The organism is Burkholderia paludis (genome assembly GCF_000732615.1).
GTDB lineage: Bacteria > Pseudomonadota > Gammaproteobacteria > Burkholderiales > Burkholderiaceae > Burkholderia > Burkholderia paludis.
Genome location: NZ_JPGL01000033.1, coordinates 1 through 57671 on the forward strand (window position 1 = coordinate 1; position 57671 = coordinate 57671).

General features: G+C 71.1%; 34 protein-coding genes and 1 pseudogene (1 of these 35 running past the window's edge). 12 read left to right on the top strand and 23 right to left on the bottom strand.

Going from position 1 to position 57671, the window contains the following annotated elements; genetic code table 11:
* From GQ56_RS0121155 to GQ56_RS0121185, 7 genes are all read right to left on the bottom strand, one after another.
* A partial coding sequence (locus tag GQ56_RS0121155; RefSeq protein ID WP_031400526.1) for an alpha/beta fold hydrolase occupies window positions 1–428 on the bottom strand: 428 nt, incomplete at its 3' end.
* 14 nt (window positions 429–442) lie between these two features.
* Complete coding sequence (gene mhpT / locus GQ56_RS0121160; protein WP_031400527.1) at window positions 443–1696, bottom strand: 3-(3-hydroxy-phenyl)propionate transporter MhpT; 1254 nt, start codon at window positions 1694–1696, stop codon at window positions 443–445.
* Window positions 1697–1754: 58 nt separating this feature from the next.
* Window positions 1755–2777 (bottom strand): 4-hydroxy-2-oxovalerate aldolase, encoded by a 1023-nt coding sequence (gene dmpG, locus GQ56_RS0121165; protein ID WP_321029201.1) that lies wholly within the window; start codon window positions 2775–2777, stop codon window positions 1755–1757.
* Window positions 2778–2792: 15 nt separating this feature from the next.
* A complete protein-coding gene (locus GQ56_RS0121170; protein ID WP_031400529.1) occupies window positions 2793–3740 on the bottom strand; it encodes an acetaldehyde dehydrogenase (acetylating) in 948 nt (315 codons plus the stop codon).
* A 17-nt stretch (window positions 3741–3757) separates the two neighbouring features.
* Window positions 3758–4546 (bottom strand): 2-keto-4-pentenoate hydratase, encoded by a 789-nt coding sequence (gene mhpD, locus GQ56_RS0121175; protein WP_031400530.1) that lies wholly within the window; start codon window positions 4544–4546, stop codon window positions 3758–3760.
* Entirely contained in the window at window positions 4536–5504 is a 969-nt protein-coding gene (locus GQ56_RS0121180) for a 3-carboxyethylcatechol 2,3-dioxygenase (protein WP_031400531.1), read from the bottom strand. The genes mhpD and GQ56_RS0121180 overlap by 11 nt, the downstream gene beginning before the upstream one ends.
* A 1-nt stretch (window position 5505) precedes the next feature.
* Complete coding sequence (locus GQ56_RS0121185) at window positions 5506–7338, bottom strand: bifunctional 3-(3-hydroxy-phenyl)propionate/3-hydroxycinnamic acid hydroxylase (protein ID WP_031400532.1); 1833 nt, start codon at window positions 7336–7338, stop codon at window positions 5506–5508.
* Between the two features lie 164 nt (window positions 7339–7502).
* Between GQ56_RS0121185 and GQ56_RS0121190 the strand changes: the two genes are divergently transcribed.
* Window positions 7503–8315, top strand: a complete 813-nt coding sequence (locus GQ56_RS0121190; protein ID WP_031400533.1) for a DNA-binding transcriptional regulator — start codon at window positions 7503–7505, stop codon at window positions 8313–8315.
* Between the two features lie 13 nt (window positions 8316–8328).
* Here the strand turns inward: GQ56_RS0121190 and GQ56_RS44500 are convergent.
* Window positions 8329–8535: pseudogene (locus tag GQ56_RS44500) on the bottom strand (transposase); the annotation flags it as partial.
* 517 nt (window positions 8536–9052) lie between these two features.
* Between GQ56_RS44500 and mdh the strand changes: the two are divergent.
* Together mdh and GQ56_RS0121200 are read left to right on the top strand one after the other, a co-directional pair.
* A complete protein-coding gene (gene mdh / locus GQ56_RS0121195; RefSeq protein WP_031400534.1) occupies window positions 9053–10225 on the top strand; it encodes an iron-dependent methanol dehydrogenase in 1173 nt (390 codons plus the stop codon).
* A 105-nt stretch (window positions 10226–10330) separates the two neighbouring features.
* Window positions 10331–10600, top strand: a complete 270-nt coding sequence (locus GQ56_RS0121200) for a hypothetical protein (RefSeq protein WP_031400535.1) — start codon at window positions 10331–10333, stop codon at window positions 10598–10600.
* A 73-nt stretch (window positions 10601–10673) separates the two neighbouring features.
* On the opposite strand, the gene GQ56_RS0121205 is transcribed toward GQ56_RS0121200, so the two are convergent.
* The 8 genes from GQ56_RS0121205 to GQ56_RS0121240 all read right to left on the bottom strand — a co-directional run bounded on the left by GQ56_RS0121205 (window position 10674) and on the right by GQ56_RS0121240 (window position 32548).
* Window positions 10674–10889: an MbtH family protein gene (locus tag GQ56_RS0121205; RefSeq protein ID WP_031400536.1), complete on the bottom strand. Its 216-nt coding sequence runs from the start codon at window positions 10887–10889 to the stop codon at window positions 10674–10676.
* A gap of 55 nt (window positions 10890–10944) precedes the next feature.
* Window positions 10945–11526 carry an RNA polymerase factor sigma-70 gene (locus GQ56_RS0121210; protein ID WP_081894933.1) on the bottom strand — a complete coding sequence of 194 codons (582 nt, stop codon included), beginning with the start codon at window positions 11524–11526 and terminating at the stop codon, window positions 10945–10947.
* Window positions 11516–12457, bottom strand: coding sequence for a TauD/TfdA family dioxygenase (locus tag GQ56_RS0121215; protein WP_043301531.1), 942 nt, complete (start codon window positions 12455–12457; stop codon window positions 11516–11518). Before GQ56_RS0121215 ends, GQ56_RS0121210 begins: the two co-directional genes overlap by 11 nt.
* A 50-nt stretch (window positions 12458–12507) precedes the next feature.
* Window positions 12508–13248, bottom strand: coding sequence for a thioesterase II family protein (locus GQ56_RS0121220; protein WP_052007282.1), 741 nt, complete (start codon window positions 13246–13248; stop codon window positions 12508–12510).
* 198 nt (window positions 13249–13446) lie between these two features.
* Window positions 13447–14559 carry a GNAT family N-acetyltransferase gene (locus GQ56_RS0121225; protein WP_152601809.1) on the bottom strand — a complete coding sequence of 371 codons (1113 nt, stop codon included), beginning with the start codon at window positions 14557–14559 and terminating at the stop codon, window positions 13447–13449.
* Window positions 14560–14602: 43 nt separating this feature from the next.
* Window positions 14603–15961 (bottom strand): lysine N(6)-hydroxylase/L-ornithine N(5)-oxygenase family protein, encoded by a 1359-nt coding sequence (locus tag GQ56_RS0121230; protein WP_052001288.1) that lies wholly within the window; start codon window positions 15959–15961, stop codon window positions 14603–14605.
* A gap of 52 nt (window positions 15962–16013) precedes the next feature.
* The gene (locus tag GQ56_RS0121235; RefSeq protein WP_052007283.1) at window positions 16014–24551 is read right to left on the bottom strand and encodes a non-ribosomal peptide synthetase; all 8538 of its coding nucleotides are present in this window, start codon (window positions 24549–24551) and stop codon (window positions 16014–16016) included.
* Between the two features lie 59 nt (window positions 24552–24610).
* Window positions 24611–32548 (bottom strand): non-ribosomal peptide synthetase, encoded by a 7938-nt coding sequence (locus GQ56_RS0121240; RefSeq protein WP_052007284.1) that lies wholly within the window; start codon window positions 32546–32548, stop codon window positions 24611–24613.
* A 62-nt stretch (window positions 32549–32610) separates the two neighbouring features.
* Here GQ56_RS0121240 and GQ56_RS45605 point away from each other — a divergent pair, with 62 nt between their 5' ends.
* Window positions 32611–32766, top strand: a complete 156-nt coding sequence (locus GQ56_RS45605; RefSeq protein ID WP_161788569.1) for a hypothetical protein — start codon at window positions 32611–32613, stop codon at window positions 32764–32766.
* A 99-nt stretch (window positions 32767–32865) separates the two neighbouring features.
* Here GQ56_RS45605 and GQ56_RS0121245 read toward each other — a convergent pair whose 3' ends face one another.
* The 7 genes from GQ56_RS0121245 to GQ56_RS0121275 form a co-directional block, all read right to left on the bottom strand.
* On the bottom strand, window positions 32866–33810 hold the full coding sequence (locus GQ56_RS0121245; protein ID WP_034199238.1) for an ABC transporter substrate-binding protein: 945 nt from the start codon (window positions 33808–33810) through the stop codon (window positions 32866–32868).
* Window positions 33800–34771 (bottom strand): siderophore-iron reductase FhuF, encoded by a 972-nt coding sequence (gene fhuF, locus GQ56_RS0121250; RefSeq protein WP_081894935.1) that lies wholly within the window; start codon window positions 34769–34771, stop codon window positions 33800–33802. The genes GQ56_RS0121245 and fhuF overlap by 11 nt, the downstream gene beginning before the upstream one ends.
* Window positions 34768–36810, bottom strand: coding sequence for an iron ABC transporter permease (locus tag GQ56_RS0121255; protein WP_043301532.1), 2043 nt, complete (start codon window positions 36808–36810; stop codon window positions 34768–34770). Before GQ56_RS0121255 ends, fhuF begins: the two co-directional genes overlap by 4 nt.
* The gene (locus GQ56_RS0121260) at window positions 36807–37607 is read right to left on the bottom strand and encodes an ABC transporter ATP-binding protein (RefSeq protein WP_052001471.1); all 801 of its coding nucleotides are present in this window, start codon (window positions 37605–37607) and stop codon (window positions 36807–36809) included. Before GQ56_RS0121260 ends, GQ56_RS0121255 begins: the two co-directional genes overlap by 4 nt.
* 43 nt (window positions 37608–37650) lie before the next feature.
* On the bottom strand, window positions 37651–39834 hold the full coding sequence (locus GQ56_RS0121265) for a TonB-dependent siderophore receptor (RefSeq protein WP_043301534.1): 2184 nt from the start codon (window positions 39832–39834) through the stop codon (window positions 37651–37653).
* Window positions 39835–40014: 180 nt separating this feature from the next.
* Window positions 40015–47958, bottom strand: coding sequence for a non-ribosomal peptide synthetase (locus GQ56_RS0121270; protein ID WP_052007285.1), 7944 nt, complete (start codon window positions 47956–47958; stop codon window positions 40015–40017).
* The gene (locus tag GQ56_RS0121275; protein ID WP_031400550.1) at window positions 47942–49837 is read right to left on the bottom strand and encodes an amino acid adenylation domain-containing protein; all 1896 of its coding nucleotides are present in this window, start codon (window positions 49835–49837) and stop codon (window positions 47942–47944) included. Before GQ56_RS0121275 ends, GQ56_RS0121270 begins: the two co-directional genes overlap by 17 nt.
* Window positions 49838–50041: 204 nt before the next feature.
* Here GQ56_RS0121275 and GQ56_RS0121280 point away from each other — a divergent pair, with 204 nt between their 5' ends.
* From GQ56_RS0121280 to GQ56_RS0121315, 8 genes are all read left to right on the top strand, one after another.
* Window positions 50042–51721: a cyclic peptide export ABC transporter gene (locus tag GQ56_RS0121280; protein WP_075122982.1), complete on the top strand. Its 1680-nt coding sequence runs from the start codon at window positions 50042–50044 to the stop codon at window positions 51719–51721.
* A gap of 39 nt (window positions 51722–51760) precedes the next feature.
* The gene (locus GQ56_RS0121285) at window positions 51761–52441 is read left to right on the top strand and encodes a 4'-phosphopantetheinyl transferase family protein (protein ID WP_031400552.1); all 681 of its coding nucleotides are present in this window, start codon (window positions 51761–51763) and stop codon (window positions 52439–52441) included.
* A 285-nt stretch (window positions 52442–52726) separates the two neighbouring features.
* Window positions 52727–53332 carry a sigma-70 family RNA polymerase sigma factor gene (locus GQ56_RS0121290; RefSeq protein ID WP_031400553.1) on the top strand — a complete coding sequence of 202 codons (606 nt, stop codon included), beginning with the start codon at window positions 52727–52729 and terminating at the stop codon, window positions 53330–53332.
* A complete protein-coding gene (locus tag GQ56_RS0121295) occupies window positions 53329–54069 on the top strand; it encodes an anti-sigma factor (RefSeq protein WP_031400554.1) in 741 nt (246 codons plus the stop codon). Before GQ56_RS0121290 ends, GQ56_RS0121295 begins: the two co-directional genes overlap by 4 nt.
* Window positions 54070–54224: 155 nt before the next feature.
* Window positions 54225–55058: a DUF1295 domain-containing protein gene (locus GQ56_RS0121300; RefSeq protein WP_031400555.1), complete on the top strand. Its 834-nt coding sequence runs from the start codon at window positions 54225–54227 to the stop codon at window positions 55056–55058.
* Complete coding sequence (locus GQ56_RS0121305) at window positions 55055–56167, top strand: SAM-dependent methyltransferase (RefSeq protein ID WP_031400556.1); 1113 nt, start codon at window positions 55055–55057, stop codon at window positions 56165–56167. The genes GQ56_RS0121300 and GQ56_RS0121305 overlap by 4 nt, the downstream gene beginning before the upstream one ends.
* A 127-nt stretch (window positions 56168–56294) precedes the next feature.
* On the top strand, window positions 56295–57602 hold the full coding sequence (locus tag GQ56_RS0121310) for an NAD(P)/FAD-dependent oxidoreductase (RefSeq protein ID WP_031400557.1): 1308 nt from the start codon (window positions 56295–56297) through the stop codon (window positions 57600–57602).
* Window positions 57599–57671, top strand: the 5' portion of a protein-coding gene (locus GQ56_RS0121315) for a DUF1365 domain-containing protein (protein ID WP_031400558.1). The gene runs 770 nt beyond the window's last position; the window shows 73 of its 843 coding nt (coding positions 1–73); its start codon is at window positions 57599–57601; its stop codon lies beyond the right edge, outside the window. Before GQ56_RS0121310 ends, GQ56_RS0121315 begins: the two co-directional genes overlap by 4 nt.

Sequence of the window (57671 nt, forward strand, 5' to 3'; positions counted from 1 at the left end):
CCCGTGCCCCCCCCCATTAGCACCAGCTTGCCGACACGCTCCGGAAACGACAGCGCGAATGCCACTGCGCTATGTCCGCCCATCGAGTTGCCGACGAGATGCGCGCGTTCGATACCGAGCGTATCCAGCACGCCCTTCAGCACGCGCGCGTTGAGGTCGGAGCGCGAGCCGGTGCAGACGATCGAATCGCTCTTGCCCCAGCCGGGACAGTCGACAAGGATCACACGGTAGCCTGCGCGAGCGAACACGTCGACGTTGCGATAGAAATTGGCCCAGCCGCTCGCGCCCGGGCCGGAACCGTGCAGCAGCACCAGCGTTTCCGACCCTGCGCCGGTGTCGTTGTAGTGCACGCGCAGTTCCGTGCCGCCTTCCATCACGTTCACAAACTTGCTGGTCGCAGCCTCTGAATGAATCACGGTGTCAGTCATGTCGATGTCCTTCGTCAGATCGATTCGGTTCCAAGTGTGTGCGAGCCGTTGGCCGGCTCGCGCGGAGATTTCGCGACCACCGCGAGCGCGCCGAGCGCCGCGATCACGATGAGCGGAATGCTCGAGATCACGAGCATCGACGCGCTCTGGCCCAACGCCAGCAGTTGCCCGGCGATCAGCGGGCCGACCATCGAACCTACACGGCCGACGGCCACTGCAGCGCCGACGCCCGTGCCGCGCACGCGCGTCGGATACGTTGCACCTGCGAGCGCATACAGCACCGACTGCGCGCCGACGAGAAACAGTCCCGCCAGCAGGCCGCCCCAGGCCATCGACACGCTGCCCGTCGCGCCAGCGAGCGCCAATAACGCAATCGCGATGCCCGCATACATGCCTACCACGACCGGTCGCTTGCCCATGCGATCCATCAGCCCCGCGATCACAATCGCGCCGACGCCGCCGCCGATGTTGAACATCATCTGCACGACGCTTGCCTGTACCGGCGTGAGGCCGCGCGAGAGCACCATCGACGGCAACCAGTTCATCAGGAAATACAGCACAATCAGCGTTCCCAGGTAGCTGAGCCACAACGCGATGGTCGTCATCGCGCGCCGGTTACTGAAGAGCGCGCGCAGGATGCCTTCCGTCGACTCGCGGGTCGCACCTTGGCGTGCCGCAACGAAGTGCGTCGACTCCTTCAAGAAGAGCGCCAGCAGCGGCAAGGTCAGCAGCGGTCCGATTCCGCCAACATAGAAAATGTGCCGCCAGCCCTCGGCGCCCGGGCTGACGATGCCGATCACTGCCGCGAGCGCCGCGCCGAACGGCATCCCGCAGTACATCGCGCCGACCGCCGTGCTGCGTTGTCCGGGCGCCGCCGCTTCAGCGCACAGCGCGATCAGGTTCGGCATTGCGGCGCCGAGACCGAGGCCCGTGAGAAAGCGCGCGGCGAGCAGGCTTTGCAGATCCCACACCTGGGTCGTTGCAATCGAAAATATCCCGAACAACGCGACCGACATCATCAGCACGCGCTTGCGGCCGATGCGATCCGCGAGCCTGCCGCCCATCGCCGCGCCCGGCAACAGACCGAGCGCGCCAATGCCGAATGCCCAGCCGAGCTGCGCGACCGCGAGATGAAACTCGCGTGCCATGCGCGGCGCGGCGATACCGGTGGATTGCAAGTCGAGCCCTTCGAGGAGCGCGACCATGAGGCAGAGGCCGATGGTGATGGCGCCGCCGGCGCGCGGGGGAGAAGCCGTTGACGTTTTCATTGATGTCTCCAGGTTGGACGATGCAGCGCTCTTCATGGCGCGTGGCATGACGGATGGTTCAGGCGCGCGCTTCGCGCTTCTTCAGATCGAGCGCGACGTCAACGATCATGTCTTCCTGACCGCCCACCATGCGCCGCTTGCCCAGTTCCACGAGAATGTCGACGGCTTTCAGGCCATACTTCATCGCCGCGACTTCGGAATGCCGCAGGAAGCTCGAATACACGCCCGCATAGCCAAGCGCGAGCGTTTCGCGATCCACGCGCACCGGCCGGTCCTGCAACGGGCGCACGATATCGTCGGCCGCATCGAGCAGGCGATGGAGATCGGTGCCGTGATGCCAGCCAAGGCGCTCGGCCGCCGCGATGAACACTTCGAGCGGGGCATTGCCCGCGCCCGCCCCCATGCCCGCCAGGCTCGCATCGATGCGGTCGCAGCCCTCCTCGACCGCAACGATCGAGTTGGCAACGCCTAAGCTCAGGTTGTGATGGGCGTGCATGCCGGTTTGAGTCTCGGGGCGCAGCACCGCCTTGAGCGCCCTGAAGCGCGCACGGATGTCGCTCATGTTCATCGCGCCGCCGGAATCGACCACGTATACGCAGGTCGCGCCGTAGCTTTCCATCTTCTTCGCCTCGATCGCAAGGTTGTCGGGCGTGGTCATGTGGCTCATCATCAGAAAGCCGACGGTGTCCATGCCGAGGCTGCGCGCATACTCGATGTGCTGCTTCGAAATGTCCGCTTCCGTGCAATGGGTCGCGACACGTACGACGCGCGCGCCCGCGTCGTACGCGGCCTTCAGATCGTGAATCGTGCCGATGCCGGGCAACAGCAGCGTCGCGATTGTTGCGTGCTTCACCACGTCGGCGACCGCCTCGATCCATTCCAGGTCGCTGTGCGCGCCGAAGCCGTAGTTGAAGCTCGAACCCTGCAGGCCATCGCCATGCGCGACCTCGATGCTGTCGACCTTCGCCTCGTCCAGCGCACGGGCGATGTCCTGCACGTTCTGAATCGAATACTGATGACGGATCGCGTGCATGCCGTCGCGCAGCGTCACATCGGAGATATAGAGTTTCTTGTCCATGATCGGGTGCTCCTTGCGTCAGGCGTTCACGAGCGACGCGGCCATCCGCTCGGCCGTGGCCAGCGCGGCGGACGTCATGATGTCGAGATTGCCCGCGTAGGCCGGCAGATAATGGGCCGCGCCTTCCACTTCGATGAAGATCGAGGTCTTGAGTCCGCTGAATTGGCCGAGTCCGGGGATATGCAACGGCGCAGCGGCGGGGATGTCGTCGAACTGCACGGATTGCTTCAGGCGATAGCCGGGCACATAGGCCTGGACCGCAGCGGCCATCTGGCTGACCGATGCTTCGATCAGCGCCCGGTCTGCCGCTTCCGACAGCACATAGACCGTGTCGCGCATCATGAGCGGCGGCTCGGCCGGATTGAGCACGATGATCGCCTTGCCCTTGCCGGCGCCGCCGACTGCTTCGATCGCCTTCGACGTCGTCTCGGTGAACTCGTCGATGTTCGCGCGCGTGCCCGGTCCCGCCGACTTGCTGCTGATCGACGCGACGATCTCCGCGTAATGCACCTTTGCGACCCGCGACACGGCGGCGACCATCGGGATCGTCGCCTGTCCGCCACACGTGACCATGTTCACGTTCGGCGCATCGAGATGCGCGTCGAGGTTCACCACCGGCACGCAGTACGGGCCGATGGCAGCGGGCGTCAGGTCGATCACGCGAATTCCGGGCTTGAGCGTGCGCAGGAACGCGTCGTTCTTCACATGCGCGCCGGCGGACGTCGCATCGAACACGAAGTCGATCTCGTCGAACACGGGCAGGCGCGCGAGCCCTTCCACGCCTTCATGCGTCGTCGCCACGCCGAGCCTCGCGGCGCGCGCGAGGCCGTCCGAGGCCGGATCGATGCCGACCATCGCCGCGACGTCGAGATGCTTGCTGCGACGCATGATCTTGATCATCAGGTCGGTGCCGATGTTGCCGGATCCGATGATCGCGGCTTTGCACCTGGTGTTGTCTGTTGCCATGGAAATGTCTCCGTCCGTCATTCGCCGAAACTGGCGCGCACACTGCCGAGCCCTTCGATATGCGCCGTATAAGTGCCGGCCGCCTTCACCGCGACCATCGGGCCAAGCGCGCCCGTCAGCACGATGTCGCCCGCACGCAGCGGCGTGCCGAGTCGAACCATCCGATCCGCGAGCCACGCTGCCGCATTCAGCGGATTGCCGAGGCACGCGCCGCCATTGCCACGTGACAGGACTTCGGCGTCCTGCGTGAGCGTCATCGCGCACGCGGTCAACTCGATATCGCGCAGCAGGACCGGGCGGCTGCCGAGTACGAACAGCCCGCTCGACGCGTTGTCCGCGACGGTGTCGAAAAACCGGATGTCCCAGTCGCTGATCCGACTGTCGACGACCTCGATCGCGGCCACCGCATACGCGATCGCGGACATCAGATCCGCGAAGGTGTGTCTTTCGGCGGCCAGGTCGCGTTCGAGCACGAGCGCGATCTCCGCTTCGACCTTCGGCTGGATCAACGAGGCAAGCGGCATCGGCTGGCTGTCGCCATACGCCATCGACGCGAACAGCGCGCCGAAGTCCGGCTGATCGACGCCAAGTTGCTTCTGCACCGCGGGCGAAGTCAGGCCGACCTTCCTGCCGACGACACGCTCGCCGTTAGTCATGCGCAAGTCGTTGTTGATCTGCTGGATCGCGTAAGCGAGTGTCGCGTCGCCTTCGGGACACGTCTCGCGCAGCGGCGCGATCGCCCGGCGCGAGGCCTGCGCTTCACGCAGGCGTGCGGCCATCGAAAGCATGCTGTTGTCAGCCGACATGGTTTTCTCTCCTGAAATGGGTCTGTTCGCACGCATGCATCGCGCCGAAACCCGCGATCCACTCCGGAATCGCGCGGTAGTAATCGATCGATGCCGCGTAAGGGCCACTCGCCGCGAGCGCACCGAATGCGGCGACCCACGTGCGGATCTCGTGCGCGGACTTGCCTGCATCACGCGTGATCGCTTCGTTCGTGAGGCCATCGGCGGCGGTGAGTTCGCCGCGCTCGAGCAGTTCGAGAAACATGCGGTCCCATGCGGGATTGAGCGGATGCAGGCGGCTGTCACCCGCCGCGAATGCCTTTGCCGCCGCGACGGTACGCGACTGGCGCGCATCGCGCGACTCCGGTGACGGGTTGCGCCCCGCGATCAATCGCTCCGCGACGACATCATCCGCACCGGCGATTTCCGGTACCGGCGGCTCGTGGGAAATACCGCCCGAGCCGATCAGCAACACGCGCCGGTTCATATGCGCAACGGCGCGGCCAATCGCATCGCCGAGCAGCCGGGCGCGCCGGCACGACGCCATCGGCGGCGCAACCGAGTTGATGAAAACGGGGACTACCGGATAACGGTCGATGCCACCGGTGAGCACCTCGAGCGCCTGCGCGCAGCCGTGATCGACCTGCATGCGATACGACACGGCTACGTCGATCTCGCTCGCGAGCGTGGCATCGGCAAGCGCGAGCGCCACCTCGCGCGCGACGGGCAGCGGGCCGGCCGCGCTGCCGAAATCGCCGATCGCCGTCGCACTCACACCGATGCAGAACTGCGGCATCACGTCATAGAAAAATCCGTTGTAGTGATCCGGTGCGAACACGATTACCAACTCCGGATCGAACGCATCGACCCGCTCGCGCGCCGCGCGCTGCACCCGTTCGACTTCCGCGACGACCGCCGGCGCGGGATTGACATAACCGTACAAAGGCGTGTGGGACATGCATTCGAGATGGATCGGCATCTCAGGCTCCCACCAGGTCGGCGGCATGCGCGAACGTCGCGCCGGTTGTCGTGGGCAGCGACAGCCTTTCCGCGAGTTGCAACACGCAATCCGATACGCATTGAGGCGAACACATGCCGGCCACGAAGCGGTCGGGCCGCAACAGCACGACCGCTTCCGGCACGCGCGCGAACCAGTCGCGCAGGCGCGAGTCGACATCGCCCATGGCGATCACGTTTTCGGGTACGTCATCGTGGAAGGCGAGTTGCGGATCGGGCTTCGCGAGCACGAAGCATCCCCCCAGCACGCTCCAGAGACGGCGCGCCTCGGGCGTCAGACCGAAGGTCGGGTCGGTGCCCCAGCAAACGATCGCGAAGCGGTTGCCGATCGCATCGTCGAACCTGACGATGCCGCCATCCGCAAGACGCACGCGCGGCTGGATGAACATGCGGCCCACAGGGGTGCCTGCCTGTGCATCGCGGCCATGCACCATCCGCCCTATCAGCGATTCGGGTTTCTCGCTCATCAGGCCGATGAGCCGCCCGAACGCGCCGTGTCCGCGCTTCGCGATCAGGCGCGCGAGCAGGCCGTCGGAACGCTCGCGTCGCGCCAGCAGCACGGCGCCCTCTTCATAGCGCGGCATCGGCTTGAAGCGCATCTCGACGAAATAGCGCTTCATTGCAGGCAACACATCGAAGCAGCGTACGAACGCGTCGCGCAGTTTCGATCCGAAGATGCTCGTCGGCGCGAAGATATCGCCCGCGACTTCCGAGAGGTGGATCATCGAGCGCGCGTGGGCGCGCCGCTCCATCGTGTAGGTATCGAGCAGCGCATCGTCCGCCGTGCCTTTCACGACCATAGCGAGCTTCCAGCCGAGATTGCTCGCGTCGCGAATGCCGCTGTTGTAACCTTGCCCCTGCCACACCGGCATGATGTGCGCGGCGTCCCCCGCGAGCAGAATGCGCTTCACGCGGAACGTGCTTGCGAGCCGCGCGTTGTGGGTATAGACCCGCTGACGAATGTAGTCGACCTTGTCAGGATCGTCGACCACCCCGCGCACCAGCGCCGCCATGTTCTCCGGCTTCGACAGTTCCGCCTCCGTCTCGCCAGGCATCACCATGAATTCGAAGCGCCGGATACCGTGCGGCAATGCCGCCGACACGTAGGGACGCCGTGCGTCGCAATGCAGATAGACATGCGGCGATCCGATCGGATCGTTGCGCACGTCGATCACAATCCATTGATTCGGCTTCGTGCGGCCTTCGAATGGCACGTCGAGCGTGCGGCGGACAATGCTGTTGCCGCCGTCCGCGCCGATCAGGTATGCGGCGCGGATAGTTGTCGTCACGCCATGCGCGTCGGTCGCGGCGATGGTCACATCGCATTCGTCCTGCACGAAGCTGTCAACGCTGTGGCCAAGCAGCGTCGACACATGTTCGAAGCGCTCGAGACCGCGGTACAGAATCTGATCGGCGAGCGGCTGGATGAATGCATTACGGCGCGGCCATCCGAACTCGTCGGTGCGCGGCTCGATCGACGCGAAGCACTTCCCTTTCAGCGTGAAGCGCATCCAGTGATTCGGCGTGGTGTGAGGAAGCAACTCGTCGACCAGGCCGACCGACTGAAATACGCGCAGTGCCTCGTCGTCGAGGCCGATGGCGCGCGGATAGTCGATGATCTGCGCGAGCTTCTCGATCACGACGACGCGCACGCCCTGCAGGCCGAGAATGTTCGCGCTCATCAGGCCGACCGGGCCCGCGCCGACGATGGCGACATCGGCGTCGATCGAACGATGGGGCGTTTCGCGAGGATGAGCGCGGCCGTTGCCGGCCGCCGGTTCAAAGGCGGGGCGCATGCTTGTCTCCTGACTGGGCTTGTCCGATGTGCTGAACCGGCGAAGCGTCTGGCGCCCGGTCGTTCAGCTTATGAATGCAGTTTATGGACCGCCGAAAGCGCCCTCAACAAAATCTCCAGAATGTGCATAGAATGCACATAGTTGATTTCAATGGTATTTTTGACGTGACGACCTACACGAACGTGCGCGGACTGGCGCGCGGCCTTCAGGTGCTGCGCGCGCTGAATGCAATGGAAGACGGGCGCGCAACGAGTCAACAGATCGCCGATCTGACCGGCCTGCATCGCACCACGGTGCGCCGTCTGCTCGAAACGTTGATGGAGGAAGGGTTCGTACGCCGCAGCCCATCGGACGACAGCTTCCGCCTGACGCTCGCCGTGCGTGCGTTGAGCGAGGGCTTCACCGATACCGAGCGTATCGCGACCGTGGCGCCGCCGATCATGGGGCAGCTACTGCAGCGCGTTGCATGGCCATCCGATCTGACCACGCCCGATGGCGATGCGATGATCATCCGCGAGACGACGCATCGCTTCAGCCGGCTGTCGTTTCATCGGGCGATGGTCGGGCGGCGTTTGCCGATCTTGCTGACGGCAGCGGGCCGCGCCTACTTCGCGATGTGCCCCAACGAGGAGCGCGAGGAGATTCTCGACCTGTTGCGCTCCGGCGCGGGCGGCGAAGAGCAACAGGCGTTCGCGAGAAACGATGCGCTCGTGCGCAAGCTGATCCGGCGTGTGCGCGAGGATGGTTTCGGATCAAATCACGGAGACTGGACCGCACAGGCGAAAATCGGTGCAGTGGCGGTCGCGATCAGCGCGGACGAACGCGTGATCGCGAGTCTCAACATCGTCTTCCTGTCGCGCGCGGTCAGTCTCGCAGACGCCACTCGCCGCTATGTGCCCGAGTTGCAGAAAACGGCGACAGAAATCGCCGCAGCGTTGAAGCAGAAACCAGGGACTCAACCCCATCCATCGGCGTAAGCACATGGTGGATTCAACCGGTCGATGCAACAGCGTGATGGAATCGTTCAGCCGGTGTATCGAAGTTTAGTGTCTTGCGTGGACGTTCGTTGAGCCGTCGGGCAATGGCGTCAAGCCTGGCTTGCGAGTAGGCAGAGAGGTCCGTTCCTTTTGGGACGTACTGTCCAGGAAGCCCGTTCGTGTTTTCGTTCGTGCCGCGTTGCCGGGGATGCTGCGGATCGCTAAGCGCCATGTCCATGCCGTTCCGTGCAGCCCACTTCAGGATGGCCCGCGATACGAATTATGGGCCATTGCCCGAACGCAAGTAACGAGGCGCACCATGAAGGCTGACCAGTTGGGACAGGACTTCGATGACGCGTCCGGGGCGAATCGATTCCGCGCAATCGCGGCAGGCGCGCGGCGACAAGGCGAACCGCGCAGGCGACGGGTGCACGCAGATGCGACGGTCAGCGGATGCGCACCGCTCCGCTCCACCGGCGATCGACCGTGCTCCTCCGGATCGAGGCGATAGCCGCGCGCACATCCGGTACATCCGGCACATCCGGAGCCAGCGAAAACGTGCCCCCAGGGCACCCCCTCCCCCTGTGTCGAAAGTGAACAGGTGTGTCGAACAGGAACAGCCGAACCGGGCTGCGGGCGGCATGCCCACACCTGACTCCGGGACTTCAAGCCTCTGGTACGGTTCGTGCGAAGGCTCATGCGGGTGCCGAGACACCCCCACAATCCCTGGAGACGACATGAGCTACCTGAGCATCGCCGATCGCACCGACAGCTTCTTCATTCCCTGCGTCACCCTCATCGGTCCCGGCTGCGCACGCGAGACCGGCTCGCGCGCGAAGTCGCTGGGCGCCAGGAAGGCGCTCATCGTGACCGACGCGGGCCTGCACAAGATGGGGCTGTCCGGAACCATCGCGGGCTACCTCCGCGAAGCGGGCCTGCAGGCCGCGATCTTCGCCGGCGCGGAGCCCAACCCCACCGACGTCAACGTCCATGACGGGGTCAAGCTGTATCAGCAGGAAGGCTGCGATTTCATCGTGTCGCTGGGCGGCGGTTCATCGCATGACTGCGCCAAGGGGATCGGCCTCGTCACCGCAGGGGGCGGCCACATCCGCGACTACGAGGGCGTGGACAAGTCCACCGTGCCGATGACGCCGCTGATCTCGATCAACACCACGGCGGGCACGGCCGCGGAAATGACGCGCTTCTGCATCATCACGAACTCCAGCAATCACGTGAAGATGGCGATCGTCGACTGGCGCTGCACGCCGCTCATCGCGATCGACGATCCACGCCTGATGGTCGCGATGCCGCCGGCGCTGACCGCGGCCACCGGCATGGATGCGCTCACGCACGCGATCGAGGCCTACGTTTCGACCGCGGCGACGCCGATCACCGACGCCTGCGCGGAGAAGGCCATCGCACTGATCGGCGAGTGGCTGCCGAAGGCGGTGGCCAACGGCGAATCGATGGAGGCGCGCGCGGCGATGTGCTACGCGCAGTACCTCGCGGGCATGGCGTTCAACAACGCGTCGCTGGGCTACGTGCACGCGATGGCGCACCAGCTCGGCGGCTTCTACAACCTGCCCCACGGCGTGTGCAACGCGATCCTGCTGCCGCACGTGTCGGCGTTCAACCTGATCGCCGCGCCCGAGCGCTTCGCGCGCATTGCCGCGCTGCTGGGCGCGAACACGGCCGGACTGTCCATCACGGACGCGGCGGCGGCGGCGATCGCCGCCATCCGCGGCCTGTCGGGCGCCATCGGCATCCCGTCGGGCCTGGCCGGCCTGGGCGTGAAGGCGGAAGACCACGAGGTGATGGCGCACAACGCGCAGAAGGACGCGTGCATGCTCACCAATCCGCGCAAGGCCACGCTCAACCAGGTCGTCGAGATCTTCCAGGCAGCCATGTAAGGGCCGCCCTCCCCTCGACGACGTCGCGTCGGGGAGAGGGCATCGCCGCCGGCGATCCTGCCTTGCATTCCATCGTGTCACGCCCGTAACGAGGTCCTGACGAACATGCCCGACGCATCCTTCACGCCAGGCGCGCGGCAGCCTGCCGACGCCGACAGCCGCAAGACCGCCCGCCCCGGCGACAGCCCCGTCACGTCGGTGTACGCCGCGCGGCTTCGCGCCCCGCTGACGACCATCGCGACCAACGTCGCGCACCGCCCCGGCATCGCGTCGGCGGCGGTCCTGGGATACGACCAGGCCCGGACCCAGCGCGCACCGAACGCTGTCCCACCAGGAGGCGGCTTGCCGGATCGCCGCCTGCCCGAATCCGGCTGACGGGCAAGCCCCTCGGGGAGCGCGATCGAGCCGCCCGTCGCGCGAAGCGGGCCCCACCGCGCACCGCGCACCGTCAGGCGGCGGGCGCCTCGCCGAGCGCCTGGCGCAGGCTGAGCGGGCGCATGTCGGTCCAGACCTGCTCGATGTGGTCGAGGCAGACCTGCTTGGTCCCCTGCACGCCCACCTTGCGCCAGCCGGCGGGCACTTCCTTGAAATCCGGCCAGATCGAATACTGTTCTTCGTGATTGATGACCACCTGGAAGGTCGCGTTGTCGTTGTCGAAACTCATGATGAAAACTCCTGATTGAATGAAACGTCCGGCACCGGAATCGCGATGGCGCGCATCACATCCGGTCCGCGCGGTAATACGGCTCGAGCCGCGAACGGCAATGCGCCGTCGCGTCCCGCACCATGCAGTTGACGAGCGTCGACGACACGCCGAGCTGGTCGGAAATCTCCCGCTGCGTATAGCCATATACGTAGTACATGCAGAACGCGGTACGGGAGCGTTCGGGCAGTGCGTCGAGCGCGTCGGACAACTCGCACATCGCTTCCCGCACCATGTTGGTCTGCTCGGGCGACGGCGCTTCGGCCGGCACCTCGAGCCCGGCCTCCTCGGGCGCCCAGTGACACGCCTCGAGATTCATCCGCCGGCACCGGTCGATCGCGTGGTTGCGCACCATCCGCGCCACGTATCCGCCCGGCTGCCGCACGTCGCAGGCCTCGCATCCTTCCTCGAGCTTGACCCACACGTCGTGCACGACGTCCTCGCCGCGCCGCCGGCATCCGACGATGCGCGTGGCCGTATCGATCAACGCGCGGCGCGACGCCAGCAGCGCGTGCGTCAGCTCCTGCCCGCGGCCGCCGATCGGCTCCTGCACGGCCGGGCCCCGATCGATGTCGATGCAGCCCATGTCAAACCCCATGCGGTTCCGCCATGGCGACGACGATCCGGCGCGGGCCGGAGAAAGGCGCACGGCCGTGCGTGAGCAGCATGTTGTCGAGCATCATCACGTCGCCCTGGCGCCACGCAAAATCGAGCCGGTGCGCATCGTAGACGGCGCGCACCGCATCGAGCTCGTCGTCGGCGATCGGCGTGCCGTCGCCGTAGTACACGTTGCGCGGCAGGTCTTCCTCGTCGACGATGTCGAGCAGCGCCTCGCGCGTCGCCTCTTCGAGCGACGAGACGTGAAACAGGTGCGCCTGGTTGAACCACACGTCCTCGCCGGTGCGCGGATGCTTCGCGACCGCCTGGCAGATCTGGCGCGTGCGCAGGTTGCCGTCTTCCTTCCACTCCCACTCGATCTGCTGCGCGCGGCAATACGCCTCCACCGTCGCGACGTCGTCGGTGTTGAACACCTGCTGCCACGACAGGTCGAGCCCGCCGCCGTAATTGCGCACGTACATCAGCCGGCGGGTCGCGAAGCGCTCGCGCAGCGCGGCGTCGAGATCGCGATAGACCGCGCGGGCGTCCGCCACGGGCGTCTCGCCGCGATCGACCGGCTCGACGTCGCAGTAGAACCAGATCTTCATCGGCCACTGCGTCGTGTACGCCTGCTCGTTGTGTTGCGGAATCCACTGATGCGCGGGGTATTCGGTCGACGAATACACGCCCTTCTTCACTTCGCTGCGCGGCGTCGAGCCGAATTCGTACGACAGCAGCGGCGAGCCGAAGCTTTTCGCGAAATCGTGGAAGCGCTCGATGCTCATGCCGGCGAATCCGCGCAGCAGCACGCCGCCCTCGCGATTCAGGTGCCCGGCGATCGCATCGCGCAGCATCTCGTCGAGAATGTCGGCGCCAGGCGCCGACAGCACCGGCAGGCGAGTGTCGCCGTGCTGGAAAACCGTCGCATCCATTCGAGTCCCGGGCGGGGCTTCGCGAACATCGATCGACATGTTGACTCCTATCAAATTGGACTGCGTTGCGCGGTCGGTACGTGCGCATCGAGCGCGTCGCACACCGCCAGAAATGTGCGTGCAGGATCGTCTCGCAGGTACAGGTGACCGCCGTCGAGTTCGTCGCCCGAGAACGATCCGAGCGTTTCGGCCTGCCAGCCGTCGCGCATCGCGTCGAACGGGCAGCCGGCGTCGCGGCTGCCCGCGAGCGCGTGGATCGGTGTCGCGAGCGGCGTGCGCGGCACATAACGGTAGTTGGCGCAAAGCTGGAAATCGTTGCGCACGATCGGCAGCATCAGCGCGCGCAATTCGTCGTGCGCGAGCGCGTCGTCCGGTGCATCGATCGACGTGAGCTCGTCGAGCACGCGCTGCTCCGGGCAGTGCAGCCAGTCGACGCCCGACAGGCGGTGCGCGCTGCGCGGCGGCCGGCACGCGGACACGACGACGAGCGCCGGCGCGGGCAGCCCGCACGCGCGCAGGCGATGCGCGAGTTCGAATGCGAGCAGCGCGCCCATGCTGTGGCCGAACAGTGCATAACGGGAAAACACGTGAGGTGCGACCTGGTCGAGCAGGCGATCGACCAGCGGCGCCCACTGCGACAGCAGCGGTTCTCGCCACTGCGCGCCGCGCCCCGGCACCGCGAGCGGCGCGACGTGAACCCCTGCCGGCGCGAGCGCGCGCCACGGATTGAAAACGGCGCTACTCCCTCCCGCGAACGGCAGGCAAAACAAGGTGGCGCGTTTCGCCGTCATACCTTTCCCTCGCCGCGAGGGCCGGCGAGACACCGCATGGCGCGATCGGACCGGCTCCCGAGGTCATTACGAAATACGACTCTACATGAGAATGATTTGCATTTAACTATTATCTCGAAATCGCTGTCAAGTGACATTTCATTGACGGCCGGGCGGCCCGATCCGGGGATCGGTACGCTCCGGCATGCGCCGCGCCGGTCAGCGCGGGCCATAGGATTCGAAGTAGGTTTCGCGCGAGATGCTGACGAGCGCGGCCCGCTTGTGCGGAAAGTCGAACTCCTTCAGCTTCGAGCCGCCCTGCTCCTGCATGTAGGCGATCCAGCGCTCGTTGTCGATGCGCGGCTCGCCGAACAGCCGCTGCGTGCGCGGATCGTCGAGGAACATGTAGTGAAACAGCGAGCGCAGCCACGCCTCGAGCTTCGCCGGCCCCTGGTGGCGCCGGTTGCCGACCAGGATGTGCAGCCCGCGGTCGTAGTCGCCCGCGTCGCAAAACGGCGCGAGGCGATCCTCCTTGACCCAGTACACCTCGAAATACGCGAACGGCTCGTCGTCGAAGCAGCCGAACAGCGTCAGCGTATGCGGGTCGGCCGCCTGCGCGGCCAGATACTCGGTATGGGTCTTCACGTCGTCGGCCTGATCCCACACGCGCGCCACGCTCGGCAGGTTCATCCAGCGGTTGAACGTCTCGACGTCGCGACCGACGTCGAGCGTGCGCAGCGAGAACGTCAGGTCGAGATGCGGCATGCGCCGTTCGTAGACGAGCCCCTGCGGCTTCGGCGGCCGGACCGGATGGCGATGATGGTTCGTGATCGTGTAGCGCGGCGGATAGCCGGCACTGCTCGTCGCACGCAGCCACGGCGCGGGATGCTGCCAGAAGGTCGCGCGATGGCAGCGCAGCCGGCAGCCGGCGGCACCATCGACGATCTCGTCGAACACGCCGCGTCGCACCGCGTCGACCGCCCACGCATGGCCGACCGGCAGCGTGAATTCGACCGATGACACGTTCACGGGCCGGCTGAAATATTCGGCGAGGAGCGGCAGCAGGACCTCGGGCGGCTGCCGTTCGAGGCGTCCCGCGTCGCCGGGTGCGATCTCGATCGAGACATGGGTCGCGTCGATGCGCGCGAGCAGCAGTGCGCGCGGTTCGCCGTCGACGTGCAGTGCAACGCTGCCGCCCGTCCGCACCTGCACGCGGCTCGCGCGGCCGTCGGCCAGCACGAGCGAGAACGACGGGAAGCCGTCGGCGTCGGCGTCGATTGCGCCCGGGGCGGTGGCCGCGGCCGTCGGCAGCGGGATCAGGGTGGTGTCCATCGTCATGTTCCGTGTGGTTTGTCGGGGGAAAGGAAAAGGCCGGTCAGGCGACGGCCGGCGTGCGCTCGGTGCGGCGCACGCATGCGTCGTACACGGACGCGCCGATTTCGGCCGAGCGAACGGCCAGGATCGACAGCAGCGTATCGCTCAGCCCGTGCGTCGCCTCGCAGCCGCCCTGCAGCCAGATACCCGGCTGGAAATCGTCGCGCGCCTTCAGCCGGTAGTCGCGGCCCACCTCGAACTCGCCGAGATACGGCGCGACGCCGTCGAGCAGGTTCCGGTAATCGTCGCGGCGATAGCCCGTCGCCGCGACGACGATGTCGTATTCGCGCGTTTCGCTCACGCCGCGCGCGGTGTCGTCGAACGTCAGCGCGAGGCCGTGCGCGCCCGGCGTCGCCGCGATCAGGTGCCGCTGCGTGAGCAGCGTGTGGCGCGGCTGCGCGCTGACCTTCTGCATGTAGAACAGCTCATACAGCCGCTCGAGCAGGTCGATGTCGACGACCGAATAGTTGGTGCCGCGGTACTCGTCGAAGAAGCGCTGCCGCGCATCGGGGCTGCGGTGATAGATCTCGTCGGTGAAGTCGGCGTGAAAGATCTCGTTGACGAACGGGCTGTCGTCGGCCGGCTTGAGCGCGGAGCCGCGAATCGCGAGCGTCACGTCGAGATCGTCGTCGAGGCCGCCGCGCTGCACGAGATCCTGGAAGATCTCGGCGCCGCTCTGCCCGCCGCCGAGCACCGCGATGCGCACGCGGCGGCCCGCCGCGCGGGCCTCGGCGCGGCTCTCGCGCAGCGCCCCGTCGATCGACGGCAGATACGCGGACGAATGCACGAGCCGGCGTGCACTCGGGCCGTCGAGCGCGGCCAGCGGCGCGGGCAGCGACGGCCGGCCGCCGACCGCCAGCACGAGGTTCGACGCGGTGCGCGCGACCTCGCTGCCGTCGGCGCGGCGCGACACGACCTCGAGCGCGCGCACCTTGCCGCCCGCCGAACGCGGCCGCACCGAGAGCACCGATTCGCCATAGTGCGTGCGATCCGCGAACGCTTCCGCGGCCCAGCGCAGATAACCGTCGTACTCGATGCGCGTCGGCAGGAAACTGCGCAGGTTCACGAAATCCTCTAGCCGCCCCTGCTCATGCAGATACTTGAGGAACGAGAACGGGCTGCACGGATCGCGCAGCGTGACGAGATCCTTCAGGAACGAGATCTGCATCCGGCTGTCCTGCAGCAGCATCCCGCTGTGCCACGCGAACGACGGCTTGCGTTCGATGAAGCGGGCCTGCAGCGCCTGCCCGGATGCGCGGCCGGCTTCGTCGAGCGCGATCGCGAGCGCGAGGTTCGACGGGCCGAAGCCGATGCCGAGCAGATCGACGGCAGGCGTGGGTGCGTATTGATCGATTGGCATGCTCAAGCACTCCTGTTGAAATTCATGCGGCGGGTCTGGATGAAGGGCGCGCTCACGAGGGCGTCCCCGATTCGGCGGCGGTGCCCGCGCGCAGCCGCGCGGCGGCCTCGCGAAGCACCGCCGGGTGATGGACGATCGCGTCGTGCGTCGTGTCGAGCGCGGCCACCGCGTGCGCGACGCCGGCCGTCAGCGGCGCCCATGCGGCCGCGTCGGCGGGCGACGCGCCGGCGACGTGCCAGACGTCGATGTCGGCATGCAGGCGCGGCGCGCGGCGCGGCATCGCGAGCAGGCGGCGATGCGTGCGCACGACGGCGTCGAGCGTGTCGAGCGTCGCGCGCTCGTCGGCGTCGATCACGCCGGCCGCCTGCGCGGCGTCGAGCAGCGCGTGCGCGTCGCCCGTGCGCGCGGCAGCGGGCAGCGTGTCGAGCGCGGCCGCCCGCCGGGCGGAACGCGGCGCGAGATAGCCGCGCAACGTGTCGACGTCGAGCACGGCTTCGGCCGGATCGACGGCGGCCGGCGCGGGATGCGCGTCGAGCACGCCGAGCCACGCGACCGTTTCGCCCGCGCGTTCGAGCGCCGCGGCGATCTGCGCGGCGAGCAGCCCGCCGAGCGACCAGCCGAGCAGCCGGTACGGGCCGTGCGGCTGCGCGGCGCGGATCCGCTCGACGTAATCGGCGATCCACGCGTCGAAGTCGGCCGGCTGCCATGCGGAATCCGTGTAGCGCGGCGACTGCACGCCGATCGCGCGCACGTCCTGGCCGAGCGCGGCCGCGAGCGGCGCGTAGCCGTTCACGAGACCGAAGCCGGGATGCACGCAGAACAGCGTGTCGCGCGCGCCGGGCGCGTCGTTCAGGGCGACAAGATTGTCGGGCCAGCTTGCGCCGGCCCCGTCGAGCGCGGCCGCGAGTTCGGCCGGCGTGCGCCGCACGAACAGCAGCTCGAGCGGACACGCGCCGGCGCCGGCCGCGCGCAGTTGCGCCATCACGCGCATCGCCGCGAGCGAATCGCCGCCGATCTGGAAGAAGTCGTCGTCGATGCCGACCGGCACGCCGCCGAGCACGCGTTGCCAGATGTCGACCACGCGCCGCTCGCTCTCGGTGCGCGGCGCGCGCGGCTCGCCGAGCGGCGCCGCATCGGCCGCGCAGCCCTGTGCGAGCGCACGGCGATCGAGTTTGCCGTTCGGCGTCTGCGGCAATGTGTCGAGCACCCGCCAGACGGTGGGCACCATGTGCGCGGGCAGCGCGGCCGCGGCGGCGGCCTGCCAGCCGGATGCGGCGTCGCGCGCATCCGCGGCCGGCACGATGCAGCCCGCCAGACGCGCGACGCGGCCGTCGTCGACCAGCGCAACGGCGGCATCGCGCACGCCGGGCAGCGCGCGCAGCGCGGCCTCGATCTCGCCGATCTCGATCCGGTGGCCGCGCACCTTCACCTGCTGGTCGAGCCGGCCGAGGTAGCGCAGCGCGCCGTCGGCGCCGACGCGGCAGCCGTCGCCCGTGCGATACAGACGCGCGCCGGGCGGCCCGAACGGATCGGGCACGAAGCGTTCGGCCGTCAGCGCCGCACGGCCGAGATAGCCGCGCGCGAGGTTGTCGCCGCCGATGAACAGCTCGCCGGCGCCGCCGGCCGGCACCGGATGGCCGTGCGCGTCGAGCACGCTCAGCGCCGTATGGTCGATCGGTGCGCCCAGCGTGATCGGCGTGGCTGCGTCGACACGCGCGACGCTCGACCACACGGTCGTCTCGGTCGGGCCGTACAGGTTCCACAGCGTCGCGCCGCGTGCGCGCAGCGCGACCGCGAGATCGTCCGCAAGCGCCTCGCCGCCGCACAGCGCGCGGAAGCCCGGCGCCGCGCGCCAGTCGGACGCGAGCAGCAGCTTCCAGCCGCTCGGCGTCGCCTGCATCACCGTCGCGCCCGTCGCGGCCAGCCGCTTCGCGAGCCGTTCGCCGTCGACGACGTCCGCGCGCGCCGCGATCTCGACGCGCGCCCCCACGATCAGCGGCGCATACGCCTCCAGCGCAAAGATGTCAAACGAAGGCGACGTCACCGACAACAGCACGTCGTCGCGCGCGATGCCCGGCGTCGCGAGCATCGAATGCAGGAACCGGTCGAGCGCGCCGTGGCTGATCGCGACGCCCTTCGGGCGGCCGGTCGACCCCGACGTGTAGATCACGTACGCGAGCTGCGCCGCGTGGATCTCGGGCAGCAGGCCGGCGCCGGGCGGCGCCGCGCGCGCGGCGTCGACGTCGATGCATGCGACCCCGTCGGGCAGCGCGCCGCCTTCCGCAAGCCGCGCGCGGCTGTCCGCATCGGTCACGAGGATCGTCACGCCGGCGTCCTCGATCATCAACCGCAGGCGCGCGGCCGGATAGTCGGGATCGAGCGGCACGTAGCAGCCGCCGCTCGCGAGCACGCCGACCAGCGCGACGGGCAGCCGCTCGCTGCGCGCGACGCATACGCCGACGCGCGCCTCGCGCGTGACGCCGGCGTCGAGCAGCCGCTGCGCGATCGCGCGCACCTGCGCGTCGAAGGTCCGGTAGTCGAGTCGCGCGTCGCCGCAGCCGAGCGCGATGCGCGCACCGTCCCGCGCGGCCGTGGCCGCGATCCGCACGGGCAGCGACGCGAATCCGGGCGTCTCGCGCCGGACGGGCGCGGCCGCCGGCGCGTGGCGCACGCCGATCGCGCCGACATGCGCAATTGCGCCGTCGGCCAGTTGCGCGAGCAGGTCGAGGTAGTCGGCCGCGAGCCGCTCGACGGTCGCGCGATCGACGTGCGCGCCATCCCACGCCCATTCGAAGGTCAGCGCGCGGCCGGGCGTCACGCTGAGCGTGAGCGGATAGTGCGTGCGGTTCACCGCCGACGCGGCGCTCACCGCGAGCCCGCTGTCGGGCTGCGCGTCGCGCGGCTCGCCCGTGTCGTAGTTTTCGAAGATGAGCAGCGAATCGAACAGCGCGTCGCCGCTCGCGCCGATCCAGCGCTGCACCTGCGCGAGCGACACGTGCTCGTGCTCGCGCAGCGCCGCGTTCGCGTGCTGGATCTCGCGCAGCCAGTCGGCCGGCGCGGAGGCGGCCGGCACGTCGAGCGTGATCGGCAGGCTGTTGATGAAAAGGCCGAGCATGGTGTCGATGCCGGGCACCTGCGCGTCGCCCGCGCTGCGCCCCGACGTCGTCACGCCGAAGCGGACCGCGTCGCGCCCGCCGCGGCGGGCGAGCAGCAGCGCCCAGCCGGCCTGGATCAGCGTGTTCAGCGTGACCTGCGCCCGTTGCGCGGCCGCGCGCAGTGCGGCTTCCGCGTCGGCCGGCAGCGGCTGTTCGAGATGGAACAGCCCCTGGCGCGGCTGCGCGACGGCGCCCAGCGCGTCCTTCAGCATCACCGGATCGTCAGCCTGCGCGAACCGCGTGAGCCACGCATCGCGCGCGGACGGCTGCGCGGCGAGCCACGCGACGTAGTCGCGATAGCGGCCCGCCGCCGGCAGCCGCGCCGCGCCGTCCGCCCCCGCCGCGTAATGCACGGCGACTTCGTCGAGCAGCCGCGAGCTGCTCCAGCCGTCGGTCAGCGCATGGTGGCTCGTCCAGATCAGGTCGTGCGCACCGTCGGGCCGCTCGAACACGTTGATCCGCATCAGCGGCGCCCGGTCGAGATCGACGCCCTGCGCGAGATCCTGCGCACACCAGGCGTGGATGCGATCCTCGTAGCGCGCGCCGCTGCCGTCATCGCGCGCCGCGTGCCACGTGAACGGCAGGTCGGCCGCGCGATGGACGATCTGCAGCAGCTCGCCGTCGGCGCGATGGCCGAAGGCGGTGCGCAGCACGTCATGGCGGGCGACCGCCGTGCGCCACGCCTGCTCGAGGCGCGTCGCGTCGAGCGCGCCCGTCAGCGTGAGGCGAAGCTGGTTCACGTAGGTGCCGCTGCCCTGGCGCAGTTGCGCGTGGAAGATCAGCCCTTGCTGCAGCGGCGTCGCCGGATAGATGTCGTCGATCTCCGCTAGCGGCAGGCCGAGTGCCGCGAGGCCCGCTTCGTCGAGGCCCGCGAGCGGGAAATCGGCGGCCGTCGCGCCGCGCAGCGCGGCCGCGCAATGCGCGATCAGGCTCGCGAGCCGCGCATCGAACGCCGCCGCGAGTGTGTCGGCGGCCGTCGCGTCGAGCGCGCCCGGCACGTGGCGCCATTCGATCGACAGCGCGCCGTCGACGATCCACGCGTTGAACGACAGCGCGTGCGCGCAGCGGCCGGCCGCGCTGGCCGCGTCGCCGGCATGTTCGCCGGTGGCCAGCCGCATCGGGCCGCGCCGGTCGCCTTCCTGTCCGAACTGGCCCAGGTAGTTGAAGCTCACCTGCGCACGCGGCAAGGCGCGCACCGCCGACCGCTCCGCTTCAGGCGCCAGGTATTCCAGCACCCCGTAGTGCATCCCCTTGTGCGGCACCGCGCGCAACGCCGCCTTCACTCCGGCCAGCGTCCGTGCGCCCTCGCCCTGCGACGCGAACCACACCGGGTAGCGCGTCGTGAACCAGCCCACCGTGCGCGTCAGGTCCGCGCTTTCCACCACGTCCTCGCGGCCGTGCCCTTCCAGTTCCACCAGCACGCCCTGCTCGCCGCTCCACGTCGACAGCGCGTCGACCAGCGCCGCAACCAGCACTTCGTCCACCCGGCTGCGATACGCACCCGGCACGTCCTGGAGCAACGCGCGCGTGCTCGCCGCATCCAGGCTCCGGCGAATCAGCCGGCTCGCGCCCAGCGTCGCGTCCACTTCCGTCAGCGCCGCCGCCAGCGGCAGGCCGCCGCGCGCGCGCCGCGCATCATCCCAACCCGACGTTGGCGACAGTTGCGTGCGCCACGTATCCAGCTCGCCGCGAACCGCGTCGCTCTGTGCGTGCGCCGCCAGCGCGTCGCTCCACTCGCTCCAGCTCATGCTGCGTTCCGGCAGCGCCAGCGGCGCGCCCGACGACACCTGCTCGTAGGCCTGGCCCAGCTCCTCGAGCAGCACCCGCCACGACACCCCGTCCACCGCCAGGTGATGCACGACCAGCAGCAGACGCGACCCGCCTTCCGGCAGGTCGAACAGCGTCGCGCGCCACAGCGGCCCGTGCGCCAGATCCAGCGACGCCTGCACCCGCGCGCCGTGCGACGACAGCGCCGCGCGCCAGTCGCCTTCGCCCGTCAGGTCCACACGTTCCAGCTCGAAACTCTCCTGCGCCGCCACCTGCTGCGTCCAGCGACCCTGCCCGTCGCGCGTGAAGCGCAAACGCAGCGCGTCGTGACGGCTCGTCACCGCGCGCACGGCCGCTGCCACCCGATCGGCAGGCAGGCGCGTATCCGACGCCAGCAGCACCGACTGGTTCCAGTGACGCGGCCCGTCCGGATGCTCGGCGAAGAACCGTTGCTGGATCGGCGTGAGCGGCAGCGTTCGCGCCACGCCGGCCTGGGCCGGCTTGCGCGCGCCGGGCGCCTTCGGCACGACCGGGCGCGCGACGGCCGCGGCCGCCTCGATCGTCGGATGGTCGAACACCTGCTTCGGCGTGAGGCCGAGCCCGGCCTGCCGCGCCTTCGCGATGATCCGCAGGCTCAGGATCGAATCGCCGCCGATCTCGAAAAAGTTGTCGGTCACGCCGATGTCGTCGCGACCCAGCGCCGCCTGCCAGATGCCGAGCAGCGTCGCCTCGGCATCGTTGCGCGGCGCGACCCGCGCGCGGCCGTCGGCCGCGTCGCCCGCCGGCGTCAGCGCGCGACGGTCGATCTTGCCGTTCGGCGTGAGCGGCAGCGCGTCGAGCACCGTGAAGGTGTCCGGCACCAGCGCATCCGGCAGCGTCTGTGCGAGCGCCGCGCGCAGCGTGTCGCCGCGCAGCCCGGCGCCCGTCGCGAACGCATGCAGCTGCACGCGCCCCGTCTCGTCCTCGCGCGCGATCACGACGCCGTCGCGCACGCCCGGCAGCGCGCGCAGGCATGCGCCGACTTCCTCGGGCTCGACGCGGTAGCCGCGAATCTTCACCTGGTCGTCGCGGCGGCCGAGGAACACGAAGCGGCCCTGTGCATCGAGCCGGCCGCGGTCGCCCGTCCGGTAGAGCCGCGCGCCGTTGCCGGCCGGATCGGGCACGAAGCGTTCGGCCGTCAGCGCGGGCCGGCCCTCGTAGCCGCGCGCAACGGCCGCGCCGCCGATGCAGATCTCGCCGCGCGCGCCGTCGCCGGCCGGATTGCCGTGCGCATCGAGCAACGCGACGCGCGCATGCGCGAGCGGCACGCCGAGCGGCCAGCCGGCCGCCGGATCGTCGCTGCGGCGCCAGGTCAGCGCGCCGACCGTCGTCTCGGTCGGGCCGTAATGGTTCAGCACGACGCAGCCGGGCGCGAGCGCCTCGATCCGGTCGAGCAGCGCGGCGCCCGCCGATTCGCCGCCGAGCACGAGGCCGCGCGCCGGCAGCACCTGTTCGGGACGCGCGGCCTGCAGCAGGCCGCTCAGGTGCGACGGCACGATCTTCAGCAGATCGATCCGGTGCCGCGCGAAATACTCGCCGCACGCGTCGGGATCGAAGCTCAGCGCCTCGGGCGGCACGTGCAGCGTCCAGCCGGCCCACAGTGCGCCGAACAACGTCGTGTGACCGAGGTCGGCCGCGGGCGTCGACAGGTACGCCGCGCGCGCGATGCCGTCCGGCAACCGCGCGACGACGCCCTGCAGATACGCCGACAGCGCATCGTGGCTCACCATCACGCCCTTCGGACGGCCGGTCGAGCCCGACGTGTAGATCAGGTAGGCCAGCTGGCCGGGCAGCGGCTGCGCGTCGAGGCCGGCGACGTCGGCCACGTCGGCGGCCGCGCCTTCGGCGTGCGGCGCGACGCGCGCGAGCGACGCGGGACGCCACGCGTCGGCGGCCGCGTCGGCGATCACGCATTGCGCGCCGCTGTCGGTGGCCTGCCAGGCGAGCCGCTCGGCCGGCGCGCCGACATCGAGCGGCACGTATGCGCCGCCCGCGCGCCACACGGCCAGCACGGCCTGCACGAATTCGATGCCGCGCGGCAGCGCGATCGCGACCCGCGATTCACGCCGCACGCCGGCGGCAACGAGCCGCTGCGCGAGTTCGCCCGCGCGCGCCCACAGCGTGCGCCAGTCGAGCGTCGTGACGCCGTCGGACAACGCGTCGCGATCCGGCCATGCGGCGACATGCGACGCGATCCGCGCGACCAGCGCCTGATCCGCGGCCGGCAGCGCGCGTGCGGAACCCGCCGCCGCGGCCGCCAGGCCGAACACGCCGAGCGGTTGCGCCGGATGCGCGACGAACGCGGCGAGCAGCGCGCGAAGCTGCGCGCCGACGCGCTCGATCGTGTCGTGCGAAAAGCGGCGCGTGTCGTAGGCGAGCACGTAGTCGAAGCGCGCGCCCGGCGCGACGATCAGGCTCAGCGGGTACGGGTTGCGCCCGTCAGTGTAGCGCATGCCGGGCTCGGCCGCATCGGCCGCGCCGAGCATGCGCACCTGCAGGTCGCCCGCCCGCGCGCCGCTCGCATCGACCGGATAGTTCTCGACCACGACGATGCTGTCGAACAGCGCACGGCCGCCGTTCGCGACGGCCTGGATGCGCGCGAGCGGCACATGCTCGACCGCGCGCAGCGAAAACGCCTGCGCCTGCAGCGCGCGCAGCCAGTCGCCGAGTGTCTGCGACGCGTTCAGCCGCACGGGCATCGGCACCGTGTTGATGAACACCCCGACCATCGCGTCCATCGCATCGATTTCGGCGGGCCGGCCGGCCGCCGTGACGCCGAATACGGCCTCCTCGCGGTCGGCATGGCGCGCCAGCAGCAGCGCCCACGCGGCCTGCACGACGGTGCCGAGCGTCACGCGCTGCGCCCGCGCGAATTCCGCGAGCGCGGCGGCCTCGTCCGCGTCGAGCCGCACGCGGCGTTCCGCGTAGCGGCGCTCCGCCTGCGGCTCGCCGCTGCTCTCGGGCAGCGGCGTCGGCACCGTCAGGTCGGCGAGCGCGTCGCACCAGCGCGCTTCCGCGGCGCCCGCTTCCTGCGCGCCGAGCCAGCGGCGATAGGCATCGAGGCGCGGCGCGGCCGGCAGCTCACCCACGCCCGCCGTGCGCGCGACGTAGCGCGTCATCGCCTCGCGCAGCACGATCGGCAGGCTCCATCCGTCGAGCTGCACATGGTGCAGGCGCCACACGAACCAGTAGCGCGCGTCGCCGACCCGGATCAGTTGCAGGTCGAGCGATGCCGCGTGCGCGAGGTCGAAGCCCGCGGCGCGGCGCGCCTCCCAGTCGCTCGCGAGCCGCGCACGCTGCTCGTCGCCGGACAGCCCGCGCCAGTCGTGGCACGCGCAGCCGGCGTCCGTCTGCCGGTAGACGATCATCGCGGGCTGCGCCAGCCCTTCCCAGCGGAAATCGGCGCGCAGGATCTCGTGGCGCGCGATCACGTCGCGCCACGCGGCGTCGAACGCCGGTTCGGACACCGTGCCCTCGAATTCGAACACGTACTGCGAGTAATACGGATCGTCAGCGCCGGCCTGCAGCGATTGCGTGATCAGGCCCGGCTGCACGCCGAGCAGCCGGTGCAAGGATTCGATGTTGCTCTTGCGGCGGAAATCCGCTTGCGTCGGGTTGGTTTCGCTCATCGTTAATAAGAATCGTTACCGTTTTGTGTCGGAATGCGCCGCCCGAAGGCGGCGTCGCGTCAGTCGCCGATCTGGTCGAGCAGCGCGTCGAGATCGTCGTCGGCGAGGTCGCTGTCGAAACCGGACGGCGCAGGCTCGTCGGGCAACGGCGCGAGTCCGTCGGGCCGCGCCGCGATCAGCGCGGCGAGCAGCACGTCGAACGCGTCGACGATCGCCGTCGCGTGCGCGGCATCGATCAGCGCCGGCAGGTAGCGCCAGTCGATCGACAGCACGCCGTCGACGACGAGTGCGTTCATTTCCAGTGCGTAATGGCATGCGGCGTCGGCACTCAGCGCGTCGCCGGCATGTTCGCCGGTGGCAAGCCGCATCGGGCCGCGCCGGTCGCCTTCCTGTCCGAACTGGCCCAGGTAGTTGAAGCTCACCTGCGCGCGCGGCATGGCGCGCACCGCCGAACGCTCCGCTTCGGGCGCCAGGTATTCCAGCACCCCGTAGTGCATCCCCTTGTGCGGCACCGCGCGCAGCGCCGCCTTCACTCCGGCCAGCGTCCGTGCGCCCTCGCCCTGCGACGCGAACCACACCGGGTAGCGCGTCGTGAACCAGCCCACCGTGCGCGTCAGGTCCGCGCCTTCCACCACGTCCTCGCGGCCATGGCCTTCCAGTTCCACCAGCACGCCCTGCTCGCCGCTCCACGTCGACAACGCGTCGACCAGCGCCGCAACCAGCACTTCGTCCACCCGGCTGCGATACGCACCCGGCACGTCCTGAAGCAGCGCGCGCGTGCTCGCCGCATCCAGGCTCCGGCGAATCAGCCGGCTCGCGCCCAGCGTCGCGTCCACTTCCGTCAGCGCCGCCGCCAGCGGCAGGCCGCCGCGCGCGCGCCGCGCATCATCCCAACCCGACGTTGGCGACAGTTGCGTGCGCCACGTATCCAGCTCGCCGCGAACCGCGTCGCTCTGTGCGTGCGCCGCCAGCGCGTCGCTCCACTCGCTCCAGCTCATGCTGCGTTCCGGCAGCGCCAGCGGCGCGCCCGACGACACCTGTTCGTAGGCCTGGCCCAGCTCCTCGAGCAGCACCCGCCACGACACCCCGTCCACCGCCAGGTGATGCACGACCAGCAGCAGACGCGACCCGCCTTCCGGCAGGTCGAACAGCGTCGCGCGCCACAGCGGCCCGTGCGCCAGATCCAGCGACGCCTGCACCCGCGCGCCATGCGACGACAGCGCCGCGCGCCAGTCGCCTTCACCCGTCAGGTCCACACGTTCCAGCTCGAAACGCTCCTGCGCCGCCACCTGCTGCGTCCAGCGACCCTGCCCGTCGCGCGTGAAGCGCAAACGCAGCGCGTCGTGACGGCTCGTCACCGCGCGCACGGCCGCTTCCACCCGATCGGCCGGCAGGCGCGTATCCGACGCCAGCAGCACCGACTGGTTCCAGTGACGCGGCCCGTCCGGATGCTCGGCGAAGAACCATTGCTGGATCGGCGCGAGCGGCAGCGGGCCCGCGATCTCGCGATACGCGCGCGCCACGGCCTGCTCCGGCACGCGCTGCGCGAGCGCGGCGATCGTCTGGTGCTCGAACAGCTCGCGCACCGTCAGCATCAGGCCGTCGGCGCGGGCGCGGCTGATCGCCTGGATCGCCTGGATCGAATCGCCGCCCAGCGCGAAAAAGTTGTCGTCGACGCCGATGTCCGCGCGGCCGAGCACGTCGCGCCAGATCGCCAGCAGCCGCGCTTCGCGCGCATCGCGCGCGGCGGCGGGTTCATGCGTCGTCGCGACCGGCTCGATCCGCGGCTGCGGCAGCGCGCGTTTGTCGACCTTGCCGTTCGGCGTGAGCGGCAACGCGTCGAGCACGACGACGGCGGCCGGCATCATGTACGCGGGCAAGCGCAGGGCGAGCGCCGCATGCAGCGCGTCGCCGGCCGCGTCCGCCACCGCGTACGCAAACAGCTTGCGGTCGTCGCCGGTCCCGCCGACGATCGCGACCGCCTCGCGCACGCCCGGCAGCGCACGCAGCGCGCCTTCGACTTCGGGCAGCTCGATCCGGTAACCGCGCAGTTTCACCTGGCGGTCGTCGCGGCCGAGATAATCGACCGCACGCGCCGGATCGCCCGCGCGCACGCGGCACAGGTCGCCGGTCCGGTACAGCCGCGCACCCGGCGCGCCGAACGGATCGGGCCTGAAGCGTTCGGCGGTCGCCGCCGGGCGGCCGAGATAGCCGCGCGCGAGCGCCTCGCCGCCGAGGCACAGCTCGCCCGCCGCGCCGTCCGGCATCGCATTCCCGGCCGCGTCGAGCACATAGGCCGCGCGCCCCGGATACGGCGTGCCGATCGTCACGACCGGCGCATCCGCATCGGCCGCGCCAGTGTGGCGGCTCAGCGCCGAGATCGCGGCTTCGGTCGGGCCATAGGTGTTCTCGAAACGCACGCGCCCCATCGGGCTTGCGAACCAGCGCGCCAGCGCCTCGCCGTTCAGCGCCTCGCCGCCGACCGTGACGAGCCGCATCGCGGCCGGGTCGGCCGGCAGGTCGCGCAGCCATTGCTGCCAGAACGCGGTCGGCAGATCCGCGACCGTGACGGCCTCGTCGCGCAGCACCGCGTTGAATTCCGGCCAGCTCCACAGGTCGGGGCCGCGCAGCACGACGCGCGCGCCGACCGTCAGCGCGGGCAGCAGCTGTTCGAGCGACGCGTCGAAATTGATCGTCGAGAACTGCAGCACGCGGTCGGCCGCGTCGATGCCGAAGCGCACGAGCATGTCGTCGACATGCACCGACAGCGCCGCATGCGTCATCGCGACGCCCTTGGGCTTGCCGGTCGAGCCCGACGTGTACATCACGTAGGCGAGCTGCAGCGGGTGCGGATCGTGCGGCGGCGCGGCCGGCAGCGTGGCGTCGGCGAGATCCTCGACCACGTGCAGCGTGAGCCCCGCGAGCACGTCGCGCAGTTGCGCGGCGCTCGCGCGGTCGACCACGACGTGCGCGATGCCCGCATCCTCGACGATCTGCGCGAGCCGTTCGACCGGATATCCGGGATCGAGCGGCACGAACGCGGCGCCCGCGCGCCAGATGCCGAACAGCGCGGCGACCATCGACGGCGAACGCGCGACGCACAAGCCGACGCACGTATCGACGCCGGCGCCGGCCGCCCGCAACGCGGCGCCGATGCGCGCGGCGCGCGCATCGAGCGTCGCGCGGTCGAATTCAGCCTCGGCCGGCGTGGCCGGCGAACGCAGCGCAATCGCGCCCGGCTGCGCTTGCGCCTGTTCGAGCACGCGCGCGGGCACCGACCGGTACGGACGCGCGGCGGCCGCGCCGGCCGGCACGGCGAGCGGAAGCGCGCCGAGCGCGCACGCGGGCGCGTTCGCGACGAATCGCGCACACGCGACGAAGTGATCGGCGAACGCATCGATCGTCGCCGCATCGAGCACGTCGGTCGCATAACCGAACGACAGCCGCAGCGCATCGCCCTGGTCGGTCACGTCGAGCATCAGGTCGAACTGGGCGGTCTCGCCGCCGAGCACCGGCAGGTCGAGCGCATCGACGGTGATGCCCGACAGCGTCGCGAACTGGCCCGGCGGCACGACCTGCAGGTTGAACATCGCCTGGAACAGCGGCGTGAGCCCGAGATCGCGCTGCGGCTGCAGCGCGTCGACGAGCTGCGCGAACGGCACCGACGCGTGCGCCTGCGCGTCGAGCACGGCGGCGCGCGTCTGCGCGAGCAGCGCGTCGAACGGCTGGTCGGCCGCGACGTCCGCGCGAATCACCAGCGTATTGATGAAGAAGCCGATCAGCGACTCGGTCTCGAGCCGCTCGCGGTTCGCGACCGGAATGCCGATCCGCAGATCGGACTGCCCGCTGTAGCGATGCAGCAGCGCTTCGTAGCACGCCAGCAGCAGCATGAACAGCGTCGTGCCGTGACGTTGCGCGGCATCGCGCAACACGCGCGCGTCGGCGCCGTCGAGCCGGCGAATGCTGCGTGCGCCCGCGCCGGTGCGCTGCGCGGGACGCGGCCGTGCGAGCGGCAGCGCGAGCACGGGCTGTTCGTCGCCCGCGAGACGTTCGAGCCACCACGCGAGATCGGTCTCGCGCACGCCGCTCGAGCGTTCCCAGTACGCGTGATCCGCGCACTGGATCGGCAACGGCGGCAGCACCGGCTCGACGCCGCGCCGCGACGCCTCGTAGCACGTGCACAGCTCGTCGATCAGCAGGTTCATCGACCAGCCGTCGGACACGATGTGATGCATGACGACCGCGAGCACGTGCTCGTCGGGGCCGGTCGACAGCAGCGCCACACGCAGCAGCGGCCCGTGCTCCAGATCGAACGGCTCGCGCACGCAGGCGCGCAGCGTGTCGGCGAGCGCGTCGGGCGCCACCGCCCCGGCGCGCCACGCATAGCGGACGTCGGCGCCGATGCGCTGCACCGGCCGGCCGTCGACCGCGACGAACGTCGCGCGCAGCGCGTCGTGACGCGCGACGATGCGATCGAACGCCGCGCGCAATGCGCCCGCGTCGAGCGCGCCCTTCAGGCGCACCGCGCCCGGCACGTGATAGGCGGGGCTGTCGGGCTCGAGTTGCCACAGCACCCACATCCGTTCCTGCGCGAGCGACAGCGGCGCGTCGTCGGTATCGGGACGCCGCGCGATCGGCGCGGGCGTGTGCATCGAGCGCACCGCGCCGTCCGGGCGGGCCGCCGCGTCGCCGTGCTTCAGCCGCGCGATTTCCGCCGCGCAGTCGCGCAGCACGGGCAGGTTGAATACCTGTTGCAACGGCAGCGCGACGCCGAGCCGTTCGCGCACGCGCGCAACGACCTTGACCGCGCTCAGCGAATGACCGCCCAGTGCGAAGAAATCGTCGGCGGCCCCCGGCGCGGCGCTGCCGAGCACGTCGCGCCAGATCTCGGCGAGCGCGATTTCCGCGGGCGTCGACGGCGCGACATGTTCGCGCGCGCCGGCCGATGCGACCGGCTCGGGCAGCGCGCGCACGTCGAGCTTGCCGTTGAGCGTGAGCGGCAGCGCATCGACCTGCATGAACGCGGCCGGCACCATGTGCGCGGGCAGCCGCTCGGCCGCGAACGCACGCAGCGCGCCCGTGTCGAGCGCCGCGCCGACCCAGTACGCGACGAGCCGCTTGCCGCCCTGCGGATCGGCGCGCGGCACCACGACGACCGAGCGGATGTCCGGATGCGTCGCGAGCACGGCCTGGATTTCGCCCGGCTCGATCCGGAAGCCGCGAATTTTCACCTGCGCGTCGTTGCGGCCGACGTATTCGAGTTCGCCGTCGGCATGGCGCCGCGCGACGTCGCCCGAGCGATACAGGCGCGCACCGGGCGGGCCGAACGGATCGGGCACGAAGCGCTCGGCCGTGAGCGCCGCGCGGCCGAGGTAGCCGCGCGCGAGGCCGGCTCCGCCCACGCACAGTTCGCCGTACACGCCGAACGGCGCGGGGTTCAGGTCGGCGTCGAGCACCTGCAGGCTCAGGTCGGCGATCGGCTCGCCGATGAAGCTCGGCGCGTGCGCACGGGTCGCGTCGGCCAGCGCGATGTCGCGCGCGGTCACGTGCACGGTCGTCTCGGTGATCCCGTACATGTTGACGATGCGCGGCGCGCGCGGGCCGCGCCAGGCGAGCCAGCGCGCGAGCGACGACGGCTCGAGCTTTTCGCCGCCGAAGATCACGCAGCGCAGGTCGGGCAGCGGCGCGTCGAGTTCGAGTTCGGCCTGCGTGAGCGGCAGGAACGCGGACGGCGTCTGGTTCAGCACGGTGACGCGCGCGTCGCGCAGCAGCGCATGGAAATCGCGCGGCGAACGCGCGACCCAGACCGGCACGATCACGGCGACGCCGCCGTACGACAGCGCGCCGAACAGTTCCCAGACCGAGAAATCGAACGCATAGGAATGGAACACGCTCCATGCGTCGTCCGGGCCGAAGCCGAAGTCCGCATGGGTCGCGTCGAGCAGGCGCACGACGTTGCGATGCGTGACGCCGACCCCCTTCGGCCGGCCGGTCGAGCCCGACGTATAGATCACGTAGGCGAGCTGGTCCGGCTGCGGATCGGGCAGCGCGAGCGTCGCGGGCGCCGTGGCGGCGCGCACGTCGTCGTCCGACACGACGATGCAGTCGAGCCCCGCGAGCAGCGCCGCGAGGCGCGCGTGCGATGGCGCATCGACGACGACACGGCGAATGCCCGCATCCTCGACGATGTAGCGCAGCCGTTCCGGCGGATACTCGGGATCGAGCGGCACATAGGCGCCGCCGCTCGCGAGCACGCCGTACAGCGCGACGGGCAGCACCGCCGTGCGCTGCACGCAAACGCCGACGCGCTCCTCCGCACCGACGCCCGCGCGCACGAGCCGCGCGGCAAGTGCGCGCACCGCGCCGGCGAGCTGCCGATAGTCGAGCTGCGCATCGGCCGCATGCACCGCGCGCGCATCGGGCCGTTCGCCGGCCATCGAGAACATCCGTTCGGCGAGCGACACGAACGGCCAGTACAGCGGCGCCCGCGACGGGGCCGCCGCACCGACCTGCAATCTGCCGAGCGCGATTCCGCCCGCCGCGCCGACGATCTGGTCGACGAGGCTCGCGTAGTCGTCCGCGATGCGCGCGACCGTCGCGTCGTCGAACACGTCGGTCGCATAGATGAACGCGCACTCGATACCGCGCGCGTCGTCGCGGATGTCGAGCGTGATGTCGAAACGCGCGACGGGCGCGTCGGCGCGCCACTCCGACGCGCGCAGCCCCGGCAGCGACGGCAGCCCGTCGCCCGCGACCTCGAGCAGGTTGAACATCGCCTGGAACACCGGCGTCGTGCCGGGCACGGGGGCCGGCCGGAGCGCCTCGACGACGCGCGCGAACGGCACCGACTGATGCGCGAGCGCGCCGGCGATGCGCTGCTGGATCTGCGCGAGCAACGCATCGAAGGTCGTCGCGCCGTCGAACGTCGCATCGACGACGATCGTGTTGACGAAGCAGCCGATCAGGTCGGCCGTCTCCGCGCGCTCGCGATTCGCGAGCGGCATGCCGATGCGCAGCGTGCGCTGGCCGCTGTGACGCGCGAGCAGGATCGCATAGATCGCGAGCAGCACCGCCGACACGGTCGCCCGGCGCTCGCGCACGAACGTGCGCAGCGCCTGCGTGCGTGCGGCGTCGAATGCGCGCACGACGCGCGCGCCGCGCGTGTCGCGCACGCCGTCGCGCGTGCGGTCGTACGGCAACGCGAGCGGATCGAGCGGCTCGCCGAGCCGCTCGCGCCAGTAGTCGAGATCCGCCGTTTCGCGCGCGGCGTCGCGCCATTCGCGCTGCCACACGACGCAGTCGCGAAACTGCACGGGCAGCGGCGCATGCGCCGCGGCGCCGTCCGCATAGGCCAGTGCGAAATCGCGCACGAGCACGCTCATCGACCAGCCGTCGGAGATCACGTGGTGCATCGTCAGCAGCAGCAGATGCGCGTGCTCGCCGAGCGCGACGAGTGCAATTCGCCACAACGGGCCTTGCTCGAAGTCGAACGGCCGGGCGGCGAACGTTTGCGCGAACGCGGCGACGCGATCGGCCGGCGCGATACCGTCCGCGCCCCGCAAGTCGTGGTACTCGCAATAAGCCGCCGCAGTGGCGCGATCGAACGCATCGACGACCTGCGCGGCTTCGCCGTCATGCTCGACGATGCGCGTGCGCAGCGTCTCGTGGCGCTCGACGAGCGCCGCCACGGCCGCCGCCGCCCGCGCGACGTCGAGCGGACCGTCGAGGCGGACGCCGCCGCTCATGTGATACGCCGCGCTGTCGGGTTCGAGCCGCGACAGGAACCACAGCTGGGTCTGGCTGTCGGAGAGCGGCGCGTGCGCCGTCGACGAGGCGATCGGCACGATCGGAAGCTGCGCGGGATCGATCCGCAATTCGCCGACGCGGGCGCGCAGCAGCGCCCGCTTGTCTTCGGGCAGCGACGCATAGCGCAGCGAGATCGCGTGACGATCGGGAGCGGCGGCGGCCGCGGATTCCTGGGCGGATGGCTGATTCATGATGGCGTCGTGAAAAGCATCTGTGACATGCCGCGCGAAAGCGACATGGGCGTCTTCCTCAGATGACGAATGACGACGGAAATTATTCAGAAAAATCGCGCGCGAACCGGCAGGAGGCCGGCCCGCTTCGCGCGGCGCGGGTTCGCGGGACCGCGCGGGAATGGCGGGGTCTGAAGAAAAAACGCGGTGTCGACGACAGCCGCGCGCCGGTCGCGTGACGCGACGCGGCGCGGTGAATCGATTCGATCAATCGATTCGGTAGACGAGCGACGAACGGCAGACGACGCACGCGCGCGGCGCGTGCGCTGCCTGCCCCGTCAGCCCGCCGGGCGGCGCGCGATGCCGTTCAGCGCCGCGTCGACGCGCTCGACGAACGCGGTCATCGCGACGGGGCCGCCGAACGTCCACGTGCGGCGCGGCATGAACGCGACGCGTCCGGCCTCCACCGACGGCAACGCGCGCCACAGCGGCTCGCGGTACAACGGCGCGTCGGCGCCGTCGAGCACGAGCAGCATCCAGTCCGGATGCGCGACGAGCGCGTCGAATCCGAGCCGCACGCCCATCCGCCGCTCCGACGTGCCCGACCATGCATTACGCAGGCCGACGTGGTCGAGCAGCGCGCCGACCGAGCTGCGGCGATCGAAGCCCCAGAAGCCGGCTCCGCCCGACAGCGGATTGACGAGCGCGGTCGGCTGGCCGTCGAGCCCCGCCGCATGCACATGCGCACGCGCGGCCGCGATCGCCGCATCGAGACGGTCGCGCACGGGGCGGGCAGCCGCGTCCGCGCCGACCCGCGTGACGAGATCGTCGAACACGCGCGTCAGGCGGACATACGCGTCCTCTTCACCGGGGGCCGGTTCGAGATCGTAGATCACCGTCGGCGCAATCGCGGCCAGCCGATCGGCGATCCGCGCGTGACGCTGCGCGTAGCCGACGATCAGGTCGGGACGCAGCGCGGCGATCGCCTCGAGGTCGGGCTGCTGGCGCGTGCCGACCGAGACGACGCCTTGCAGCTTGTTCGCGTCGATGCCGACCCAGCTACGGTAGACGTCGGGGTCGGCCGCGCCGACGAGCGGCACGTCGACGCTCAGCAGCGCTTCGGTGAACACGAATTCGAGCGACACGATCCGCCGCGCCCGCGCGGGCAGATCGGGCGAGCGCACGCCGAGCGGCGTCGCAACGACGCGTCCGCTGCCGGAGCAGCCGACGAGCGGCAGCGCGAGCGCGGCCGCGATCACGCGACGGCGATGTTCATTCACCATGCGCCCTCCCCGCGTCGGCATGGTCATGGTCATGGTCATGGTCATGCCCGTGCCCGTGCCCGTGGTCGTGGTCGTGGTCGTGGTCGTGGTCGTGGTCGTGGTCGTGGTCGTGATGATCCACGTACTCGGCGAGCCGCGCAAAATGCGCGTCGCGCTCGGCAATCGGCAGCTTCTTCAGCAACGGGCAGGTCGTGCAGTACTTGTAGTGGTCGTCGAACGCGTAGCGCAGGCAGCAGTTGCGCCGCACGCGAAACGGCTCGGGCGCGAGCGGATGCACGTCGTGCTGCATCCGGAACGCATCGCGGTACGGATTCGCCGTATGCGCATCGAACAGGTGCGCGCCATCGAGCAGCGCATCGCGCTCGGCCAGCGCCGCCTCGGCGAACGCCGGCACGTGCTCGGCAAGCGACAGGAACACCGAATCGATCCGCGACGCGAAATTCACCCACAGAATCTCGCGGCTCAACCCGCTCGCGCGATGCAGCGCGTCGACGGCGGCCGGAAACGTTTCCCCGAGCAGCGCGCCGTAACGCGCCGCGCGGCTGCCGTGCGTCGGCCGCAGCGTGCGGGAGATGCGCGCGCGCTTCGGATAGCCGTCCGGCGCGAACGCGAGCGCGTCGAGCGACAGGTCGGGAACGGCGTCGGCGACGAGCGCCGGCACCGCGACGAGATACAGCATCGTGCCTGCGAAGTAGATCGACCATTCCGACGCATACGCGCGCATCAGCGCCGCACGGCGCGCGGGAGTCGTCGCGCTCGCCGCGCACGCGGACCGCTCGCCCGCCTCGCGATCGCGTTCGGCCGCGCGGGCGAGTTCGGCCGCCAGCGCGTCGGGGTCGCGCAGGATCGCGCCCGGCACCGTGCGACGGCCGTCGTCCTCGAACGTGCAATAGTCGCGCAGATCCGCGAGCGCGGGGCGCGCGAGCAGCGCGCCGAAATCCGGAGCGGTGGCCGTCATCATCGCGCCCGCCTCAGATAGCTGCGTGCGAGCAGCCACAGGAAATACGGCGCGCCGAGCGCGGCCGTCAGGATGCCGAGCGGCAGGTCGCGCGGCGCGAACGCGACGCGGCCCACGCAATCTGCGACGCCGAGCAGCAGCGCGCCGATCAGCATCGCGGCGCCAATCTGCGCCCGCTGCCCGCGCAGGCCCGCGAGGCGCGCGGCGTGCGGCGCGATGAGCCCGGCGAACGCGACCGGCCCGGTGCCGGCCACGGCCGTCGCCGTCATCAGGCTCGCGACCGCGAGCAGCGCGAGCCGCGCGCGCGGCACGTCGAGGCCGAGCGCCGATGCCGACGCGTCGCCGAGCGACAGCAGCTCGAGCCAGCGGCCCGCGCGCCACGCGAACGGCAGGCTCGCGAGCGCCCACGGCAGCATCGCGGCGAGCGCGCCCCAGCCTTGCGCATAGGTGCTGCCGACGAGCCAGCTCAGCGCCTGCGTGATGTGCACGTGAAACTGCAGCAGCACGACGTTCAGCACCGCCGCGAGCAGCGCCGCGCAGGCGAGCCCGGTCAGCGTCACCCGCATCGGCTCGAGCCCGGTACGCCAGTTCAGCGCGACGACGAACCCGAGCGCGGCCGCACAACCGGCCCACGCGAGCGGGACGTCCCACCACGCGACCGACGCCGTCGCACCCGGGGCGACCAGCATCACGATCAGCATCACGAGGCTCGCGGCGGCCGTGCCGCCGAACATTTCGGGGCCGGCGAGCGGATTGCGCGTCATGCCCTGCAGCAGCATGCCGCTCGCGCCGAGCAACGCACCGCCCAGCATCGCGATCAGCGTGCGCGGCACGCGCAGCCCGACGATCTCGAGCGCCTCCGGCCGGCCCGCGATGAAGTCGCGCACCAGCACGCCGAACGGCACGCCGCTCGCGCCGTGCGAAGCCGTCAGCAGCGCGACGACGACGAGCGCCAGCGCCCCGGCGATGAAGAAGCCGCGCGGCGCGGCGCGCGTGCGGGCCGTGCGCTCGACCGCGCCCATCATCAGGCGCGCCGGCGTCGGCGCCGCGGTGCGGCGCAGGATCATCAGCAGCACCGGCGTGCCGATCAGCGCGGTCGTCACGCCGAGCGGCATCAGTCCGTCGTCGCCGGCCGCGATCACGACCGCGTCGGCGACGAGCAGCAGCACCGCGCCCCACAGGGCCGACAGCGGCACGAGCCGCGACGGCCGGTGCACGCCCGCGCTGCGCAGCAGGTTCGGCGCGATCAGCCCGACGAAGCCGACCGGGCCCGCACGGCCGATCGCGACCGCCGTCAGCCAGGTCGCGAGCAATACGCACAGCGCGCGCAGCGCCTGCGGCCGCAGCCCGAGCAGGCTGGCCTGATCGTCGCCGAGGCGGATCAGGTCGAGCCCGCGCGCGAGCAGCAGCACGAGCGCGAAGGCCGGCAGCGCCAGCACGCACGCGATCGCGACGCCGTCCGCGCCGATCTGCTGCAGCGAGCCCGTGCTCCACAGCACGACGCTCACCGCCGAATCGTCGCTGAGCGTCAGCACGAGGGTCAGCAATGCATTGAGCGCGAGCGCGACGGCCGCGCCGGCCAGCGTCATCCGCAGCGGCGACGCGCGCCAGCCGCCCGCGACGCCGAACGTCAGCGCGGCGGCCGCGAGCCCGCCCGCGAATATCGCGGGCGACACCGGCAGCGCGGGCCAGATGAAGGTCGCGACGAGGCCGAGTTGCGCCCCCGTCGTCACGCCGAGCAGGTCGCTCGATGCGAGCGGATTGTGCGTGACGGCCTGCAGCATCGCGCCCGCGATGCCGAACGCGGCGCCGGCGAGCGCGCCGGCGAGCACGCGCGGCAACTGCGCGTCGACGAACAGCCGCCACGCCGCGCCGTGCGGATCGGCGAGCGCCGCGAGTCGTTCGACCGGCGCGCCGTATGCGAACAGCGCATTCCACGCGAGCATCGCGACGAGCGCGACGACGCTGGCCGCGACCAGGGCGGCAAAGCCCGCGCCGTCGCGCACGCGCGCGGCGGCGGAAATCGGTGCCGCGCCGCTCATGTACCGAGCCTCGGCAGGCAGACCGGTTCGCCGTCGACCGTGAAGCGCCGCATCGGCGTCTCGAACACGGGTTCGAGCACGTCCGGCTGCATGATCGCGTCGGGCTCGCCGCGCGCACGGATCGCGCCGTCGCGCATCAGCATGATCTCGTCGCTGAATGCGGCGGCCTGGTTCAGGTCGTGCAGCACCCATACGACGGTCAGCCCCATCTCGCGCGCGAGATCGCGGATCAGCTTCAGCACGTCGACCTGGTGGTGAATGTCGAGGAAGGTGGTGGGCTCGTCGAGCAGCAGCACGCGGCCGCCCTGCGCGAGCGCCATCGCGATGAACGCGCGCTGCCGCTCGCCGCCGGACAGTTCGGCGAGATCGCGCTTGCGCAGCGCGTGAAGATGGGTGCGCTCGATCGCGCGCTCGACGGCGTCGCGATCGTCGGCGCCCGGCCGGGCGGCGATCCCGGTGTAGCAATAACGCCCGGTCGCGACGAGTTCCTCGACGAGCATGCCTTCCGGCACGAGCGGATTCTGCGCGAGCATCGCGAGCCGCTGCGCGCGCTCGCGCGGCGCGAACTCGCCGAGCGGCCGGCCGTCCAGCCACACGCGCCCGGCGGATGGCTTGATCAGGCCGCCGAGCGAGCGCAGCAGCGTGCTCTTGCCGCAGCCGTTCGGCCCGCAGAGCGCGGTAATGCGGCCGGCTTCGAAGCCGACCGACAGATTGTCGAGCACGACCCGCGCGCCGAGCCTCACGTGGAGACCTTCGGCGCGCAGGACGGGCGCGACCTGGACATCGTTCATGCGCATGACGGCTCCCTGGCGACGGCTTGCGAGCACAAAATCATGCTGTTTACCACGAATAGCGCGCAGTCAGCAGCACGTTGCGACGCTGACCGTACTGGCAGCGCGTGGTATTGCCGCAGCGGGCGACATAGGTGCGGTCGAACAGGTTGTTCGCCGACAGCACGAAGCGCCAGTGCGGAATGTCGTAGTGAACCGCCGCATCGGCAACCGTGAACGAACCGACGCTCAGCGAGTTGTCGCTCGTCGCATAGCTCGAACCCATGTACTGCACGCCGGCGCCGAAGCCCATGCCGCGCAGCGGGCCGCCCGACAGCGTGTAGTCGAGCCACAGCGACGCGACGTTGCGCGGCGTCGCGGTCGGCGTCTTGCCGACCGTCGGGTCCGCCGAGCTGCCTTGCGTGATCTTCACGTCCTGCAGCGTGTACGCGGCAAGCAGCTTCAGGTTGTCGGTCAGCTCCGCGGTCGCCTCGAGCTCGAGGCCGCGGCTGCGGATCTGGCCGGTCTGGACGTTGCCGGTGGAAGCCGGATCGGGCGAGGCCGTCAGCGCGTTGTTCTGGCGCAGGTCGAACAGCGCGGCGGTCAGCGTCGCGTTCATGAAGGTCGGCTGGTACTTGACGCCGACCTCGACCTGCTTCGAGCGCAGCGGCGTGTACGGGTTGCCGTACGCGTCGTTGCCGATCACCGGCTGGAACGACGTCGAATAGCTGACGTACGGCGCGAAGCCCGAATCGAACAGGTACATCAACCCGGCGCGGCCGCTGAACGCGCTGTTGCGCTGCGACGTGCTCGTGCCGCCGAGATTGTCGTCGGTGCGCGACGACACCCAGTCCTCACGCCCGCTCAGCACCAGCACCCAGCGCTTGTACTTCATCTGGTCCTGCACGTACAGGCCGAACTGGCGCTGCACCTGGCGCATCTGCGTGTCGTTGAACGACGGCGCGATGACCGGATCGTTGAGGGTGGTCGGGTTGTACAGGTTCAGCGCGTAGCCGCGGTACGTGTACCCCTCGTTGTCCATGAAGTTCTGGTTCGTGTAGTTGAACCCGAACAGCAGCGAGTGTTCGACCGGGCCCGTCCGGACCTTGCCGAGCAACTGGTTGTCGATGTCGACGACGTTGAAGCTCGACTGCAGGTTCATCGCCGCGCGCTGGATCGTCTGCTGGTCCGCGCTCAGCGAATAGCCGAACAGCGCCTGGTTGTTGAGGTCCAGGTGCGAGTAGCGGAAGTTCTGCTTGAACGTCCAGTCGGTGCCGAGATGATGCTCGAAGAGGTACGCGAACGAGTACTGCGTCTTGTCGTAGTTCTCGTAGTTCGGGTTGCTGGTCGCGAGGCTCGTCGGGATCCGCTGGCCGAACTTCGTCGGCGCGACCGTGCCGTAGTACGGCAGGAAATTGTTCGAGTCCATCGTGTCGTCGCGCAGATAGCTCGCCATCAGCGTGAGCGACGTGTCGGCGTTCGGCCGGATCGTCACCGACGGCGCCACCAGCGTGCGCGTGCCGTGCACCGAATCGACCTGGTTTTGCGAATAGGTTTCCTGCGCGATGAAGCGGTACAGCACGCGGCCGTCCGCATCGACCGGGCCCGACGTGTCGACGCCGACCCCGTAGTGGTTGTAGCTGCCCGCCAGCAGGTCGACCTGGCCGCGCTGGTAGTCGGTCGGCATCTTCGACACCATGCTGACGACGCCGCCCGGCTCGCCGAGCCCGTACATCACCGACGCCGGCCCCTTCAGCACCTCGATGCGCTCGAGCTGGTACGGGTCGACGCGCCACTGGTCGAGGGCGCGCCCCGCCACCGCGGGCATCCGCGTGCCGTCGAGATAGAAGAAGTCGGAACTGAAGCCGCGAATGTTGAACGCGTCGTTACGCGTGTCGTTGCTGTAGTAGGTCGTCACGCCGGCCGTGTAGTGCAGCGCGTCGTTCAGGTTCGTCACGTTGCGTGCGTCGAGCTGGTCGCGCCCGATCACCGACACCGACTGCGGCGTTTCGTGCAGCGGCGTATCCGTCTTCGTTGCCGACGCGCCCTGGTACGCAACGAAGCCCTGCACCGGCCCGGTCGCGGTTTCCTTGCGATCCTTCACCGCGATCGTCGGCAGCACGCCGTTCGCCGCCGCACCCGACGCCGGCGCTGCCGGCGCGGCGGGTGCCGCATCGGCGCCCGCATCCGCCGCCCACGCCGGCACCATGTTCACCGCCATACCCACCAGCACGGCAATCGTCTTCTTCTGCATCCCTGCTCGCATCGCTTCCCCGTTTATCCATTGCGCGCCGAAACCGCCCTGGCGCCCCCCTGCCCCGACCGGTAACAGACCGGCATCCCAAAAATAACCCCGGAATTGTAAATAATAATCACTCTTATTCGCAACACTAATTCTATTTGCCGGGCCGACTGAGCGGCCCGGCCGCCCCGCTCAGTCGGCGCCGAGCGCATCGAGCAGCGCGTCGAGCTGCCCGAGCCCGGCCAGCGCGACGCCCGCGTCGCCGCGCGCGGCCTCGACGCGCGCGCTGAACGCGCGCAGCGTGGACGCCTCGAACACGGCGCGCAGCGGCACGTCGACCGCGAAACGCCGCGACACCTGCGCGACGAGCCGCGTGGCCAGCAGCGAATGGCCGCCGAGCGCGAAGAAATCGTCGTCCGGCGCGATCGCGTCGACGCCGAGCAGCGGCTCCCAGACCGCCGCCATCTCGTCCTCGAACGCGCTGCGCGGCGCCTGCCCGGCCGGCCCTCGCACGGCGGGCGGCTCGGGCAGCGCGCGCCGGTCGAGCTTGCCGTTCGGCGTGAGCGGCAGCGCGTCGAGCACCGCGATGTGCGCAGGCTGCATGTACGCCGGCAACTGCTGCGCGAGCGCGTCGCGCAGCCGCGCGACATCGGGCGCGACGTCCGGCGCCGCGCACACGTACGCGAGCAGGCGCGGGCCGCCGGGGCCGTCGCGCGCGATCACGACCGCCTGGCGCACGCCCTCGGCCGCGGCGAGCACCGCCTCGATCTCGCCGAGTTCGATCCGGAAGCCGCGCACCTTGACCTGATGGTCGATCCGGCTCAGGTATTCGACGCCGCCGTCCGGGCGCCAGCGCGCGAGGTCGCCCGTGCGGTACATCCGCGTGCCGTCGGCCGCGAACGGATCGGGCACGAAACGCTCGGCCGTGAGCGACGGCCGCCCGTGATAGCCGCGTGCGAGGCCCGCGCCGCCGAGATACACCTCGCCCGCGACGCCGAGCGGCGCCGGCTGCAGCGCGGCATCGAGCACGTACAGCGTCGTGTTCGCGATCGGGCCGCCGATCGACTGGTTGACGGGCTCGACCGTGTCGATCCGCGCGGCGCTCGTCCACACGGTCGCCTCGGTCGGGCCGTACAGGTTCCACAGCTGCGTGCCGGGCGCCGCGAGCGCGCGGGCGAGATCGGCCGGCAGCGCCTCGCCGCCGCAGAACATCCGCAGCCCGGGCGCCGGCCGCCAGCCGGCCTCGACGAGCATGCGCCAGGTCGCGGGCGTCGCCTGCATGACCTGTGCGCCGGCGAGCGCGCGCACGAGGAAGGCCGGATCGCGCGCCTCGTCGTGACGCGCGATGTGCACGCGTGCGCCGACGACGAGCGGCAGGATCAGTTCGAGCACCGCGATGTCGAACGACAGCGACGTGACCGCGACAAGCGTGTCGGTCGCCTCCAGGCCGGGCGCCGCCTGCATCGCGCAGATGAAGTTCGCGAGCGCGTCGTGCGTGACGACGACGCCTTTCGGACGCCCCGTCGAACCCGACGTGTAGATTGCATAGGCGGCCTGCCCCGGCGCGATGCGGGCCGCGGCGAACGGCGCGGCGTCGCCGCCGTCGTCCCGGCCATCCTGCTCCGGCGCGACGATCGGCACGCCCGGCCCGGCCGGCAGGCGCGCGCGGCCCGCGTCGTCCGCGATCGCGGCGCGCACGCCCGCATCCTCGAGCACGTAGGCGATGCGATCGAGCGGATATTCGGGGTCGAGCGGCACATAGGCCGCGCCGACCTTCCACACCGCGAGCATCGCGACCGGCATGTCGACGCCGCGCTGCATCGCGATCGCGACGCGATCCTCGACGCCGACGCCGAGCGCGCGCAGCCGCCGGGCGAGCCGGTCGCTGCGCTGCTCGAGCGTCGCGTAATCGAGCTGCGTATCGCCGCAGACGAGCGCGACCGCGCCGGGCACGCGCCGTGCCGTCGCCGCGATGCGCTCCGGCACCGGCCGCGCGGTATCCGGCAGGCGCGGGCCGCGGCTGAACGCGGCGATCTGCGTGCGCTGCGGCGCGTCGAGCAGCGCGATGTCGCCGAGCGTCGCGGTCGACGGTGCGGCCAGCGCCCGCAGCGCTTCGCGCAGATGCGCGCCGAGCCGGTCGATCGCGTCCGGCGCGAAACGCGTCGCGTCGTAGTTGAAGCGCACGCGCAGCGCGGACTCCACCGTCGCGACGACGCTCAGCGGATAGCCGGTCGTCTCGGCGGTCGCGAGGTCCGTGTAGCGCAGCGCGCGCGGGTCGTCGCCGTGCGCGAGCAGCGACGCGTCGAGCGGATAGTTCTCGAACACGACGAGCGTGTCGAACGCCGCGCCGGCGCCCGCCCGCAGCCGCTGGATCGCCGCGAGCGGCACGTGCTCGTGCTCGCGCAGCGCGAGGTTTTCGTCCTGCAGCGCGTGCAGCCATGCGTCGCGCGCCTGCCCGGGCGACACGTCGCGCACGATCGGCAGCGTGTTGATGAACAGGCCGACCATCTCCTGCGCCCCCGCGACCGCATCGGGGCGGCCCGCGACGGTCGCACCGAATGCAACGGTCGACTGGCCCGTGTAGCGCGCGAGCAGCACGAGCCACGCGCCCTGCAGCAGCGTGTTCAGCGTCAGCCGCCGGGTGCGGGCGAATGCGGCCAGCGCGGCCGTTTCGTCGCTGCTCCACGCGACGTCCGCCTGCGCGTGCCGCACGGCGGGCGCCACGGCGGGCGCGGCCAGCGCGCCCGCGAGCAGCGTCGGCTCATCGGGCGCACCGATGCGCGGCGCCCAGAACGCGGCGCTCGCGGCGCCGAGCGACGCACCGTCGCCGCTGCGTTCCGGGTCCGCGGCCAGCCAGCCGAGATAGTCGCGATAGCGCGGCGGCGCGCCCGCCCAGTCGGGTGTGTCGGGCGCCCGATAGCGGCCGACGACTTCGGCCAGCACGCGTGCGCTGCTCCAGCCGTCGAGCAGCAGGTGATGGCGCGTCCACAGGAAGCGGTAGCGCTCGCCCGGCAACTGCACGAGCGCCGCGCGCATCAGCGGCGCCTGTTCGAGGTCGAACGGCGTCTCGCGCTGGCTCGCCGCGTATTCGTCGAGCGCGCGCGCCGGATCGGCGGCGGCGCGCAGGTCGACGCGTGCGAGCGGCATCCGCGCCGTGCGGTCGACCCACTGCATCGGCGCGGCGCCGTCGTCCGCCAGTTTCGCGAGCGCGGTGCGCAGCACCGGATGGCGCGCCACCGTCGCATCCCACGCGGCCTCGAAGCGCGCGAGGTCGGGCGCGTCGAGCGTCAGCTCGAACTGGTTCAGGTAGCGGGCGTCGTCGGGCGCGTATTGCACTTCGAACAGGATGCCGCGCTGCATCGGCGACAGCGGATAGATATCCTCGACGCGCGCGGGCGGCAGGCCCAGTGCCGCGAGGCCCGCGGCATCGAGCGCCGCGACCGGGAAATCGGCCGGCGCGAGTGTCGCGAAATCGTCGCGTCCGGCCCGCTCGACCAGCGCGGCGAGCGCGTTGGCGAACGCGTCCGCGAGCGCGTCGACCCGTTGCGCGTCGCAGCGCGCCGTGTCGAAGGTCAGGTCGACCCGCAGCCGGTCGCGCTGCACGCGCGCATCGAGCGCGAGCGCGGCCGACGGCGCGGCGCCCGGATCGCGTTCCGCGCCGTGCGGCGCATCGGCCAGCGCGAACAGCCCGTCGTCGTCGCCGTCGAGCCCCGCGTCGACGCGGCCGAGATAGTTGAAGCGCAGGTTCGGCAGCGGCAGCGCGCGCAGCCGTGCGCGCGTCGCGTCGTCGCCGAGTTCGCGCAGCAGGCCGAAGCTCACGCCGTCGTCCGGCGTCGCGCGCAGTTGCTGGCGATTGTGCGTGAGCGCCGCGGCCGGGTCGGCCGACGCGCGCAACGCGACAGGATAGAGGCTCGTGAACCAGCCGACGCTGCGCGCGCAATCCGGCGCGCCGGGCAGCTCGTCGCGGCCGTGGCCCTCGACCTCGACCCACACGTCGGCGTCCGCGACGCCGGCCGTGTGCGCGAGCGCCTGTGCGAACGCGGTCAGCAGCAGATCGTCGACGTGCAGCCGGCGCGCGCTGCCCGGCAGCGCGAGCAATGCGCGCGTCAACGACGCGTCGAGCGCGCGATGCGCGCGGCCCGTGCGGGCGGCGCCCGGCCCGGCCGTGCCCGCGAGGCTGTCGAGCGGCCACGCGCGGGCGCCGTCGCCGGCCCGCAGCCATGCGTCAGCCGACGCGGCCAGCGCGCCGGAGGCGAGCCGTGCGCGCCAGTCGGCCGCCCACGCATGCGCGGCGACGCCGGCATCCGGCAACGCGGCCGTGTCGCCCGCGACGATGCGCCGGTACGCATGCTCGAGTTCGTCGAACAGCACGCGCCACGACACCCCGTCGATCGCCAGATGGTGAATCGCGACGAACAGGTACGCGCCGCCGTCGTCGAGCGTCGCGTGCAGCGCGCGCAGCGTCGTGCCGGCCGCGAGATCGAGGCTGCGCTGCGCGGCATCGCACTGCGCGTCGAGGTCGGCGAGATCGCGCGCGCGGACCTGCGCGACGCAGGACGCGCGGCTCGCGGCCTGCGCGGCGTCGAACGCTTCGCGCATGCGCCAGGCGCCGGCCGCATCGCGCTGCGCGCTCAGGCGCAGCGCCGCGTGACGCGCGACGAGCACCCGGAATGCGGCGTCCAGCGCGGCCGGATCGAGCGACGCGGTCGTGCGCACCAGCACCGACTGGTTCCAGTGCGCGGGATTCGGCAGATCCAGCGCGAAGAAGCGCGCCTGCGCCGGCGTCGGCGTCCAGTCGCCGCCCGCGTTCGCCGCCGGAGCGGCGGCGCGCGGCGCGCCGGCGGCGGGCGCCGCCGCTAGCGGCGTCGCGACCTGCGCGAGCGCCGCGATCGTCTGATGCTCGAACACCTGGCGCGGCGTCAGCTTGATCCCCGCGCGACGCGCGCGGCCGATGATCTGCAGGCTCAGGATCGAGTCGCCGCCGAGATCGAAGAAATTCGCGTGGCGGCCGACCGACGGCACGCGCAGCACCTGCTGCCAGAGCTGCGCGAGCGTCGTTTCCAGTTCGCCCTGGGGCGGTGCGTCGTCCGCGGCCGGTGCGGCGGCCGGCTGCGGCTGCGGCAGCGCGCGCCGGTCGAGCTTGCCGTTCGGCGTGAGCGGCATGCGCTCGATCGCGAGCACGTGCGCGGGCACCATGTAGTCGGGCAGATGCGCGGCGAGATGCGCGCGCCACGCGGCCGGATCGGCGGACACGCCGGCCCGCGGCACGACGTACGCGAGCAGTTGCTGCGCGCCGTCGTCGCGCGCGGCGCCGATCACCTCGGCCTGCGCGACGTCCGGATGGTTGCGCAGCACGTGTGCGACCTCGCGCGGCTCGACCCGGTAGCCGCGAATCTTCAGTTGATCGTCCGCGCGGCCGACGAACAGGATCGACCCGTCGTCGGTCCAGCGCACCCGGTCGCCGCTGCGGTACAGGCGCTCGCCGGTTCCGCGCGGGTCGGGCACGAAGCGCTCGGCGGTCAGCGCCGGGCGGCCGAGATAGCCGCGCGCGACGCCCGGGCCGCCGAGATACAGCTCGCCGTCGACGCCGGCCGGCACCGGTTCGAGCCGCGCGTCGAGGATCTGCGCGTACGCGTTCGGCAGCGGCCGACCGACCGGCACCTCGGCCCCGCCCGCGCGCGGCTCGACCTGCGCGGCGAGCACGCCGACCGTCGTCTCGGTCGGCCCGTAGTGATTGAAGATCCGGCACGCGGGCCGAAGCGCGCGAACCTGCTCGGCGAGCGCCATCGGCAGCGGTTCGCCGCCGAGCACGAGCGCGCGGGCGGGCAACGCGCGCTCGGGGCGGTCGCCCTGCAGCAGCGCGGCCAGGTGGCTCGGCACGATCTTCAGCACGTCGATCGCATGGCGCGCGACGTAGTCCGCGAACCGGCCCGGATCGAACGCGCATTCGGCGTCGGGCAGGTACAGCGCGGAGCCGCTGGCAAGCGCGCCGAACAGCACCGTGTGCCCGAGATCGGCCGCGACCGTCGACACCATCGCCATGCGCAGGTCGTCGCCCCAGCCGAACCGCTCGACGACGCCGAGCGCGTAGTCCGCGAGCGCGCCGTGGCTGACGACGACGCCCTTCGGCTTGCCGGTCGAGCCCGACGTGTAGATCAGGTAGGCGGCCTGGCGCGGCTCGATCGGCGGCGCGACGAAGGCCGGCGCGCCGGCCACTGCCTCCGCGTCGGCCTGCGCGAGCGGCGCGGCCGGATCGTCGGTCAGCAGCACCGGCGTGCAGCCGGCCGCGCGCAGCGCATCGGCGCCCGCGCCGAAGCCCAGCACGGCGACGGCGCCGCTGTCCGCCACCATCTCGGCAAGCCGTGCGGCCGGCAGCGTCGGGTCGAGCGGCACGTACGCGGCGCCCGTCTTCAGGATGCCGATCAGGCCCATCGCGAACGCGGCCGAGCGCGGCGCGCACAATGCCACCCGCGTTTCGGCGCGCGCGCCGCGAGCGGCGAGCACGGCCGCGATCCGGTCGGTCGCGCGGTCGAGCGCCGCACGACTGACTTCGCCGGCGCCTTCCGCATGCAGCGCGAGCGCATCGGGACGCGCGGCGACATGCGCGCGCCATGCGGCCAGCACGTCGCCGTGCGGCCAAGTGCGCGCGGCGCCGTGCGCGCCGTCGCGCGCGCCGGGCAGCGCGAGCTGCCCGACCGGCGTGTCCGGCGCGTCCGCGACCTGCGCGGCGATGCCCGCGAATGCGTCGGCGAAGCGTGCGACGGTCGCCGGGTCGAACAGCGCGCGCGCATAGCTGACGACGCCTTCGACGCCGTCCGGCAGATCGGTCACGTCGAGGCCGAGATCGAAGCGCGTCGCGTCGTCGTCGAGCGCGAGCGGCGTCACGGTCAGGCCGTCGGCCAGCGCATGCGCGACGAGCGGCAGCTGTTGCGTGAACTTCACCTGGAACAGCGGGTTCGCGGCGAGGCTGCGGTCCGGCTGCAACGCCTCGACGATCTGCTCGAACGGCACGTCCTGATGCGCATGCGCGTCGCGCATCGCCTGCCCGGCTTCCGCGAGCAGCGCGTCGAACGGCGTATCGGGCGCGGGCGTCGCGCGGATCACGAGCGTATTGACGAAAAAGCCGACGAGCGGCGCGAGTTCGGCGCGCGCGCGGTTCGCGCTCGGCACGCCGATCCGGATGTCGGTCTCGCCGCTCAGCCGCGCGAGCGTCGCATGCAGCACCGCGAGCAGCACGTTGAAGAGCGTCGTGTCGCGCGCCTGCGCAAGCGCGCGCAGGCGGGCGGACAACGCGGCCGGCAGCGTGAAGCGCAGCCGCGCGCCCTCGAAGCTCTGCACCGCGCCGCGCGGCCGGTCGGTCGCGAGCGGCAGTCGTGCGGCCTGCGCGCCGAGCCGCTCGCGCCAGTACGCGAGCTGCCGTTCGAACACGCCGGTGGACGCGAGGTCGCGCTGCCACAGCGCATAGTCGGCATAGCCGAGCGGCAGCGGCGGCAGCGCCGCCGGGTCGTCGCCGCGCGCGAACGCGGCGTACAGCGCGCCCAGCTCGCGCAGCAGGATGTCGCCCGACCAGCCGTCGGACACGATGTGATGCATCGTCAGCGCGAGCCAGTGGCAATCGTCGGCCAGCACGATCGCGCGGGCGCGCAGCAGCGGCGCGCGGCCGAGATCGAACGGCCGGTTCGCGTCGTCGCGGGCGAGCGCGCGGGCCCGCGCCTCGCGCGTGTCGGCCGGCGTGTCGCGCAGGTCGGTCACGTCGAGCGGCACGCCCGCATGCGCGTCGACCGTCTGCCAGGGCACGCCCGCGTCGTCTTCCGCGAAGCGGGTGCGCAGCGTGTCGTGACGCGCGACCAGCGCATCGAGGCTGCGCTGCAGCGTCGCCCGGTCGAGCGCGCCGTCGAAGCGCAGCAATCCCGGGATGTGCAACGCGGCCTCGGCGCCGCCGACGCGCGACAGGAACCACATCCGCTGCTGCTGGAACGACAGCGGCGCAGCCGCATGGCGCGTCGCGGCCGGCACGATCGGCAGCATCGAGAACGCGATACCCTTCTGCGCGAGCGCGTCGAGCAGGCGTGCGCGCGCGTCGGGCGCGAGGGCGGCGATTCGGCGCGCGAGCGCGTGTTTATCGGGGGACTGCATGGGTGGCGCTCTCCTCTGCATTCAACAACGCGTCGATCTCGGCGAGCGCATCGGCTTCGGCGTCCTGCGCCGCGCCGCGCTCGCGCGCGATGCGCGCGGCAAGGTCCGCGAGCCGCGGCGTGTCGAACAACGCGGCCAGCTCGAATTCGGGGTGCAGGCTTTCGCGGATGCGCGCCTGCAGGCTGGCGGCGCTCAGCGAGTCGCCGCCCAGTTCGAAGAAGTGGTCGTCCGCGCCGACCTGCTCGACGCCGAACAGCGCCTGCCAGAGCGCGGCGAGCGCCCGCTCGACGTCGGTCGACGGCGCGCGGTAGGCGGCGCGCGGCGCGACGGGCGCGGGCAGCGCGAGCCGGTCGAGCTTGCCGTTCGGCAGGCGCGGCAGCGCGGCCAGCGCGACGAGGCTCGACGGCACCATGTGCGGCGGCAGGCTCGCGCGCAATCGTTCGCGCGCCGCGTCGACATCGGGCAGCGCGGCGCGGCCCGACGCGAGATAGCCGACGAGCTGGCGGCCGGCCGGCGTGTCGCGCACCACCACGGCCGCTTCGCGCACGCCGTCGCAGCCGAGCAGGCAGCGCTCGATCTCGCCCGGCTCGATGCGCAGCCCGCGCAGCTTGATCTGGTCGTCGGTGCGGCCGAGATACGCGTAACCGCCGGCCGGCAGTGCTTCGACGAGGTCGCCGCTGCGATAGCGGCGCGCGCCCGGCGCGCCGTCGGGATCCGGCTCGAAGCGCTCGGCCGTGAGCGCCGGGCGCCGGTGATAGCCGCGCGCGACGCCGTAGCCGCCGATCAGCAGTTCGCCGCGCGGCCGATCGGACGGCGTGTCGTCGCCGGCCGCCGGATCGAGCGCGACGTGGCGCGCGCCGACCGGCGTACCGATCGGCAGATACGCGCTGTCCCCGAGGCCCGACGGATCGTGGCTGGTCCACAGCAGCGGCGTGATCACCGTCTCGGTCGGCCCGTAGCCGTTGACGAGCCTCGGCGGCGCGAGCGCGGCGTCGATCACCGCATGCGTTTCGCGCGACATCGCCTCGCCGCCCGTCGTATACGAGCGCACGCTCGGCAGCCGGATGTCGTGCTCCGCGCACCATTCGGCGACCTGGCGCAGGTACGATGGCGGGAACGCCACCGCCGTGATGGCTTCGCGGCGGATCGCGTCGACCGTCTGCGCGGCGTCCCACAGGGCGTCGCCGCTCACGACGATCGCCGCGCCCGCGACCAGCGGCGCGAGCCAGCCCTCGTGCGCGCCGTCGAAGTTCACCGACGCGAAATGCAGCACGACGTCGCGCTCGACGATGCCGTAGCGCTCGACGATCGCGCGGCAGTGCATCGACAGCGGCCCGTGCTCGACCGCGACGCCCTTCGGCGCGCCGGTCGAGCCCGACGTGTAGATCAGGTAGGCGAGCTGCCGTTCGTGGACGGCGGCCGGCAGCCGCGCGGCGGCCGCCGGCGCGCCGTCGTCCGTCGCGTCGAGGCGCACGACGCGCGCGGCGTCGAAGCCCGGCGACACGTCGACGCCGGGCCCGACGAGCCACAGCGCGATCCCCGCGTCGGCGGCGATATAGTCGAGGCGCTCGCGCGGATACGCGGCGTCGAGCGGCACGAACGCGGCGCCGGCCTTCAGCACGGCCAGCAACGCGACGAACAGGCCGGCCGAACGCCGGACCGTCACGCCGACCGGCGTTTCCGGCCCCGCGCCGCGCGCGACGAGGCGCGCCGCGAGCGCATCGGAGGCCGCATCGAGCTCGGCGTAGGTGAGCCGCTGCGCGCCGTCGATGACGGCCGGCGCGTCGGGCCGCTCGCGTACGCGTTCGCGGATCAGGTCGTGGACCGGCGGCGCCGGAACGGGGGTCGGATGAGCGGAAAGTGCGGTCTGGGTGGCCATGTCGATCCGGCGCGAGCCGGCAAGAGAACAAGCGATACCCTGATGACGATTGGCGCACGAAAATGTACAGCCCGCGCGCCGACTTTTTTTTTTGCGGCCTCGTTCGTCTTGTCAGTAGCGAGGCCCGATCCGCGGATCGTCCGCGCCACCGCCGACGCGGCCAGCCGGCCGGTTCGCAGGCCTTTTATCCAGACCGGGAGTTTCATGACATCCACCCCCTCTTCTCCGCCCCGCACGCTTTCGATGCTGATCGGCAAGGTGCGCGGACGGCTCGCGCTCGCAACCCTTGCCAGCACGCTGAGCGGGCTTGCCGGCGTCGCGCTCGTCGCGCTGCTGAACACGGCCATCAACGCGCCGGCCGATGCGCTGCCCGGCCTCGGCTGGCGCTTCCTCGGCCTGTGCGCGGCCGCGCTCGCGATGCGCCTGTTCGCCAGCTCGATTTTCGTGAACCTCACGCAGACGACGCTCGCGACGCTGCGCCACTACCTGTCGACGCACATCCGCAACGCACCGTACCGCAAGCTCGAAACCATCGGCGCGGCGCGGCTGCAGTCGCTCGCGAGCGACGACGCGGCGCTCGTCGCGACCCTGTTCGCCAGCCTGCCGATCATCGTGATGAACGGCGCGATCGTCGCCGGCAGCCTCGTCTATCTCGGGATGCTGTCGTTCCGGACGCTGATCTTCGTCGCGATCGCGATCGCGCTCGGCTCGCTCGCGTTCCACCTGGCGCACGGCCGCGCGATGGTGCACCTGCGCGCCGCCGGCAAGCTGCAGGACGCGTCGCTCGGCTATTTCAGCTCGCTGATCGCGGGCGCGAAGGAACTGAAGCTGAACCGCGCGCGCGGCGACGATTTCCTCGACGGCGTGCTGAGCCCCGCGCTCGACGCGGTGCGCACGACCCGCGTGCGCGGGATGCTGATCTACACGGGCGCGAGCAACTTCGGCCTGTTCCTGCTTTACGTGATCATCGGCGTGACGACCTTCTTCTTCACGCGCTATGCGGGCCTCGACGCCCGCACGAGCTCGGGCTTCGTCGTCGTGTTCCTGTACCTGATGGTGCCGCTCGACAGCCTGCTCAACAACCTGCCGCAGGTCCAGCTCGCGCGCGTCGCGCTCGAGCGGATCGAGCAGACCGTCGGCCAGCTTCACAACGACGAGGCGCCCGCCTCGCGCACCGCACCCGCGCCGTTCTCGCACATCGACGTGCGCGGCCTCCGGCACAGCTACTACCACGAGCGCGCCGACGAGATCTTCCAGCTCGGCCCGATCGACCTGTCGTTCCGGCCCGGCGAGCTCGTGTTCCTGGTCGGCGGCAACGGCAGCGGCAAGACCACGCTCGCCAAGCTGCTGACGGGCCTCTACGTCGCCGAGCACGGCGAGATCCGGATCGACGGTCAACTCGTCGACGGCACCAGCCGCGATACCTACCGCCAGCAGTTCAGCACGATCTTCTCGGATTTCCACCTGTTCGACTCGCTGCTCGGCGTGTCGCGCGACGGCCTCGACCAGCTCGCCAACGCGCTGCTGGAGAAGCTCCATCTCGATCACAAGGTGCAGGTGCGCGACGGCGCATTCTCGACGCGCGACCTGTCGCAAGGGCAGCGCAAGCGGCTCGCGCTCGTCGTCGCGTATCTGGAAGACCGCCCGTTCTACGTATTCGACGAATGGGCCGCCGACCAGGATCCGGTGTTCAAGGACGTGTTCTACAACATGCTGCTGCCCGAACTGCGCACGCGCGGCAAGACGGTGATCGCGATCAGCCACGACGATCGCTACTTCCCGCTCGCCGACCGGCTGATCAAGCTCGAGGACGGGCAGATCGTGATGGATCGCGCCACCTCGCACGCGGCGGAGGAATCCGCCCGCAACGCCGTCGGCGCCTGACGCGGACGCCTCCACCCACCCCGTGCACCCTGACCGTCGATGCCAGCACCGACCATCTCGCTCGTCCGCTCCTTCGCGATCTCGTCATGCCCGCCGGATCTGCCCCGGCCGGGCGATCTGCTGCTCTGGCGGCTGCGCGCCGACTGGCAGCTGATGACGCGCGAGCAGGGGCACGCGCGCCTGTCGTCGATCGAGCTCAGGCGCGCCCGTACGCACCCGAATCGCCTGTCCGGCCGCCGCTACGCCATCGAGCGCTCGGCGTTGCGGACGATCCTGGGGATCATGACGGACCGCGCGCCGCAGACGCTCCCGCTCGTCGACCTCGCCGCGGGCCGGGTCGGGTTTGCCGAATGCGACGCGTTCAACACCACGAGCGCCGCGATCGCGCAGGCCGGCATCTGGATCGTCATCGCGATCACGCACGGGCCGGTCGGGCTCGGCATCCTGCAGCACGGCGCGCCGGGCGACCCGGCCAGCCGGATGCAGGTGCGCCGCGAAAGCGTCGAACACGCGTGCGGCCACGCGCGGCAAGCGGCGATCGACATTCAGCCGGTGCCGCACCAGTCGCTGTTCCGGGCCGAAACGCCGGATGGCGGCAACTGGAACCTGCTCGACGTGCCGATGACGGGCTCCATGTACGCGGCGACCGTCGCCGCGCCGCGCATCGAACGGGTGCACGCGATCGGCTGGCACGGCGAAAGCGACGCCTGGTCGGCCTGACCTGGCACGCGGCCCGTCGCTTCGGGCCGCCGGCCCGGCGGTGCGCGCGCGGCCAGGGTTCGGACGCCCGCGTCGGCCCGACGGACCGCACTCCGGAATCCGGACCGGACACCCGCCCGCATCCCGGCGCCCGCGCCGCCCGTATCTGAACGCATCGACATCATCCGGGCCGCCATCATGCACAGCGGACAACGCGTCAATCGCCGATCGCCCGGCCGGGCGCATCCGGGAGTGCTATATTCGATCCGACATTCACGCCATGGCGATCGCCGCCATTCTCTCCGCATGAACGACACGCCGGATCGTGCCACGCGCTTCGACCAGTCGGCGTCATCGCGCGATGCCGACGCCGAGCGGCGCGCTTACCTGAACCAGGTCATGCTGCGGGTCGCACGAGGCGACCAGGCGGCTTTCGCGGAGCTGTACCGGCTCACCTCGTCGCGCGTGTTCGGCGTCATCGTCCGCATGCTCCACGACCAGGGCGAGGCCGAGGATCTGCTCCAGGAGGTCTACACCACCGTCTGGCGCCGTGTCGAGGCATTCGACCCGGAGCGCGGCGGCGCGATGACCTGGCTGATCACGCTGGCGCGCAACCGGACGATCGACCGGCTGCGGCAGCATCGCGAGGTGCCGCTCGACGACGAGCAGTTGCCCGATCTTCCCGATGAAGGCCCGACCCCTGCCGCGCTGGCGGAAGCCGGCGAGGAGCGGCGGCGTCTCGAACGCTGCCTGGAGCAGCTCGAAGCGCCCCAGCGCCGCGCCGTGCGCGAAGCGTTCTTCAGCGGCGCGACCTACGGCGAGCTGGCCGAGCGACTGCGCGTGCCGCTCGGCACCATGAAAAGCTGGATCCGGCGCAGCCTGATGCAGCTGAAGGTATGTCTCGAGCAATGAATACGCCGGCCGATCACGATTCCGAACTCCGCTGCGCGGAATACGCGCTCGGCGTGCTCGATGCCGGCGAGCGCCGCGCGCTGGAGCAGGCCGTCGCCCATGACCCGGCGTTGCAGGCCACGCTCGATCGCTGGCAGCGACACTTCGCGCCCTTCGGCGAGGACGTCGCCCCCGTCGAGCCGCCCGGCCGCGTGTGGACCCGCATTCAGCGCGATCTCGGCTTCTTCCTCACGCCGCCGGCGCCCGACCCGGCGCCGAAACCGGCCAGCGGCTGGTGGAACAGCCTCGATCTGTGGCGCTGGGTCGGCATGGGCGCGAGCGCCGTCGCGCTCGGGCTGCTCGCGGTCAACCTGGTCCGGGTTCGCGAGGCGCCCGAGCAAGCCGCCGCGGTCGGGCACAACTACCTGGTGGCGACGATTGCCCGGCCGGACGGCGTCGCGCACTGGACCGCCACGGTCGACCTGCGGCACGCCCGGATGGTCGTGGTCCCGGCCGACAAGCCGGCGATCGCCGCGAACCGCTCGACCGAGCTCTGGCTGATTCCGCCGAACGCGAAACCGATTCCGCTCGGCGTCTTCCCGCCCGACGCGCCCGCGTCGATGACGCTGCCGCCCGCGGTCGTCGCGCAACTCGACGCGCGCGCGGTGCTCGCCGTGTCGATCGAGCCGAGCGGCGGCTCGCCGACCGGCCAGCCGACCGGCCCGGTACTCGCCACCGGCGCGATGCACGCCGCGTAACGCGCGCCTTCGCGCTCGCACCCGCCGCCCGCCGCAAGCGCGGCGGCGCGGGGCGCGGCCTTTCACGCGGCCGCATCACATCGCATCGCGCGGCCGGCCGCATCCATCCGGCCTCCGGCTCCGTATATGACGAACAGCCCGTCCACGGAGTCCGCATGCCTGCCGCCGTCGTCGCCCTCCTCGCCTGCGCCGGACTGATACTCGCGTTCACGACCGTGTGGATCGTCCAGTTGCGCACCCGGAATGCCGGGATGATCGACCCGGTCTGGGCCGCGACGCTTGGCGGCGTGGCCGTGTTCGTCGCCGGGCTCGGCACCGGCGCCGGATCGAACCGCATGCTCGTCGCGCTGGGCGGCGGCATCTGGGGCCTGCGGCTGGCGCGGCACCTGTGGCGCCGCAATGCCGGGCAGCCGGAAGATCCGCGTTACCGGCAGTTCCGCGCGCAATGGGGCGCGGCCGCCCCGCGCAACCTGTTCTGGCTGTTCCAGTTGCAGGCGCTGATCTCGATGCTGCTGTCGCTCGCGTTCTTCGTCCCGGCATACAGCCGCGACGCGCCGTCCCGGTTCGCGCTGGCCGCCGCGGTTGCGATCTGGTTCGCCGCCGTGGCCGGCGAGGCGGCCGCCGACCGCCAGCTCAAGCGCTTCCTGGCCGACCCGGGCCGGCGCGGCCAGGTCTGCCGGGCGGGCTGGTGGCGCTATTCGCGGCATCCCAATTATTTCTTCGAATGCCTGCACTGGGTCGCGTACGCGGCCCTGGCGATCGGCATGCGATGGGGCTGGCTGACGCTGCTGCCGCCGTTCCTGATGGCGTGGCTGCTGCTCAGGGTATCCGGCCTGCCGCTGCTCGAAGCGCGTCTCATGCAAACGCGGCCGGGCTACCGCGAATACATCCGGACGACCAGCGCCCTCGTGCCGTGGCCGCCCAGGCGGGCCGCGCACCTGCCCGTCACCCGACCCGACCGACCCGAAGACAGGAGCACGCGATCATGACCGCTACCGCCTCGCAACCGTCGCCCGCCCGGCCGCCCGCACCCACACCCGCGCCCGGCGACGCCTGGCTGATCCGCTGCTGCGAGCGCGGCTGGCTGCCGGACCCGCTGATCCGCGCCGGGATGCGCGCGCTGATGCGGCAGCGCCTGCGCGACGAACACGCCGACGACGGCGAGCGGCGCGCGATCGCCCGCGACACGCTGCTGCGCGAACTGCGGGCGAGCCCGATCGCGATCGACACGCAGGCGGCCAACACGCAGCACTACGAGGTGCCCGGCGCCTTCTTCGAAGCCCATCTCGGCCCCCGGCTGAAATACTCGTGCGGCTATTACCCGTCCGGCGACGAAACGCTTGCGCACGCGGAGGACGCGATGCTCGCGCTGTACGCGCAGCGCGCGGAACTCGCGGACGGCCAGCGCATCCTCGATCTCGGCTGCGGCTGGGGCGCCCTGTCGCTGTGGCTCGCGCAGCGCTATCCGCACGCGGAGATCGTCGGCCTGTCGAATTCGCACGGTCAACGCCATTTCATCGAGCAATGCGCGGCGCGGCGCGGGCTGACCAACCTGCGGATCGTCACCGGCAACGTGGTCGATTTCGATTTCGCGCCCGGCGACGCGGGTTTCGACCGCGTACTGTCGATCGAGATGTTCGAGCACATGAAGAACTACGGGCAACTGCTCGCGAAAATCGCGCGCTGGATGCGCGACGACGGCAAGCTGTTCGTGCACCTGTTCGCGCACAAGCGCCTCGCCTATCACTTCGCGGCGCGCGACGGCAGCGACTGGATGTCCCGCCATTTCTTCACCGGCGGCACGATGCCGTCGGCCGACCTGCTGCCGCAGTTCCAGGACGACGTGCGCATCGCCGGCCAATGGTGGATCGACGGTACCCACTACGCGCGCACGGCCAACCAGTGGCTCGCGTCGCTCGACGCCGCGCGCGGCCGGATCATGCCGATTTTCGAAACCGTCTACGGCGCCGACGCGCGCATCTGGTTTCAGCGCTGGCGGATGTTCTACATGGCGGTCGCCGAACTGTTCGGCTATGCCGGCGGGCAGGAATGGGGCGTCGCCCATTACCTGTTCGACAAGCGGCCGCTACGCGCGTGAAGGCCGTCATGCGCCGCCGCGCCGTCCCGCTCGCGGCGCGTGCCGCGCATCCGCCGCCCGCCCTGCTTCGTATCTCGGGAAAGAGCGATCCCGCGACCGCCCTGCCGCCTGACGGAGACCTTGCGCGATGCATCCGGAACCCCTAGCCCCCATGCCCGGCCAGCGAGTCGCCGTCGTCGGCGCCGGCATCGCGGGCCTCGCCAGCGCCTACCTGCTGGCCCGCCGTCACCGCGTGACGCTGTTCGAGGCCGCCGCCCGTCTCGGCGGCCATGCGCACACCGTCGACGTCGAACTCGACGGCACGAGCCATCCCGTCGACACCGGCTTCCTCGTCTTCAACGACCGGACCTATCCGAACCTGATCGCGCTGCTCGACGAGCTCGGCGTCGCCGCCCACCTGAGCGACATGTCGTTCTCGGTGTCGGTCGACGGCGGCCGGCTCGAATGGGCCGGCAGCAACCTCAACACGGTGTTCGCGCAGCGCCGCAACCTGTGGTCGCCGTCGTTCCTCGGCATGCTGCGCGACATCCTGCGTTTCAACGCCGCCGCGCAGCAGCACCTCGAAGCCGCGAGCCGCCAGCGCCTGTCGGTCGGCGAGCTGCTTGCCGCCGGCGGCTACGGCGCGCCGTTCCAGCATCACTACCTGCTGCCGATGGCGGCCGCGATCTGGTCGAGCGCGGCCGGCGACGTCCTGCGCTTTCCGGCGGCGACGTTCCTGCGCTTCTGCCTGAACCATGCACTGCTGCAGGTCGGCCATCGCCCGCCGTGGCGCACGATCGAGGGCGGGTCGCGACTGTATGTGGAGCGCATCGCCGCGACGCTCGACGACGTGCGCACGAACGCGCCGGTACGCACGATCCGGCGCGACGAAGGCGGCGTCACGGTGACGACCGACGCGGCAGGCCATGAACGCTTCGACGCCGTCGTGCTCGCCTGCCACGCGCCGACGAGCCTGCAGCTCCTCGCGGACGCCGGCGACGCCGAACGCGACGTGCTGGGCGCCGTGCGCTACCAGCGCAACGTCGCGGTGCTGCATACCGATCCGGCGTTGCTGCCGCGCCGCCGGCGCGTGTGGTCCGCGTGGAACTACCTGAGCCGCCGGCCCGCGCTGTCGACCGACCGCGAAGCGCCCGTATGCGTCAGCTACCTGCTCAACCGGTTGCAGCCGCTGCCGTTCCGCACGCCGGTCGTGGTCACGCTGAATCCGGTCGACGCACCCGCGCCCGGCACGCAGCTCGGGCGCTACGACTACGCACACCCGCTGCTCGACCTCGCCGCCATCGACGCCCAGCACCGCCTGCCCGCACTGCAGGGGCAGCGCCGCACGTGGTTCGCGGGCGCGTGGACCGGCTACGGTTTTCACGAGGACGGCCTGAAATCCGCGTTGCGCGTGGCCGGCGACTTCGGCGTCAGGCCGGCCTGGGCCACGCCATGAATGCGCCTTTCGCCCGCGACGGCAGCGCCGCGCGCCTTCTCGTCGGGCGCGTGATGCACGAACGCCTGC

What these genes read in the sequence shown, in the direction of transcription:
- GQ56_RS0121295 (WP_031400554.1), top strand. Translation starts at nt 53,329, where the DNA reads ATGAATACGCCGGCCGATCACGATTCCGAACTCCGCTGCGCGGAATAC.
- GQ56_RS0121170 (WP_031400529.1), bottom strand. Translation starts at nt 3,740, where the DNA reads ATGGCAACAGACAACACCAGGTGCAAAGCCGCGATCATCGGATCCGGC.
- GQ56_RS0121255 (WP_043301532.1), bottom strand. Translation starts at nt 36,810, where the DNA reads ATGAGCGGCGCGGCACCGATTTCCGCCGCCGCGCGCGTGCGCGACGGC.
- GQ56_RS0121200 (WP_031400535.1), top strand. Translation starts at nt 10,331, where the DNA reads ATGCCCGACGCATCCTTCACGCCAGGCGCGCGGCAGCCTGCCGACGCC.
- mdh (WP_031400534.1), top strand. Translation starts at nt 9,053, where the DNA reads ATGAGCTACCTGAGCATCGCCGATCGCACCGACAGCTTCTTCATTCCC.
- GQ56_RS0121180 (WP_031400531.1), bottom strand. Translation starts at nt 5,504, where the DNA reads ATGCCGATCCATCTCGAATGCATGTCCCACACGCCTTTGTACGGTTAT.
- GQ56_RS0121300 (WP_031400555.1), top strand. Translation starts at nt 54,225, where the DNA reads ATGCCTGCCGCCGTCGTCGCCCTCCTCGCCTGCGCCGGACTGATACTC.
- GQ56_RS0121275 (WP_031400550.1), bottom strand. Translation starts at nt 49,837, where the DNA reads ATGGCCACCCAGACCGCACTTTCCGCTCATCCGACCCCCGTTCCGGCG.
- GQ56_RS0121285 (WP_031400552.1), top strand. Translation starts at nt 51,761, where the DNA reads ATGCCAGCACCGACCATCTCGCTCGTCCGCTCCTTCGCGATCTCGTCA.
- GQ56_RS0121260 (WP_052001471.1), bottom strand. Translation starts at nt 37,607, where the DNA reads ATGCGCATGAACGATGTCCAGGTCGCGCCCGTCCTGCGCGCCGAAGGT.
- mhpD (WP_031400530.1), bottom strand. Translation starts at nt 4,546, where the DNA reads ATGTCGGCTGACAACAGCATGCTTTCGATGGCCGCACGCCTGCGTGAA.
- GQ56_RS45605 (WP_161788569.1), top strand. Translation starts at nt 32,611, where the DNA reads ATGACGAATGACGACGGAAATTATTCAGAAAAATCGCGCGCGAACCGG.
- mhpT (WP_031400527.1), bottom strand. Translation starts at nt 1,696, where the DNA reads ATGAAAACGTCAACGGCTTCTCCCCCGCGCGCCGGCGGCGCCATCACC.
- GQ56_RS0121310 (WP_031400557.1), top strand. Translation starts at nt 56,295, where the DNA reads ATGCATCCGGAACCCCTAGCCCCCATGCCCGGCCAGCGAGTCGCCGTC.
- GQ56_RS0121205 (WP_031400536.1), bottom strand. Translation starts at nt 10,889, where the DNA reads ATGAGTTTCGACAACGACAACGCGACCTTCCAGGTGGTCATCAATCAC.
- GQ56_RS0121265 (WP_043301534.1), bottom strand. Translation starts at nt 39,834, where the DNA reads ATGCAGAAGAAGACGATTGCCGTGCTGGTGGGTATGGCGGTGAACATG.
- GQ56_RS0121230 (WP_052001288.1), bottom strand. Translation starts at nt 15,961, where the DNA reads ATGCCAATCGATCAATACGCACCCACGCCTGCCGTCGATCTGCTCGGC.
- GQ56_RS0121235 (WP_052007283.1), bottom strand. Translation starts at nt 24,551, where the DNA reads ATGAGCGAAACCAACCCGACGCAAGCGGATTTCCGCCGCAAGAGCAAC.
- GQ56_RS0121225 (WP_152601809.1), bottom strand. Translation starts at nt 14,559, where the DNA reads ATGGACACCACCCTGATCCCGCTGCCGACGGCCGCGGCCACCGCCCCG.
- GQ56_RS0121290 (WP_031400553.1), top strand. Translation starts at nt 52,727, where the DNA reads ATGAACGACACGCCGGATCGTGCCACGCGCTTCGACCAGTCGGCGTCA.
- GQ56_RS0121210 (WP_081894933.1), bottom strand. Translation starts at nt 11,526, where the DNA reads ATGGGGTTTGACATGGGCTGCATCGACATCGATCGGGGCCCGGCCGTG.
- GQ56_RS0121305 (WP_031400556.1), top strand. Translation starts at nt 55,055, where the DNA reads ATGACCGCTACCGCCTCGCAACCGTCGCCCGCCCGGCCGCCCGCACCC.
- GQ56_RS0121270 (WP_052007285.1), bottom strand. Translation starts at nt 47,958, where the DNA reads ATGCAGTCCCCCGATAAACACGCGCTCGCGCGCCGAATCGCCGCCCTC.
- GQ56_RS0121240 (WP_052007284.1), bottom strand. Translation starts at nt 32,548, where the DNA reads ATGAATCAGCCATCCGCCCAGGAATCCGCGGCCGCCGCCGCTCCCGAT.
- GQ56_RS0121245 (WP_034199238.1), bottom strand. Translation starts at nt 33,810, where the DNA reads ATGGTGAATGAACATCGCCGTCGCGTGATCGCGGCCGCGCTCGCGCTG.
- GQ56_RS0121280 (WP_075122982.1), top strand. Translation starts at nt 50,042, where the DNA reads ATGACATCCACCCCCTCTTCTCCGCCCCGCACGCTTTCGATGCTGATC.
- GQ56_RS0121215 (WP_043301531.1), bottom strand. Translation starts at nt 12,457, where the DNA reads ATGGATGCGACGGTTTTCCAGCACGGCGACACTCGCCTGCCGGTGCTG.
- GQ56_RS0121220 (WP_052007282.1), bottom strand. Translation starts at nt 13,248, where the DNA reads ATGACGGCGAAACGCGCCACCTTGTTTTGCCTGCCGTTCGCGGGAGGG.
- GQ56_RS0121185 (WP_031400532.1), bottom strand. Translation starts at nt 7,338, where the DNA reads ATGCGCCCCGCCTTTGAACCGGCGGCCGGCAACGGCCGCGCTCATCCT.
- fhuF (WP_081894935.1), bottom strand. Translation starts at nt 34,771, where the DNA reads ATGATGACGGCCACCGCTCCGGATTTCGGCGCGCTGCTCGCGCGCCCC.